Here is a 57,571-nt window from a genome sequence, read left to right as displayed (position 1 = left end):
ACTAAAAAGGCTGGCGATAGAATTTTCGCCAGCCTTTCTTTTGAGAGACTTTTGAGACAGCCTCTTTCTATCTTTTCTAAGACCAATTAATTGCTATCGGTATCGCCACTTTCCTTCTTTGGTAATACATTAGTAGTAATTGTCAATCGGTTATTTGGATTAGCTGCATTGCTTACAATGGTGATTACCTTGTTTTGCATTCCTAGCTTTCCTGTACTGTTAAATTTAATCGTCATGCTTGACTCCTGTCCAGGAGCTATAGGATCTCTTGGCCAATCAGAAGCAGTACAGCCACATGTTACCTGAACATTAGTAATGATCAATGGCTCATTACCTGTGTTTTCAAAGGTGAATACATGCTCCACCCTATCTCCCTGGTGAATATCACCAAAATCAAACTTTGTTTCTTCAAAAGTCATAACGGGGGCATTTGTATTTTCCGTAGGAGTGGCAGACTCCTGCGCCAAAGCATTGAAAATCACGAATATGCCGAAAATAGATACCAAAAGAGTTTTCATAAAATATTGATTTAATGTATTGCAAATATAAATTTATAGGCTGACAAACAATAACCCTGCCCGTTTTTCACATTTAAGATACGTACATTTTCTTATTAAAGTTCACTAAAAATAGTTGATCCGTCGCTCTCGTCGATGCAGTGTACAACCACCGAATGTACTCTTTATCTATATTATCGTCTTTAAGGTAACCCTGATCAACAAATACTGCATTCCATTGCCCACCTTGAGACTTATGGCAAGTCAGCGCATACGCAAACTTAACCTGCAATGCATTCAGGTAGGGATCTCTTTTCATAGCCTCTTTCCTTGCTTTAACAGTATTCAGATCCTGATAGTCCAGCATAACGGATTCGTACAGTTGCCTGTTTTGCTCTTCGGAAAGTGCCGGGGTCTCAGTGTATAAAGTATCAAGGATAACCTTGGCATCAAAAGCACTCTCTGATGGGTAATCAACCATTCTCAAACGTAAAGTGGCAAAACGAAATCCGTGCATCTCCTCAAAGGATACAATTTTCATCACTTCGACAAAGTCCCCGTTTGCCAAAAAGTTGCCAGCTACATCATCAGGAGCATGCAAGTAATTATTTCTCACAATCATCAATATTTCACCAGCTTCCAATTCAGACTCATAAAAATGAATACGGGCACGAATGTATTGATTATAGTTATTGGCAAGTTTGTTCGATCTGCAGATTATGATTGTGTTTTCAACTCCATAGTTATCATAGGCATACCTGAGTCCCTCTTCCATCTTTTCTCCTGTCATCCGAAAGATATCCTTATGTCCCTTAGTTTCAAAACCTATAACCGGAGCAGATTTTGAGCTTAGCTCATTCCTTAATTTTGTTGCATTGAAAAGGATTCCTGAGTCTGTCTCCTGCCTCATCACCTCCGTTAGTGTAATTTGGCGCACAGAAGCATGGAAATTTGCCTCCAAATAGCCTTTTTCCAGAGCAGGACTAAGCTCCTGCCCAACAGGCGGCAGCTGTGCGTCATCCCCTACAAGTATCAACTTATTGGATAGGTCAGAAAAAACATAGCTAAAAAGATCTGTTAACAGGCCTGTACCTCCAAAACTACGCTCCTCATTTATCATTGAGGCTTCATCAACGATAAAAATAGTATTCTTCGCATAGTTGCTTTGCATTTTAAATGCAGGACCTTCCCCTTGCTCCCCTACCTGTTTGTATATTTTCTTATGCACGGTAAAGGCCATTCTCTTCGAATATGAAGACATTACTTTGGCCGCACGACCTGTTGGCGCCAGCAAAACAAATTTCATATTAAAAAGTGGCAGTGTACTTACCAGAGTACTAATCACTGTGGTTTTACCTGTTCCTGCATAACCCTTTATTATAAAAACTGACTTTTCATTTTCTTCCTCAAGGAAGTCGTCCATAGAGCGAAAGAGCAACTCTTGCCCCGAAGTTGCAGTAAACGGAAATTTATTGAGCAGTATTTGCGATGGGCGAGGCATCTATCGTTGCATATCTTCAGGAAAAATAGTCACCATAGTAGTTGTCGCTTTGGCAATAAGTGTTCTTGTCTCTCCATTAATACACCAGACCTCAGCTTCGCAGAAATTCATTTTCCGTCCTTGCTTAAGTACCCATCCTTTTGCATGCAATTTTTGGCCTATTCCTGGGTTGAGGTAAGAGACTTTAATTTCACCTGTCACTACATGCTGATCTTCGGACACTAAAGTATAGGCCGCAAACCCCGCGGTAATATCAGCCAGTGTGGCAATAACCCCTCCATGTACAAGCCCTTTCTGTTGTTTGTGTATCTCTTCTATATTCAGCCAACCTTCAGTACGCCCCTCCTCAATTACATCAAGAGAAAAATCAATATGCCTCATAAAATGTTGCCTCTTAAGGTATTGTTCCACACGGCTCTTATATTCCTGATTAAGGGTTTTGATCATGACGAGTATAATTATGTGTTTGCCACAAATATAAGATATCACTTGTACCTTTATAGTTTTAAGCAATTAGTAGTAAATTAATTAAATGAATGAAATGATTAAAAGTGCCTATGGGAATAAAGTAAGGGTCAGGGTTTGTGGTATTTGCATAAAAGATAACGCCCTATTACTTGTTAACCATAAAGGTCTGAATAGTGATGACAACTTATGGGTACCACCTGGCGGAGGGATTGAGTTCGGGGAATCAACAGAGGCCGCCCTTAGAAGAGAATTTCTGGAAGAGACAGGCCTTAGAGTTGATGTAACAGACTTCCTGTTTGTTAATGAATTCATAAAGCCTCCTCTTCATGCAATAGAACTCTTTTTTAGTGTAGATATTTTGAATGGACAGCTAATTCAAGGCATTGATCCTGAGGTTGGTGCTAAAGATCAAATAATAAAGAAAGTTGAATTTGTGTCTTTTCAGAATTTAGTGGTTATGTCCAATGAAATCTTACATAATGCCCTGCATTCTGTTAAGAGTCAGGAATCACTGTTAAATATGAGAGGCTATTTTAAATTTTGCCAATAATTGCATAAAATAGCACTTTGATTAATTATGTATTACATCACAAAATCTTTATTATTGCAATCAAAAAATACGTAAGAAATGAATGTTACCAAAATTATCTCTATAGTCCTACTAATTGCGAGCCTTGCGTTAGGTTATTATTTGGTAGACAGTGTTAAGTCGGAAATTGACCAGAAACAACTGATCGCCGACAATGAAGCCGCTGTTATCGAAAAATTAAAGCTTATTCGTGAAGCTGAGACTGTATATCTGGAAGTGCATGGCAACTATACCAGCGATTGGGACAAACTGATTAACTTTGTTAAGAATGGCCGATACCCTATCATTCAGAGAAAAGAAAGAGTAGTAACATTAAGTTATGGTGCCGATAGTTCCATTGTAACATTCGATACACTAGGGATCATTTCTGCCAAAGAGAGAATTTTTAAAGCAACTCATAACGTTAACGCCGCTAACGACGGTATATTCAAAAACTACCTTGTAGGAGTTGGTAAAGAAGTAAAACAAGGTAACCAGGCATATGTTCTTAATCAAAACGGCAAAGACGTAACTCACAAATTCAGAAGAAATGGAACTGTTCTTAAGCAAGAAAGCTTATCAGAAGGACAGGAGGTTACTAAAGGTGAACTTTTGATGACCTTGGAAGAGATTAAGTTTGACCCTAACGTTAATATCGACCGTCTGGCATATGTTCCAGGGTATGGGGATGTAAAATTTGAAATCTATGCTGCAGAGGTAGACAAAAGCGGAGCTCTTGTGGATGTTATAGAGGTTGTTAACCCTAAACCTTTTGACCCTACAAGAAAAGAAGATGCCGATGCAAAGAATAAAAAGCCATTGAGATTTGGCTCTAAAACAGATGTAACAACTTCAGGAAACTGGGAATAAACATTGGATACTGCAACAATCAGCTACAAGCTAATCAAGAAGATAAAAGATGAAAAGTTTGATATAGACAAACTTCATCAGTACAATCTCATGATCCAAATCGGGATCAGAGATTTGCAAATAGCTGTTGTTGACTCAACTAATAACCGATGTGTTCTCCTTGAAGATTATATATTAGCAAGTGTAAAGTCATATAAAGCGCTGAAGGAGCTATTAGCGACCCTTTTCGAAGAACACCATCTATTGATGGCGGGCTTTTGGAAAACTGTCAGAATCAGCTTAAAAAGCAGCAAGTTCTCCTTGGTTCCTTCAGCGCTCTTTGTTAAAGAGGCCCTATACGATTACCTCAAACTTAACTCAACCATTGACCCTGAGCATGAGGAAATACTTTACTACAAACACATAAAATCAGATGCGATTTGCGTTTTCGCAGTTCGCAAAGAGCTTTATGAATGGCTTAACAGCCTCTACCCTAATGCCGAGGTAGGTTTTATTCACCAGTCGAGTGCCCTTATTGAAGGTGTGATCAACTTCGAAAAAACGAACAAGAAAAACACCATGTATCTTTACATCGACCGGTTTAAGTTACATATCATCACACTGAAAAATAACAAGCTGGAATTCTATAACCAGTTTAGCATCAAACAATTCAACGACTACATCAAATATATCATGCTGGTGATGAAAGGCTTGAACAAAAATCAAAAAACCAGTGATGTTGTTCTTTGGGGATACATAGGCAAGCAATCTCCGCACTACAATGAGTTCTATAAATTCATAAAGAATATATCTTTTGGAGATCGTCCTGACTATTTAAATTACGGATACATTTTCGATGAAGTTCAGGACCACCATTTCTTTGATCTCTACAGCATTCACCTCTGTGATTAGGTTAAACTACTCCATATGAAAAAAATAGCCATCTTTCCAGGCTCGTTCGACCCTTTTACTAAAGGTCATGAAGATATTGTTATTCGTGGACTAAAGCTGTTTGATGAGATCATCATTGCCATTGGTCACAATAGCAAAAAAAGTCATCGCTATTTTGATGTTAATGAGATGGCTGCTCTTATTGATGGTACATTTACCTCATATGACAGCATAAAAGTTATCGTATATAATGAGCTAACAGCAGAGTGGGCAAAAAAACATAGAGCTCAGTACCTTCTTAGAGGCTTAAGGAACACTACTGATTTCGAATATGAAAACAGCATTTCTCAAGTAAACAAACACCTGAATAAAGATCTCGAATCTGTGTTTCTGATTACATCACCAGAGTTGGCAGCTATTAACTCATCTATTATTAGAGAGGTACATCGCTATGGTGGAGATGTTAGCGACTTCCTTCCCTACAAAATCTAGTCTGTTGAGTTTTGTTCTTTTTCAATCTGCAGTTTCTCCTTTTTGAAGAACCTGTCGAAAACGAAAGCTATCGATTTATAAGAGTCCTGCAAAGCATGGAATACTTCTTTGCGAGTCATCCACCTTACTTCTTCGATATCCTCCTCTATCTGAGGCTTCATTTTAGAGTCTTTAACGATGTCCATCGCATACCATACCGTCTTTTTTAGAATTTTCTTCCTCTTCATAGTGTATGTATGCCAGGTTGTACATATTTTTTCACCCATGTTTACTTTTACATGACATTCCTCCTCTACCTCTCTTTCAGCAGCGGTGTACTCGTCTTCCCCTTTATCCAGTTTCCCTTTAGGCAAATCCCATTTTTTAAGCCTATATATCATTAGCAGTTTATCGCCTTTTCTGACGATACCTCCAGCTGCCTTGATAATTTTAAACTTCTTTTTGAGAAATTTCCTCATATCCTCATAGTCATCTACTGTGAGGGTAAGAGAAATTAGCCCTGGTATAATAGTGGTATCAAGAAGATCAAAAATATGGTCTATCTCCTCACGTTTGGCGTGTTTTATCCAAACTCTATGCAAAAGCTTTGCCTGGGTTATAGGCTCAGTCTCGGCATTTAGTATATAGTTGAATTCCCGCTTATCCGGTCGCTCAGTTGCGTTGACAATAGTAACCGGGATGTCATTGATGAAAAGGTTCATCCAAAAAAAGTCAAATTTATCTCACAAATGAATAAAATATTTGGCAGCACGCCAATAGAATTTAACTTTTTTAATCCATAAATTCGCAACGAAAAGATATTACCTATGAATACTAGCCTTGGCCATACCATAGCCGGAAAACTACTGGACATAGAAGCAATCAAGTTAAACCTGGATAATCCTTTTACCTGGAGTTCAGGCTGGAAATCACCTATTTACTGCGACAACCGACTTTCTTTGTCTTACCCAGATATTCGTACTTACATAAAAAATGGCTTAGTTGAGGCCATTAAAGAGAAGTACAGTGGCGTTGAGGCCATTGCAGGCGTAGCGACTGCTGGTATACCTCAAGGCGCACTTGTAGCTGAAGCTATGGGGTTGCCATTTATATATGTTCGTTCCAAGCCCAAGGGCCACGGTATGGAAAATATGATTGAGGGAAAAGCAACTCCAGGGCAGAAAGTAGTAGTTATAGAAGACCTGGTATCTACAGGAGGAAGTTCTCTAAAAGCGGCAGAAGCTCTTAAAGCTAACAGTGTAGAAGTACTGGGAATGGCAGCCATATTTACATATGGATTTGACCTGGCGGACAAAAACTTCAAAGATGCAGGGATACCCCTGATATGCCTTAGCAACTACAACTTATTGATTGAAGAAGCCTTGAAACGTGACTACATCAAAAAGGATCAGATAGCATCTTTGGAAGCCTGGAGGGAAGACCCTGCCAACTGGAAGAAAGATTAAAGAAATATGGATGTAGTATACAGAGCCTGAAAAAACATTTTGGGCCTGTACTAAAACTTTTCTTCAACGCCTAGTCCAAATAGGGCAAAATCATATCTTACAGGATCCTTTGGGTCAAACTCCTTCAATCGATTAGTTAATTCAACGGCTGCCTGCCAGTCAGTTTGCTTTCTTTTGATCAAACCAAGCTTCCTTGCTACACGATCCACATGCAAATCGCAAGGACAAACCAATTGTGCCGGATCAATTCTACTCCACAAACCAAAATCAACACCACAATCATCTTTCCTCACCATCCACCTCAAAAACATATTAATTCTCTTACATGCAGATTTCCTCTCCGGTGTAGCAATATGTTTCCGTGTCCGGTGAGGGTAATCAGGAAGACTGAAAAAAAAATGATGGAAATTGCTCAGTCCCATCTCCATGTTGTCTGAATCTGAGGTCACCCCCTTCAGGAAAGCATCTTCCAGACTATCATATTGTGAGTAATACCACTTGAAAAACGCAATAAAATAAAGGGTATCCGTAGCATTAAATGTCCTATGCTTGAAACTCAGAAATCGCTTGAGGTCAGACTCCTCATGACCAGTAATAAATGCATGAGGTGCATTATCCATTAACATGAATAACTCTTTGCATTTTTTGATAATAGTGACGCGCTGCCCCCAAGCTAAAACAGCCGCCCAGAAACCAGCGATTTCTATATCCTGCTTTTGGGTAAAAAGGTGAGGGATAGAAACGGGATCATGGGTTATAAACCCAGGGGTATTATATTCCCCTGCTTTTTCATCGAGAAAGGCTTTAAGCTCGTTAAAATTCAACCTTTATGGAATATATGAAATGGAAACTCTGAATTTGGCGTCAATTGCCCCTAGCCTATCGTAAGCTGATTTGGAAATTTTTATCAGAACATTTTGGTTAACCCCCGTATCAGGAAGACGCCCAAGTACTCTAACAAATACCTCCTGATCATTCATTTCATTTCTAACCTTCATGATAGTGCCAATTTTGGCCGTACGATGGAGGGCAAGATATTTCCTGGTATTTTCGGACCCTTCAATAAGCTCTGCCAAACCAGATTCTGATATCTCAGCAAAATTACTTGTTGATTTTTCGGAAGTAGTATTTACCGGAGTAGTTGTTACATCAGCTTTCACATCCCCTGAATCACTGGCTTTAGGATCAGAAGAGGAGGTCTCATTCCCTGGCTTATCATCAATATCAGCACCTACATCCTCCTTGGATACCGTTTCTTCTAGTACAATGGGTCTGTTATTTTGAGGCATAACAACGATAGGCTTTGACACGAACAACTCCTGTCCAATACTTATATCATTATCAATCAGCTCATTCCATGTCTTCAAGTCGTCCACGGTCACATTAAACGATCTTGAAATTGAATACAATGTTTCGCCTGAACTCACCACATGCGTCTTTCCACGTTTCTCAGGCCGGTCAACATGCTGAGTATCAATATTTCTACTTAAACCACTTCTAATGACCAACCTCTGGCCTATGTCCAGGATGTTACCATCTATATTATTCCATTTTCTAATATCCTCTATGCTAACACTATACATTCGAGATATGGAAAACATAGTTTCCTTAGGTTTCACAACATGAACCTTTTCCCTATTATTATCATTCTGAAGCTGCTCACTTTTGGGGCTATTATAGCTATCAATATCAACCACTTCGGCTCTATCCTTCTTTTTGGCTATCTTTTCTAAAAAGGGCACTCTGACAATCTGACCAATCTCAAGGCCAAATTCCGAGGGCGGGTTATTTTCAATAATTTGGTTAATGGGGACATTATACCTCCTTGACAAGGAATACAATGTCTCCTTTTCTTCTACCCTATGGAGAATAAATGTTTTACCTCCCTTTTTCTCTAAGCCTACAGAGTCAACCGGCATGGTTGATGCCAGCAACTGAAAAGAACTAAAAAATATTACTGCTGATAAAAAAAATTTCATGTCCATAGATTTAGTTTAAGGTCACACGCAATACGGTACATGTATAGGTTTCAGTTTAACTGATATATAAAAAAATTCACATTGTCCTTTACAAAGATAAGCTTGTTGTCATAAATGAAGAAAGTATCATCGCTTATTCCGTTAAGGTTGTCTCCCAGCTTCTCCATTAGCAAATGGTTACCATTATGATCTACCGCCAGCAAATCATTTGCCAGTTTATTATTCTTATTAGGATAGTAAAAAGACATTATCAGTACCTGATCGTCTTCATAGTAATCTACACTCTTTACAATATGTAGGCTGACACTGGCAGCTAAAAATTGACTCACCGTATTAAAATAATCACTTCCCTCACGGTAGTTAAACGGTTTTTTTAAAAATTTATTTTCCACCTCTCCTTTCCCATTTGCTGAAATAATACTACTCTCGTTCATTTTAAGAGAGTCACCTGTCAGCAAGTTATAACAAGTCGCAGTCTCGCCGTCCTCATCCATCAACCAAGCTTTACCACCCGCTACATCTATGATGTTTTGATGTTCCTTTTTCCACAAAACTTTTTTTAGCTGAAAGTCGTAGGCAAAAACATCCTTAACGTCAGGATTGTCCTGATCCGGGAAGGTATAAAATAGTATTATATTTCCTGTCAAAGAGGCTGCCCCGATCCACCAGCTTTCTTCAAAAGTGAGACCTTCTAATACAAATTGTCCGGTACGGGTATTCAACAAGTTATAGTGCACCTGAAATTTCTCATCTTCACGAACTTCGAGCAGTAACAGCTCCTTTTCATGATGTGAAATTATATTCCAGATTTTGCCGTTAAATGAATATGAAAAGTTTAAATTGAGCTTTCCCACCAACCTTTTTATTTGTTAATTTATGCAAAATTACATCATAAATAAGCGCAACAAAGTGATCATTCAAAAGTTTAATATTCTTTTATATTTCATTTTATGCCTCAGCATATCGGCCATAGCGCAATCCTCTGAGAAAAAGGTTATGGTTATGCACATTGATGCGGAGATCGACCCTCGAATGAACCGATATGTTGACCTGGCCCTTTCTCACGCTGAAGACATTGATGCCGATTATGTGATCATTGAAATGGACACTTATGGTGGTGCGGTCACCGATGCAAAAGATATCGTGGAAAGAATCCTCGACTTTGAAAAGCCCATCTGGGTTTTCATTAATAAGGATGCTGCTTCAGCCGGTGCTTTAATTTCCATTACCTGCGACAGTATCTATATGGCTCCTGGTGCCAATATTGGGGCTGCTACTGTAGTAACTGCCGACGGCGCTGCCGCTCCTGATAAGTATCAGTCTTACATGCGAAGTACGATGCGGTCAATCGCTGAAGAGAAGGGGCGTGACCCAAAAATTGCTGAAGCCATGGTGGATCAATCCATTGAAATAGATAGTGTAACTAAAGCCGGCCAAGTGATCACATTTTCGACCGCTGAGGCTATTCAATACGGTTTTTGTGAAGGTAAGGTAACCTCAATAGAGGACATTCTGAAAAGGAACCAAGTGGAGGGCTATGAGATTGTAGAGTATGAACTAAGCGGTACTGAAAAGATTATATCTATATTTCTTAACCCTTTTGTCAGTGGCATTTTAATTCTGGTTATTATTGGAGGCATTTGGTTTGAACTCCAGACACCAGGTGTGGGATTTCCCATTGCTGCAGCCGTTATTGCTCTTATCCTGTATTTTGTCCCATACTACCTCACTGGACTTGCTGAAAACTGGGAAATCATAGCTTTCTTTGTAGGCATCGTACTCATAGCTTTGGAGATATTTGTTATACCTGGCTTTGGTATTGCAGGAATCTTAGGTATTGCTATCACTATAGGCTCACTCGTATTGGTGATGCTTAATAATGATGCTTTTGATTTTTCTTTTGTAGGGTTTAATGAGCTACTAATTGCCGTTGGTGCGACATTGACAGGTTTACTAGGCAGCATGGTACTGCTATTTGTGGGAGGCGTTAGGTTAACCAATAGCAAAGTATTCGCCAGGGTAGCCCTAATGGATACTATGGGCAGAGACCAGGGGTATACCTCCAATTTTAAAACAGAGTCTATGGTAGGTTTGAAAGGCACCGCCTATACCGTACTCAGACCTAGCGGCAAAGTACTCATAAACGAAGAAATTTATGATGCTTACACACGGGGAGACTATATAGAAAAAGATGCAAAGATTGTAGTTTTGAGCGACGAAGGTACATCTTTAAAAGTTAAATTAGACAATTAGGAATGAACATTTTGGGAATAATCCCTGCCAGATACGGATCTACAAGATTTCCAGCAAAGGCTTTGGCAGACATAGGTGGTAAGAGCATGATTAGAAGGGTGTATGAGCAAGCCAAGAAATCAGCTTTACTAAACGATGTAGTTATTGCGACAGACCATGAGGCGATAATGGAAGAAGTTGCCACCTTTGACGGCAAAGCCTGTATGACTAGCGAAAATCATCAAAGTGGCACTGACCGTTGCTATGAAGCGTTGACCCTTCAAAACAAGGATTATGACTACGTAATCAATATCCAGGGGGATGAACCATTCATTAATCCTGCGCAAATTGACCTACTGGCAGACCTTCTCGATGGTCAAACCCAATTGGGGACACTTGTCAAGCAAATTGAGGATCGGGAGGAGCTATTCAACCCGAATGTGGTTAAAGCCGTTTTCAATATATACAATAACGCTATTTACTTTAGTCGTGCCACGCTGCCTTATAATCGAAATGCTAAAAAGGAAGACTGGCTACAGGAAAGAAAATATTTCAAACACATTGGGATTTACGCCTACAGAAGCGATATTCTGAAACAAATCACCAATTTATCAGTATCCGGCTTAGAGCAGGCAGAATCACTTGAACAGTTGCGCTGGATTGAAAACGGCTATGTGATCAAAGTGGCAGAAACAACATACCCGTCAGTGGGTGTAGACACCCCGGAAGACCTCGAAAAACTTAAAAATTTTTACTAGCGAATGAATTAGCCTAATTTCGCACTTCAATATGCATACCATTTAAAAGACGGTAATGCTTTCAGTTACCTTCAGTATGGATTGCTGATTAATGCTAATGCTACATTTTAGAGGAATCATACTTATTTTTTGCCTTGCCCTCCCCTCTCTGGGCCTAGGGCAGTTCCGCAACAATAACAATAAAGTTATTGGTATTGATTATTTTAAAGGATTTATTCTTAAACATAAGCGGCAGATCGGCCATCTGATCACGGAACACCCGATTGGTTTCCGGATTACCTATGATCAGAAAAGCTATGGTACCGAGGCTTGGCAGCAACGATATAATTTCCCGGATATTGGGTTCACTTTCATTTACCTGGACTACAGAGATGAGCGCCTGGGTAAATCATTTGGGCTTATACCTCACTTCAGTTTTTACGTCAACAAAAACAAACAGGCCAAGAGTCAATTCAAGTATAAGATTGGTCTGGGATTAGGGTATAACACCAACAAATATAACAAAGAGAGTAACAATAAAAATAACGCTTTAAGTACCGACATCAACTTTGGCATCTTGTTTCAAGCTGAATATCAGCTAGAGTTAACTGAAAGGCTATTCCTTAACACCCATCTGGCTTTTACTCATTTTTCTAATGGAGCCATAAAAAAACCTAACTCCGGTATAAATGTTGTCAGCGGTAATTTAGGGTTATCATACCTGATCAACTATAAGCCTACAGAGCATAGTTATATTGGCGAAGAGCCGGTAAATACCTCCGGATTGGGCTATACGCTTACACTATCGACAGGCATGCACGAATATTCAAAAATTGGTACTGGCTCCCGACCATTTTGGGTACTGAGTACTTTGGCTGACAAACGACTAAATCACAAAAGTGCACTGGGTATAACGTTGGAGTGGTTTGCCTCGCTATCAATGAAAAATGATATTAAGTATGACTACAGGCTAGAAGGTACGGATTTACCGGATTGGCACCGTATAGGCATGGCTCTGAGTCATGAACTGTTTATAAATAATACATCTCTTATCTCACAAGCTGGTTATTACATCTATGATGAATATGATTACTATGGTAAGGTATATTTTCGACTCGGAGTGAGAAAATACATTAATGATAAAATCTATAGCTCACTGATGGTGAAATCACACGGAGCAAAAGCAGAAGCGGCAGAATTTGCCATAGGTTGGAGGGTAAAATGAATTACAGATATTTTATAGTATTACTGATCATATTGATTTATGGCTGCGATTCGGCCAATGCACCGGATTGCCTTCAAAAAGCTGGCCGTACCACTGAGGTTGTTCTGAACGTGGACCCTTTCAACTTGTTAGAGGTAAACTCTGGCCTAAATGTAATATTAGAACAGGGTACGGAACAACTAGTGACCCTAAATGCTGGAGAAAACCTGATCAGCGACATCCATTATGAAGTTTCAGGTAACCAGCTACTTATACGAAACGACAATTCATGTAACTGGGTAAGACCTTACGACTTTCCTATAGTCAAGATTATCCATCCGAACATATCAGAAATAAGACTTGCGGGCAGCGGCTTGATAAGTTCGAGCGGAACCCTTAATTTTCCACGTTTAATCCTGATCAGTGAAGATGAAAGCGGAGATTTTAAACTAGACTTGAATTGTGCTTCACTGAGCATAGTGAGTAACGATATCACAAACTATTACATGTCAGGAACCGTAGAGAATCTAAAAGTGATGTTCGCTTCCGGTGATGGACGACTTGAGGGAAACAATCTTCAAGTTGCAAATGCAAACATCTTTCACAGAGGAACAAATGATATTATTGTATACGTAACCGATGAACTTAGCGGACGGATCATTTCAACAGGTGACCTAATCTATGTAAAAACAAAACCAACCGTCATTGATGTGAGCCTTGAAAATCTAGGCGATCTGATTGATGAAACAGAATAACTATGGAAAAAATTGTAATTGTATGCGGAACGAACCGCGTGGACTCTGTATCCTCCCAAATAGCAAAAATCTACCAGGCCATATTAAATGAGCTTGATGTAGAAAATGAAATTATAGACTTAACCGAACTTCCTCATGACTTCGCTTTTTCTGCTCTATATAATAATGCAGGGAAAAACGAAGCCTTCAATCATTTTCGAGAATTGATGGCTGAAAATAAAAAGTTTGTATTCATTGTTCCTGAATACAATGGCTCATTTCCCGGTGTACTAAAAGCCTTTATTGATGGCTTAAAATTCCCAGATAGCTTCAGAGATAAGAAGTGCGCCTTAGTAGGTCTTTCATCTGGCATTCAAGGTGCTGGACTTGCCTTAAGTCACCTAACCGATATTTTTCACTACTGTGGCATGCACGTGCTGGCTCTCAAACCCAAATTATCACATATTGAGCAGCACTTTAAAGAAGGCACAATCATCAATGAGCTTTACATGACCTTACTTCAGGATCAGGCCAAAAAGCTATTGAAATTCTAAAATCAAAAAAGAGCAGGGCATGCCCCTGCTTAACTACAACAGCTTGCTATGGAAAAGGCGAAAATGATTAGTCCCAAATACCATTGCAGGCTGTCAATATTTCCGGTTTGCCTCCAGTTATTACTATGGTCTGCTCATGCTGAGCAACGTATCCTCCACGATTGCCCATCAAAGTCCAGCCATCATGCTGCGTGTTGGCGATTGTTGAAGCTGTAGAAATAAATGTCTCCACCGCCACTACTGAGTTTTTTCTGAACCTCTTTTTATTGTAGGGATCATAGCAGTTGGCAATCTCCTCTGGCTCTTCATGAAGGCTCCTTCCTACTCCATGACCTGTCAGATTTTTGATGACCCTATACCCAGCCTTCCTGGCCTCTGTTTCGATAAGCCTTCCCACTGCTGCTATACGTACACCTCCTTTGATACTATGGATAGCTTTATGAAGGATATCTTTCGATGCATTCACCAATTCCTCGTGACCGTATACATCCTCACCCAAAACAAATGAACCTCCATTATCTGCCCAAAACCCATCAAGTTCAGCAGACACGTCAATATTGACAAGATCTCCTTCTTTAAGTACTCTTTTAACTGAGGGGATACCATGGGCTATTTCATTATTAACACTAATGCATGTCCAACCCGGGAAGCCATAGGTAAGTTTAGGAGCAGACGCAGCACCATAATCTTTCAGGATACTTCCTCCAAACTCATCCAGGTGTTTTGTTGTCATGCCCGGTTTGGCGTAGTCTCTCATTTCTTTTAGAGTTAAACCTACCACTTCGCTGATCTTTCTCATTCCCAGCAATTCATATTCACATGTTATTGACATAGTTTTTCAGTTTTTGTAATGGCTATTCCCATATAAACAAACGTAAAGCAAAAGAGGCCTAAATTAATGACTTTTTTACTTTACTATATTTCATTCCTGGTAAATACAAGAGACTTCATCCAACTGCTTTGAAAGCTCAATAGCTTCCAAAACTACCTGATCCGGATAACCATTAATTTGTAATATTCTTATGGCGTTTCTCATTTTAAGCTTTCCTTCCTTAAGCTTATAATCAAAATCAACGGTGTTATTCTCAACAACCTCACTAAAATGAAACAGTTGATATTCGTCCTTAAGAAAATCAGCGAGTTCAATATCATGAGTTGAGACAAATACAATATTGTTTCCACTCGATAATGCAGACAACACGGCCTTCCCTGCCGATATTCTTTCAACAGTATTGGTTCCTTTGTAAATCTCATCAAGTAAAAACAAGCACGGCTCCTGTTCCTGGCTTTCTTTGATCATAGCTTTGATCGCCAGTACTTCTTCAAAGTAATAGCTCTTATCATTTAACAGGTCATCGCTGATACGTATGGCTGAGAATATTCGCATTTGTGATAGAGAAAACTGACTAGCAAAACAGGTATTTATCGTTAATCCCGTGATCAGGTTGATACCAATAGTCCTGATAAAAGATGTTTTCCCAGACATGTTAGATCCTGTAAGCAATATGGATTTTCCATCAATCTCAATATCATTTCTAACACATGATGGCAGCAATGGGTGATAAACACCTTTTCCTTTTATATACTTTTCCTGTTCATGGACTTCAGGTGTGCAATACTGCAAAAGCCCACTTCTCAATGAAGCAATAGATATCATTGCATCTATTTCCCCGACAAACCTAAATACCTCTTCAATAGCATCTCTCCTGGTATCCAGTTTTTCCAATGCACCAAAAAGTAATAGAGGCTCGAGGATGAAAACAGTCTTTACAAACTCCATAACAGCCCAAAGAGCCGTTCCTAAATCACCATCAAGCCTGGCTTCAAGCTTAAAAAATGACATTCTTATTTTAATTTCATCAATCACCTTTAAAGCCTTCGGGAGCTCTGTGTTTATAATTTTAAAATTTTCATATTTAAACAAGTCACAAGCCACCTTATTCAAAACCAAAAGTTGCGGTATTGATCCAAGGTATTGATAAAGATTTTTCTTATTCCAGTAGTGAATTCCTGTATTAATCACAAATACTCCAATCAGCAATAAGAACATTTGTGGATTAAACGGGAGAAGTAATAACGAAATTAAACTTGATAATGATAACAGCGGTACTATAAAATACCACTTTGGAGGCCTAATGTGTTCATCCTGAAATAAGGAGGTAATATAATAGGTTTCATTTGAACCCAGCTCTTCCAACTTTCGCTGAACTGAGACTCTGGTTTCCTGATTATGAATAAACCAATTAATTAGTTTTTCCTGTTTAGCAAACTCAGGTACCTTCGGAATTATTCTAAGCTTATCGTAAATATACTGTTGCCCCACTTTTGAATTGGTTCTATCAAGAACCATAAATAGCTCTGAAAAATCTATATCGCTGCAAGTACGATCCGATAGTATCTGAAAGGCATCCTTATTATCTTTTTTTCTAAAGTACCTCTCAATTAAATCAAAGTTGAATGACTCATTTTTCAACTTCCCAAATGATTGTATTAACCGCTTCCTCTCTCTTTTCTTCTTATTTAAAAAGCCCATCTCGCAAATATAAAGTTATAGAATTGCTTACAGCCACAGATCAAAAGTGTCAGAAGGTAGATTCCTCACTAACAAAAAGAAACCAAATTAACAAAATTCGTAGATATATTATAAATTTATTTGCAAATTACACTCACTTAAACCTAATTATATGAAATTAGCTCTCCCTCTGCTGTTACTGTTATTAACAGCCTGCTTAGCTCAGGCTCAGGATAAGATCCATAAAAAGGACAAAACTATTATTGATTGTAAAATCACTGAAATTGGCACCAATGAGATCAAGTATAAGCTTCCTGAACCCGAATTGGAAGAATCCCCTATAATTGCCATTTCTGTTGATGAGGTTGATAAAGTTGTGCTCCGTAGCGGCCGTGAAATAGAATTTAAAGATCCCCTAACAGATCCCAATTCCTATACAGATAATAAAAAGCATGCTATAAAATTTCATTTTATATCTCCACTGGCAGAGCACCTGGCGTTTTCATATGAAAAAAGTATAAAGCCAGGCAGAAGCTTTGAAACCGAACTAGGTATTATTGGTGCAGGTTTTGACGTCGATGATTATTCATCCAGTGCTGGCATATATATTTCATCAGGATACAAGTTCTTAAAAACCCCTGATTTCTACTCCCAAAGAATGAAGTATGCCCACATTCTTAAGGGTAGCTATGTAAAACCTCAGGTATTGCTTTCTGTTTATCGGAATAAAGTTAACAGCCAGAGCGCCCCATACTATAACGACACAGATCAGAACATAGTGGCTGGGGCATTGATCATCAACCTGGGCAAGCAAATAGTTTACGACAATTTCTTCTTGATGGACTATTCAATCGGCATTGGATATGGCTTTAGCAACCAGAAATCATCTGATGATTATTACGACTACAACGATTTTCGCAGCTATCATTATGGTTTCATTTTAGGTGATAATGACTTTCCTATAGCAGTAACCGGAAGGTTAAAGATCGGTATTCTGCTCAAATAGCATTTAAGTTAAACAGCCCATACACCTCCTATGTAAGTTCTCTTCTTTAACCGGAAAGAAAGGCATATTTTAATAAGATACCTTCAAATAGTTTTCCTATGAATCAGATACAAAAGGCAATGACGGCACTAGCACTATAATGATCTCTTCACTAAAAGGCCAGAATAATATGACTGACGAAACTCAATACTACAGTGAAATACCAGCGCCCCCAGAGAGCTACACCGCAGTTAACGTCGCCGCCAGAATGGTAGATGGTTTAGGTTTCAGATTTTACTGGGCAACAGATGGTCTTAGAACTGAAGACCTTGATTTTAAACCTGGAAACGATGCACGAACTGTTTCCGAAACCATTAGCCATATTTTTGAGATGTCTGTTTTAATAGCGAATTCCATACTTAAGGAATCACAATCACCACCAACGGATCTGCCTCCTGATCAAAAAAGACATCTAACCCTGGTTAACTTAAGAAAAATCAGCAACACACTAAGGAATAGTTCTGATAAAGACCTAGAAGGGTATGTAATTAAATTTGGTAATGGTAAAGAGCTCCCATTTTGGAACCTGATCAATGGCCCAATAGCAGACGCATTATGGCATTGTGGGCAAATTGTATCATTTCGAAGGTCATCGGGCAATCCATTCAACTCTAATGTTAGTGTTTTAAACGGGCGATTGCGAGAATAAGCCAAAAGCTTACTTATAAGTAATTAATTGAGCTATCTGACTAACAGTAATAATTTACCCTATTACAGTTTTACAGGTCGCTTATTTAAGTCCAGCCAATACTGGCTAAGGCTTTTCATTGCGTTCGAAAAATTTTCAAAGTTTACAGGTTTAACTATATAACTATTTGCCCCCTGCTTGTAGCATTCCATGATATCAGACTCTTCACTTGACGAAGTTAGTACTACCACAGGAATGATATTGGTACGTTCATGTTCCTTTAATTTTTTAAGAATTTCCAAGCCACTAACTTTTGGAAGTTTCAAATCAAGCAAAATTACTTTAGGATTGAACCTAAACTGGTCAGGTCCATCTACCCCTATTTCCGAAAAAATATAGTCCAATGCCTCGGCACCATCATCGATGTGGTATAACTTATTACCAAGGTTATGTTTCTTCAAACTTCGAATGGCAAGCTCTGCTTCATAAGGGTTATCTTCGATTAGCAATAACTCAACTTCATTTATCTCCATATTATTTATTCATTTATTTCATCAGAGGTAAACTAAAATAAAAAGTTGCTCCTTTATCAATCTCGGCTTCTGCCCAGATTTTACCATCGTGCTTTGAAATAATTCTGTGAACAATAGCCAGCCCTACACCGGTACCTTCAAAGTCACTCTCCTTATGAAGGCGTTGAAATACACCAAAGAGTTTATCAGCATATTGAATATCAAACCCTGCTCCGTTATCCTTAACCCAATAGATAACAGACTTATCTGTCCTACTCGAGCCAATTTCTATAACAGCCAATTCTTTTTTTCCTGTATATTTTAGAGCATTTGAAATAAGGTTTGTAAATACATGCCGCATAAGTATATCATCACAATATAAATCCTCCAACGTCCCCAGGTTTATCTCAATATTACTCCTGTTCACTCCCCCTAGCTGCTCATCCAGTACAGATCTAATCAATTTGGCTGTATTAATCACAGACTTAGTTACAGGAAGTCTACCCAATTTAGAGAAATTAAGCAGGTCGTCAATCAATTGCCCCATTTTTTTGGCATTGCTTGATATAATATATAATAACCGTTGTCCCTCGTTACTCAAATCATCAAAGCAGTCCTCTATCAAGATGTTAGAGTACCCGTCTATTATCCTTAAGGGTGCCCGTAGATCATGAGCTACAGAATAGGAGAAAGATTCCAACTCTTTATTAAGTGTTTGAATTTCATCATCATTTTTTTTTCGCTCAGTAATATTAGAAGCCAATACCGTAACACCCACTATGTCATTCTTATCATTCAAAATTGGGTAGTATCGTGTTTCAAAATAGTTGCGCTCAAACTCTCCATAAACTTCAATTGAAGTAAGCCCTTCACCCTTCATTGCTTTTTTACAATTTCGTGAAGCTCTTTCCTTTTCCTCCTGAATAGTAATAGAGTCTATCATGCGCTCTCCCTTTCTAATGGTTGTGCCATATGCCTTATAAGTGGCATCCTTAAAAGCACTATTAAATGTTAAATACCTAAGGTTTTTATCAACAGAAAATATAAGTACATCTTTGTGGCTTTCAATAGTGGATTCTAACAGCATGTTTGCTAATCTTACTTCATCTTCTGCCTGTCTTCTTTTGCTATCTTTCTCATTTAAAGATAAAGCCTCAAACCAAATAAGCAGAACCAGGATAACGATAAGGGCTACAACCAATATTGCCGTACCAAGCTCAACTGAAAATGAGTATTTCCAATTGAGGTAAAGTCGTATAAAGCCTAAAAAACCTGGAATAATTATCGCCAACGGGATCAATATCCTGCTAACCATTCCCCCGGCATAAGGGCTGGTAAGCTCCTTCATAACTCCTCGGTCGCTATGGAAAAACAATATTTCTACGCCAAACATAAAAAAGCATATGGCGGTATGGATCGACATCGGAATATAGACAAGAACACCATAAAATTCACCTACCCTGTATATGTACCCAAAAATGGAGAATAAGGCAATGAGCACAATAAGCAATGATAAAGTTTGACAAATATAAACCGCCCTTTTCCTCCTTTTCATGAGAAGTATAACTACCCCACCCAAAACAAAATTCATGGCCGTATTAGGTGCCATTCTGCTGGATAAGCTGTGTGAGGCATCAGCTTTGATCTTACCTGAAAATAAGATCAAGTCTGCCTGAAAAGAAAAGTCTAGCATCAATCCCACAAGGAAGAAGAACGAAATAACAACTACAGCAAGTGCAAGCCAATAGCCTTGCTTTACAAACTTTGAAACTATACACAAAAAAGAAGCTTCAAGTAGTATAAAATTAATCGCCGTAAGTGGGTTCATAGCTGCCAACCCTGGAATAGGGCGCTTAATAAGCGCAATATCAAACTGCCAGCCCAACAACACCAGTATACCTAGCACCAAAACGACTACAGAAATGTAAAAAGCTGTCTTCTTCAACACCTCATGAAGGAACGATTCGCCAGATGAATAGGAAAACCTATTTTTATAAGAGGTTATTGATTTCATTTTTAGATGACATTAGCCTATCCAGAAATTCACTATACCGTTAGGTAGGTAACTTTTACCAACACAATTTTTAAAACAAAGGCTTATTAATTTAACAAAGAAAAATCCCAGGAGTTATCCCATCAGAGGTCAAAACTTTCGTAGGTCGCACCGACCTCCCCTATAATAAAAATATCAATTTTTACATAAGAATCTAAATTTATCTAGCACAAAAATCAATGATATTATTAACTTATCGATAATCAAAAAAGACACAACAACACAAAAAAACTAATAACCAGAGACTTCCTCCAAATACATCCTAGATTAAACTTTATTGCATATACGCTACCTGATCTTGTTATTTAGTGAACGGAAAACCTGGACTGGTCGTGTAATTTTAAAGCAAGGTATTGGTATACGGAATGGCATGGCTATTATTTATAGCAAAGAAACTTCTTATTTAGATAAAACTCTCGACCAACCTTGACGGTATTTACCTAGACATCATGGATGCTTTTGAACATTTTGAGTAATTCAGCGCTACATAATGCATTATACCCAAAAAAAAGGCCTCAGAAGAATAAATCAGAAAAAACACAGGTTACTTCACCGTGACCAAACTGCATAAAGAGGTACTTAAGGCGAGCATCTATTCCTAACTTTAAACAAGTGCTATTAATGACGGGTATGGTTTTTGTTCAGCTCAATTAAAACTAACTTAACACAGTGTCATTTAAATTTGTTATCCATATGAAACATCTTTTCAAAATCTTTATTTTTTCATCCTTCTTCTTTTTCTTTTCATGTGAAGACCTCGAAAATGGGCTTACCAACGGTGAAATTGTAGCAGGCTTAAAAGAGGCTCTGAATGTAGGGCTTGACAACTCCGTAACGAATGCATCTTCAGTTGATGGTTATTTAAAAAACGAAATCATCAAAATTTTACTTCCTCCAGAAGTTAAATCGCTTCAAAATACTATAAAAACCGGATCGATAAACTTGGGTATTACCAGTGTCTCTTACCAATCAATACTGAATACTTATGTAGCTGTAAATCCAAATATAAACAGCGATCCATTTGAAGAACTTATTGTTGCCATGAACCGTGGGGCAGAAAAAGCTGCAGACAAAGCGTTACCTATTTTTGGCGATGCTATTGTAAGTATGAGTTTCAATGATGCCCTAGGTATACTTCAGGGTGCTGACACCTCAGCTACACATTATTTTTATACTAAAACTAACCAAGCGTTATTCACAGCCTTTCAGCCGGATGTAAAAAGTGCTCTGGACCAAACAGAAGCTAATGCGATATATACAAGCATCGTAGGATTTCTAAATTATGAGTACAATGCCGGTCTGACCACTGTTAAAGTTAGTGATTTCATCAATGCATCCCTCCCTGAAAGCATCGATGGCTATGCAACTGAAAAAGCTATTGACGGCCTGTTTTACCTGATAGGTAACGAAGAGACAAAAATAAGGCAAGATCCTTATGCCTGGGGAAGTAACATTATTGAAAAAGTTTTCGGAAGCCCTGAAGCCCAGGGATAGTAAAAGCCACACGTCAGTTATTTACAAGCGCTCCTTTTTTAAAGGGCGCTTTTTTCATTCTCTAACTATTACTTTAGACAACAAATTTCAGATTCTCAGGTATGCTCGAGTGCTGGTTTGACAGCTACTTTTCTCGCTTAAAACCTTTCAGGCCAGCAGTCCAGCAAATAATCGCTAACAAAATTCAATCACTAAACTTTTCAATTATTAAACTTGTTTCTAAGCTACTAATATCCTAAGTTTCAGTTTAAAAACTTTTAAACTTATAGGAGTATTTTTTTAATAAGATGCTCCTTTCCTCTAAAAAAAACACCCCATAACAATGAAGAAAATCTACTTATTCACTCTTGCCATGATGGTTTCCTGGTGTGTAGCCGCGCAAGAACCTGATAGTGCATATTTCTCTATGACTCTTGAGGAATTGATGAATATTGAAGTTACTACGGCCTCTTTGCAATCAGAATCCATGCTCAAAACACCTGTCCCAATGACGGTTGTGACGCGTGAAATGATTGATGCCATAGGTGCACGGAATATCAAAGAAGTTCTGACTACTTATGTACCTGGGTTTACGGCTGTTGAGGACCACAATGAAATGAATGTAAGCATGCGAGGAATATACGCATCAGCCCAACAAAAAATACTTTTTATGGTTAATGGCCATAGACTAAACTCCCGGGCATACTCCATGTCCAACCCTGATTATAGTATTAGCCTTGATAAGATTAAGCAAATAGAGGTTGTAAGAGGGCCAGGTTCCTCTATTTATGGCAATGTTTCCCTTACCGCTGTAGTGAATATCATTACCCTCAAAGGGTCTGAACTGGATGGTACTCAGGTAAAAGTTGGCGGAGGAAGCTACGGCCAACAATATATTTCCGGTGTTGCGGGAACCGGACTTGGAATCAACAAAGATATTCTTGCCTGGGGATATCATTATAGTGCCGATGGTGAAAAAAGAGATATTGACGCTGCTGACGATTACAGTTCAAATACTACTGAAGATGGAGTGGCTTACCTAGGTGCTGTACAAGGAAATTATGATATTGGTATCCAGGCTACCATGGGTAAATTTGACTTTTTCTTTAATACCAATAAGGGCAAAATACAGCAGCCGTTCAGCGATGGGGGTGGTACTGGTGAGCTATACAATAAAAATGATTTTGACGACATCTTTGGTGAAGAGCCAGGTTTAGGACAGGAAATGAGACGTGTAAAAGTTGGCTACACAAGTTCCTTATCAAAGTCAATTGATCTTGATGTAGATCTATATGGAGATAATACTAAGGTAATGGGCCACCTGATAGCTGCACCGATAGCACGTGTTAATTCTGTAGTGGCATGGTGGGACCGCGATTTAGGTGGTATAGCTCAGTTTACATTTCACTATCCCAAAGGAAATGTGCTTGTTGGTACTCAGGTTGATTGGATGAACGTTTATGACAGCTTCCTTGCTACATCTGCCAATGGTACTGGTATTTTAGATACATTTCTAGACACTGCTGTTCCTTTAATGGAAGAAGGCGAAGAAATTATATACTCAGGCTTCACACAATGGAAACACAACCTCGCGAACAATCTATTGGTTAATGCAGGTTTCCGATACGACAACAAAAATCGCCATGAAGGTAAAAATGTAGATGCTCTTAGCCCCAGAGTGGCATTAATTTATGAGGCCAGTTCTTCTCATAATGTCAGGTTATCGTATTCAAAATCTTTTGTTGATGCCCCATACTGGTATCGCTATAACAGTCTGGCATCGTACTCAGGTTCACGTGACTTACTACCAGAAAACCTACAAACCTTGCAACTAACGCTGGATTCAAGGCTCTTCTCTTCTACTGTTTATAATAGTACCAACATATTTTACCAATCGTTAACTGATTTCATTTATCGCGATCCGGAGGCTGGTGCCGCCGACCCTAAATACAGAAATGCAGGATCAATGACCAGCTGGGGTATTGAGGAGCAAGTAAGAACCAAGATAGGTAACCTCGACATACTGGCTAATGCTACTTACCAACATGCTATTGATGCTACTGATTATGAGGTTGATGATGCAGAGATAGCCAATGTACCTTCTTTAACAGCCAATGTGATTGGAACCTATCATTTTTCAAACAAGGTGTTCTTCAACCTTGGGTTACGATATGTATCTTCACAATATTCACCGATAACTGCATTGGGGACAGATTCCAGTGTGCCGGACAATTATGTAGATGCTGCATTTATTGTAAATGCCGGATTGAATGCGAAGTTTAATGATCTGATGGTAGACCTTAGGGTAAAAAATATCGCTGACACTGAATATTACCAAGGAGGAAGTACCCGTTTTGCTTACCCTCAGGAAGGTCGATGGATTACGGCGTCATTACAGTACACTTTCAAAAATAACTAAACTGGCGCTCTGAAAAGACCTGTCAAGAAATAAGTTTTTGGATAACATTTCTCTTTAAATAATACTACCAATACTACATAAAGGTCTGCATATAAAGCAGACCTTTATTTTTATATTCTATGTTTTTAAGGGTTCAAAAGCAAAAACCTCCCGGGCGCACCCGGGAGGTCTCACGTTAAAAAAATGGCATCACAGCACCGGCCGAAAAATTTACAACCAACAACCACTACAATTGGAGTAAGCCGGTTCTATGCTGCTAATGCCAATCAGTAGTCTTAATCTACATTATCATGCAGAAATCTATTGTTACCTAAAATTTGGTTATCGTCATTTAAGTTATACTTAGACACATGAGCTTCTGACGAATGAGGTACGTTTTGTAAACGTACATCTCTTCTCAGGTAAGCGGGCACGTCAAGCTTCTCCTTAAACTCGTTGGCGTTCATTTCAGACTTATTCAAACCTTTCAGCTTATGAACCCTTTCCTCTGCCTTTTCTCTCAACCTGTCTTTAGTACTTCTGATATCCATCATACCATCATCATTGATGTGCTGATCTGTATCATTTTCATCGACTATCTCAAACTCTTCTTCCAATTCTGAAAAAAGTCCGTCGTCACCATCATCAGTAGCATTTACCGGACTAGTGAATGAATATCCTCTTTCCTGAGAGCTGTTGGCTACATTTCCGCTATTACCGTTACTAGAAGAAGGTTGATCAATTTCCCTTTTTGTAATCTCACCCGGGGTATTATTAACAGAATTATCATTAGCAAACATGTTGATCTGCTTGTTAGCCTCAAGATCATAAACCTTTCTCTCTTCTTGCTCCTGTCCATGCTCATGCTCTCTTTCCTGTCTCTTCTCTCTTCTTCTTTCTTCTGGTAGATAAGCTTCATCATGATCAAACCCTGTAGCAATTACAGTTACTCTGATGCTATCTCCCAGGTCAGGATCAACACCGTGACCAAAGATCACCTCAGCATCATCACCGGCCTGCTCTTGGATGTACTCAGTAATTTCGGTAAGTTCATCCATTTGCAATTCAGCCTGATCTCCTGAAATAATGGATAGCAATATTTTTTGAGCTCCAAGTATATCTCTGTTATCCAATAAAGGTGAAGCCAATGCCTCTTCAGCAGCTTTTCTAGCTCTGTTTTCTCCTTTAGTTTCTGCCGACCCCATTACAGCTGCTCCGGCATTATGCATTACCGTTCTAACATCCTGAAAATCAACATTAACATACCCAGCTACGGTTATAATTTCCGCTATACCCTTAGCAGCAGTTGTCAATACGTTGTCAGCCTGGGCAAAGGCATTACCTATTGAAAGGTTACCATGGATCTCTCGTAGCTTATCGTTAAGTATAACCAGTACGGTATCACAATTTTCTTTAAGAGAGTTTATACCTATCTCGGCCTGAGTGGCTTTTTTCCTTCCTTCAAAGCCAAAAGGAGCCGTAACAATACCAACGGTTAGTATGTCCATTTCCTTTGCTATACGAGCGATTACAGGAGCTGCACCTGTACCTGTTCCGCCGCCCATACCTGCTGTAATGAACACCATCTTGGTATCATTACCCAACAGGTCTCTAATTTCTTCTTTGCTTTCCAAAGCTGCATTTTTACCAACCTCGGGATTAGCTCCGGCACCCAGTCCCTCGGTAAGGTTAACCCCTATCTGTATCTTACCTGGCACAGCACTGGTTTTTAAAGCCTGCGAGTCAGTGTTACAAACAACAAACTCCACATCTTTGATGCCTTGATTAAACATGTGATTAACAGCGTTGCTTCCTCCACCACCTACACCGATCACCTTAATAATCGACTTGTGGTGCTTTGGAATATCGAATTTGTATGCATTTTCAGACATAGCTATTTAAAATTTAGTGGTTGCAATAATTAATTCAGGGTTGTTAATACTCGTTTTTTCCGTCCAGATCATCAATTAACAATCCCCTTGTTTTGTTAAGAATCTTACTGAAGAAGTCGCCACCTCCAGTTTCTTTTTTCTTTACTCCCGGCCTGTTATTAGCCGCTCTAACTTCCTTGTACCTGTTCTCTCTTTCGTCAATCGCTCTGAAACCTGAAAGTACAAGACCCACAGAGGTAGCATACATAGGGCTCTTAACCGCATCCATTTTGCTTCTTCCCAGATGCTCATTAGGGTAACCAATCCGGGCATCCATTCCCGTCATGTATTCCACCAGTTGTTTAAGTCCACTCAACTGACCGCCACCCCCAGTGATGACAATACCACCGGCAAGTCTGTTTTCAAAACCCGAAGTAATAATTTCAGTATGAGCTAACTCAACGATCTCTTCCATCCTTGCCTCAATAATATGGGCCAGGTTCTTGATTGATATTTCCTTTGGAGCTCTGTTCCTGATACCAGGTATCGAAACAATTTCATTGGGACTGGCTTCTTCAGCAATTGCTTTACCGAATTTTGTTTTCAGCAACTCAGCCTGATGCTGCATAACCATACACCCCTGTTTGATATCGGAAGTAATGATGTTACCTCCAAAAGGGATAACTGCCGTATGCCTAATTATATTGTCATGGAAAATAGCAATATCAGTGGTACCGCCACCAATATCGATCAGGCATATACCTGCTTCTTTTTCCTCATCGCTCAATACTGCCAGGCTCGAAGCCAATGGCTCAAGGATCAAGTTTTCGATTTCCAAACCTGCTCTCCTAACACATTTATTAATATTATTAATAGCATTAGTTTGGGCTGTAATTACATGAAAATCTGCCTCAAGTTTTACTCCTGACATCCCCACTGGATCTTTAATACCATCCTCATAGTCTACCGTATAATCTTGAGGCATAACATGAATGATCTCACTACCCGGTGGGATCACTATTCTGTACATGTCGTTGCTCAGCCTGTTTATATCTTCAATGGTGATTTCGTCATCATTTGAAGTTCTTGTTATACTTCCATGATGGATAGAACTTCTTATGTGCTGCCCCGCAATACCTACATTGACTACTCTGATATCGATGCCCGATTGATCTTCCGCTTCTTTAACCGCCTTTTCAATCGCGTTTACCGTTTTATCAATATTGGTTACTATACCGCGGATAACACCATCTGACTCCGCTTTGCCCATTCCAAGAACTTCAAGCTTCCCAAACTCGTTCTTGCGTCCCACGATGGCGCAGATCTTCGTGGTACCAATGTCAAGTCCGACTACTATTTTGTCATTTTCCATGGTTGTAACTATTTATTTTGTTAGTGGTTGTTTCCTTTTCAATCATCAGTCTGGTCTCCTCTATCATTCAAACTGACTATTCTGCAATAATCTGCCCTTCGTACATTAAATTCACTCTTTCATAAGTGTTCCACCCTTTCTTGGGTAGTATTTGCTTATAGAAGATGGTAAGTTTTTTAAACTTCTCTTCCAAGTCATAAGGCTGTCCAAACTCAACATACTGTTTCGTCACCTGAGGATACAGTGTCATATTTAACTTTTTGTCAATATCAATCTGAGCAATCTGGGCTTTCCAGAACTTATCATTATTGATAAACCTCAGCATGCCATATATCTTCTTCCCTTCATCTGTAGCCATCAGATCATTTTTCACCAACTGTCCTGCATATTTCCCTGTAATGAGTACCACCCTGGCAGAAAACTTATCTGATACCGGCAATATGGCCCCATCCGTAGCGATATAGGCATCCGGTCCATTACTTTGTACAATTCGTGCAAATGGTCTCCTGAGATCAATATTGACCAGCATGTTACCCTTTAGATCCTTATAGATCTCCGCCTTTTTTATGAACCTGTCACTTTTCACTCTTTCTTCTATTTCCTTCAGATTCAAATCTCTAAAGCTGGCACCTTTCACTACATGTGCTCCTGCCGCAGTCATTAATGAGAGTACGTCCGATTCACTTATAAAGTAGTTGTCATACTGGTTATCGATCCTGATTACGATATCCTTACAGGTGTCTCCACTTTGCTTGTTTTCTGTAAATCCAATTACAGATACCAATACAAGGGCCGCCATCACCACCTTAACTCCTTTCTTCAGTCTCAGTCTCTTAAACATGATATCTGTCTTTTAATAAATCCCTAACCGGCAACACCAATTGATCTATATCTCCTGCTCCAATAGTTGCCACTACATCAAGTTCGATACCTTTCAGGTATTTCAACAATTCCTGCTTAGTACACTGTACCTTATTATCTACCGAAATATTCTTGAATATTATTTCGGACGTTACACCTTCTATAGGCTCCTCACGTGCCGGATATATATCCAGCAAAATCACTTCATCTGCCAGGCTTAGGCTTTCCGCAAACCCATCAGCAAAATCCCTGGTTCTGGTATAAAGATGAGGCTGAAATATTGCCGTTATCTTTCTGTCAGGGTAAAGTGCTCGCAAGGACTTCAAAAAAGCTTCAATCTCCACCGGGTGATGAGCATAATCATCCACCAAAACAGCACTTTGGCCTCTTAGCAAATATTCAAACCGCCTTTTAACACCCATATAGCTCTCTATTCCATTCTTCACTTCTTCAGGACTCAAAAGCAAGTCCAACGCAATAGCAATAGCCACGGTTGCATTTTCTACATTATGAAAACCGGGGACGCCTAATCTTAGTCGCTCAATCTTGTGCCTCTCGTCTGAATAATCGAATTCAAAAAATCCATTTTTCATGGTAATGTTACTGGCAAAAAAATGCCCCCGGTTTATTCCATACGTACAGACTGTTCCACCAAAGTCTGTCGTTAGTTCTTTCGATATTTTCTCGTTTATAAATAGTTTACCTTTATCCTTGATCTTCCCAATAAACTCCTTAAATGAAGTTTCCAAATTTAATTTATCTCCATAGATATCAAGATGATCAGCATCTGAAGCTGTAACCACTGCTACGTCAGGATTCAATGCCAGGAATGACCTGTCAAACTCATCAGCCTCTACCACCGCTACCGTCTCCGGAGTTATCTCCTCGTTAGATATAAAGTTGGATCCATAATTAGTCGCGATACCTCCTAAGAATGCAGCAATATCTCTTCCTGCAGACTTCAGCAAGTGAGCGACCATTGACGAAGTAGTAGTTTTACCATGAGTACCTGCCACTGCCACAGTGTAGAACCCTTCTGTGATCATACCCAATACCTGCGATCTCTTTTTAAGCTCATATCCACTATCTTTCAAATAATTGAATTCTTCATGAGCCTTAGGTATCGCCGGAGTATAAACAATCAGCACTCCTTCCTTATCTCCCCTTATCTTCTTGGGAATAAAATGAACGCCATCCTGATAATGAACGGAAACATTCTCTGCTTCCAGCTGACGGGTAAGCTCCGTACTGGTACGATCATAACCCGCAACATAGTAGTCGTTTTCGTTAAACCACCTTGCCAGGGCACTCATACCGATCCCCCCGATACCCAGGAAATACACACTATGGTAATTTTTCAGCGTCACTTTATAATGGTCATCAATTCATTTACAATATCTTCCGTTGCATTGGGCTTAGCCAATTGCTTAATATTTTGGATCAACTCTGCTTGCCTCTTTTCATCCTTTAACAAAACCAATACTTCGTCTACCAACTTTCCCTCTGCTACTACGTCCTTCACCAATACAGCTGCATTCTTTTCTATCAGCGCTTTAGCATTTTTAGTTTGGTGATCCTCCGCCACATTAGGAGACGGAACAAATATCACTGGCTTCCCTACCAGACAAAGCTCTGAAATCGATAAGGCTCCTGCCCGTGAGATCACAACATCAGCCGCAGCATAGGCTAGGTCCATTTCTTTGATAAATTCAAGAATCCGAATATTGTCGAGGTATAGTTCTTTAGCTTTGGAAGTCATCTCCTCAAAATAGAACTTACCTGTTTGCCAGATCAACTGTACATCCACATCTATAATCTGCTGCAAATGTTTAATGATACTATTGTTGATCGTCCTTGCCCCAAGGCTTCCTCCCAAAACAAGAATGGTCTTTTTACCTGACTTGAGGTTATAATGCTTTAGAGCCTGCTCTCTCTTCTTTTCTACATGCTGTATGTCCTTCCTAACGGGATTCCCGGTAATCACTATTTTATTCTGAGGAAAGTATCGGTCCATATGCTCATATGCTACACATATCTTTTCGACCTTTTTTCCCAAACGTTTATTGGTGAGTCCAGCATAAGAGTTTTGCTCCTGAATCATTGATGGAATCTTTTTGCCTCTCGCCGCCAGCATAATCGGACCGCTGGCATATCCTCCCACACCTATCACAGCATGCGGCTTAAACCTTTTAATAATTCTGTTAGCCGCTACATAACTGAACAAAACCTTGAATGGAAAGTACAGATTATCTATTGAAATCCTTCTTTGAAAACCACTTATCCAAAGACCTATGATCTTATAGCCAGCCTCAGGAACCTTCTTCATCTCCATTTTCCCCTTTGCTCCTACAAAAAGGATCTGGGCATCGCTAAACCGACTTTTAATCTCATTAGCAATGGCTATCGCCGGGTAAATGTGCCCTCCGGTACCTCCACCGCTAATGATAAATCGATATGGTCTTTCTGTCTTCAATGCTCAGTTTTCAGTCTTTTATTAGTTCTTTGTTTTTTTAATTTTTTAATTCACTCACTGTATAGGCCTTATACCCTAACCATGTTTTTCACTTCTTTACTACTACCACCTCCCCAGTTTTTATCCACTTCCCCACGACTCACACTGAGTATAATACCAATCGACAAACCTGTAAAAAGTAGTGAGGTTCCTCCCATACTCACCATGGGTAAGGGTAGACCGGTAATTGGTCCGAGCCCGACTACTACTCCCATATTTACCATGGCCTGCAGTACGAGTGCAAAGCTTAACCCTGCCGACAGTAATCCTCCAAAGGCTCTTTCACTATTGTATACCCCTTTCATGCCTCGTGACAATAAAACCAGATACAACGCAAGCACCACAATTCCCCCTATCATACCATACTCCTCTATAATGATCGCATACACGAAATCAGAATATGGGTGAGGTAGAATATTTCTCTGTTGACTTTGCCCGGGACCTTTACCCGTAACCCCTCCGGTTGCAACCGCTATCCTTGCTTGCTTAGCCTGAAAAGGAAGCTCTCTTCCTTCAATAAATGTCTCTATACGACTCTTTGCTGTTTCTGCCCTTTCTCCAAATTTAAGCGCTGCCACTCCTGAAAGTGCTCCTACAAATACCAACATAGCCAAATACTTGATGGGCACACGTCCTATAAACATGATCAGCATACAGGTTAGAAATAACAGGATCGCTGATGACAAGTTTGTAAGAGCGATCAGCCCACATATTACACCACACCAGATTAGTATAGGAATCAATGATTCCTTAAAATCAGCTATATTTTGTTGACGCTTGGACAACATACTTGCGAGACTGGTTATTAAAGCTAAACTTGCCAGATCTGAAGGCTGGAATGACGCATTAATCACAGGCACCATAATCCATCTTGATGCATCGTTTAAGCTCATACCATTAGTAAAGGTATAAATGAGCAAAGGTACGCTTACCCACAATGCCAGTCTTGATATTCTGGAGTAATATCTGTAATCTACTTTATGTGCAAACCACATGGCCAATAACCCTACCCCTAAGAGCATGGTATGCTTGAACAGGTAGGTTTCAGGGTTACTCATATGCTTAAAAGCAAGCGTACCTGTAGCACTATACACCACCAGTGTACTAATCAATGACAGCGCAAACACCACGGCCCAGATCACCGGATCTCCGTGCAAATGCTCATCCATCCATGTCTTAATCTTTTTCATTGCTTCAAAGCGTTACTTTCAAATTCCTGCTTTAGTTCAAGCACGGCCTGCTTAAACTGATCGCCTCTGTCTTCATAATTTTTGAACAAGTCAAAACTTGCACATGCCGGAGATAGTAATACCACGTCATGTGCTTTTGCATATCCTAATGCTGACCTTACAGCATCTTTAATATTATCTGTCTCCAACAAATTGATGATCTGCTCATGAAAAGCATCTCTCAACTTACTGTTATCTTTCCCCAAACAAACCAGCGCCTTTACTTTAGCATTTACTGACTCCATTACCAGACTATAGTCATTGCCTTTATCAACTCCTCCAGCAATCCATACCAATGGCGTACTGAAGCTATCCAGCGCATATTTTACCGCATCCACATTAGTTGCCTTCGAATCGTTAACGAAATCAACATCATTGATAGTCGCCACATATTCCATGCGATGTGGTGCATTTTTAAAGGTTTTCAGACTTTGCCTTATACTCACCTCATTCACCCCCAGAATCCTGGCTACTGAAATGGCGGCCATCATATTGATAGCATTGTGCTCACCTCTCAAAACTGTATCTCCCTGGGCTACTTTAAACCCTCCTTCAAAAACCATCTCACCATTAGCAGTGTAAGCTGACATGCTTTCGGTAAGCGATAAAGGGTGCAACAGTGACCTAATCGATCTTTTATCTACCCCTTCTTGTATAAGCTCATTATCAGCATAGTAGATGAAGTGATCGTCAGGTGTCATGTTATTGACCATCTGAAACTTCGAGTCAACGTAGTTAGTCAGCTTATAATCGTAGCGATCCATATGATCAGGAGTAATATTCAGCAATACTCCAATGTATGGCTTGAAATACGCCGTACCATCTAACTGGAAGCTGCTCATCTCCACCACATAGTAGTCATACTTATCTTCTATGACCTGCTTTGCCAGGCTATGCCCCACATTGCCAGCCAGGCCAACATTCAATCCTGCCTCTTTTAGCAAGTGATATGTAAGCAGTGTAGTTGTTGTTTTTCCATTAGTGCCTGTTATGGCTATAATCTTTGCAGTAGTATACTGCGCTGCAAATTCGATTTCATCAATAAACTGGATATTTCTGGCCTGAGCCTTTTTTATGATATCCACTTTTTCTGAGATGCCCGGACTTTTAATGATCAGACTGGACTCCAAAATGATATCGGCTGAGTGCTTCCGTTCTTCATAGGCAATACCTGCATCGATCAACTCCTTTTTGTAGCTGTCCTTAATGGTTCCAAAGTCAGAAACAAAAACGTCATAGCCCTTGCTTTTTGCAAGAAGCGCCGCTCCGGTTCCACTTTCCCCTGCCCCTAATATGGTTACTTTTCTGCTCACCATTCTATCTGTATCTGCCTGTTTAAATTATCCAAACTGAATTTACTGTTAGCATATGTAACGCCCTTTCCTACTACCATCTTACCCTGCTTCATAGTTGCATTGAAAATAGCCATATAGATGTCACATATATTAATCATGTCTTTTCAGTTTATGCGTACAAAATCATCTCAGTTTTAATGTTGCCAAAGTCAAAATTGCTAGTAATATTCCTACAATCCAGAACCGTGTTACGATCTTGGATTCGTGTAAATTCTTTTTTTGGTAATGGTGATGAAGTGGGGACATTAAAAAAACCCTTCTACCCTCACCGTATTTTTTTCGGGTGTACTTAAAGTATGATACCTGTATAATTACTGACATATTTTCTATCAGGAATATCCCACAAAGTACCGGTATCATCAGTTCCTTTCTTACGACGAGTGCCAACACTGCTATAATCCCTCCAAGGGATAAGCTTCCAGTATCTCCCATAAAAACCTGTGCGGGATAAGAGTTATACCACAAGAAACCACAGCATGCCCCAACAAAAGCAGTACAAAATATCACAACCTCTCCCAGATTAGGGATATGTAAAATGTTCAGGTATTCACTAAAGTCAACACGGCCGGATAAGTAAGCAAAAATCGCCAGAGTAAGACCAATAATGGCCGAGGTACCAGCAGCCAGCCCATCTATACCATCAGTAATATTAGCTCCGTTAGACACAGCCGTAATAATGAAAATCACAATCAGTACATATATCATCCAGGTGTAATCATGCCCTAAGAAAGGTATGATACTATCGTAGTCCAGTTCATTGTCCTTGAAAAATGGCACTGTTGTTTTGGTCGATTTCACATCCTCATACTCTCTTACCACTTCATTATTTTCTATTACTGCTGTATCAGCATACTCCCTTACCACTACATCATCATGAAAGTAAAGCGTCAAGCCTACGATAAGCCCGATACTAACCTGGCCTACAACCTTGAACCTGCCTGCAAGCCCCTCCTTATTCTTCTTAAATACCTTAATGTAATCATCTAAAAACCCTATTAGTCCGAGCCAGATAGTAGCTACTATCAGCAGAATAACATATACATTGTCCAACTTCGCAAACAACAGTACAGGAATGAGAATCGCACTCAGGATAATCAATCCACCCATAGTGGGGGTACCCTTCTTTTCCATTTGCCCTTCAAGGCCCAAATCCCTTACGCTTTCTCCCACCTGCCTCTTTCTCAGGAAATTGATAAGCTTTTTACCAAACATGATAGTGATCAACAGCGAGATAAGCGCAGCCATACCAGCTCGAAACGAGATATACTGAAATACCCCGGCTCCTATCAGGTCAAACTCTCTCTGTAGATAATCAAAAAAGTAATACAGCATCTATCTTAATCTTTGGCAAATAGGTTTAACATTCGTCCAAGCACCTCCTTATCATCAAAAGGGTGTTTAACTCCATTTATTTCCTGGTAAGTTTCATGTCCTTTACCAGCTACAAGTATTATATCATTATTATCAGCGAGAAGGCATGCTGTTTTTATGGCTTCCTCCCTGTCCGCTAATACCACAGTTTTTTTATATTCTGCCGGGCTTACGCCAGCTTGCATATCCTTTATTATCTCCATCGGATCCTCATCACGAGGATTGTCTGAGGTCAAAATCACTTTATCACTCCACTTACAGGCTATGGAAGCCATCAATGGGCGCTTTCCTTTATCTCTGTTTCCTCCACAGCCCACTACAGTAATGACCTGCTTTGCCTCTGCTCTGAACTCAGCTATAGTTTCAAGCACATTCTTCAAAGCATCAGGCGTATGTGCATAATCCACAATGGCTGTTACGTTAGAGCTATTCGCCACCTGTTCGAATCTGCCAGGAGCACCGTCCAACAAAGACAATTGAGTCAGTACTTCATCCGAGTCTTTGCCAAGCAAGACCGCTACACCATATGCCGCCAAAAGATTATAGGCGTTAAAATCTCCTATTAACCTGAACCAAACATTTTTATTGTCAATCTCCATTTCAATTCCCTGAAGTGTATTGGAAATCAACTTACCCTTAAAATCTGCCACGCTTCGAAGAGCATAGGTATTCTTTGTAGCACTAGTATTCTGAAGCATTATTCTGCCTCTTTTATCATCCACATTGACAAGGGCAAACCCTTCTGAGCCCAACTCATCAAACAGTTTCTTCTTTGCATTGATATATGCATCAAAAGTCTTGTGATAATCCAGGTGATCATGGGTAATATTCGTGAACACCGCGCCAGCAAACTTCTGACCTGCCACACGCTCTTGTTGTATTGCATGCGAGCTGACTTCCATAAAGGCATATTCACATCCCTTTTTCACCATATCATCCAGCATCTCATTGAGCCTGATAGCATCAGGAGTAGTATGAGATGCAGGTATCTCCTCATCATTTATTTTATTGATAACCGTAGAAAGAAGCCCAGTCTTACACCCCATTTTCCTGAACAGGTTATATAATAATGTCGCCACAGTAGTTTTCCCATTGGTACCAGTGATACCTACGAGTTGCAATTTAGATGATGGATTACCATAAAAGTTAGAAGCAATCCAACCTAGAGCCCGGCTGCTATCCTTAACTGCTACATAAGTAACCTCATCAGAAATTTCATCTGGCAACTGCTCGCATACAACAGCACTTGCCCCTGATTTTACAGCCTGCCCTATAAAATCATGACCATCAACCTGAGTACCTGTAACGGCAATAAACAGTGTCCCCTTCGTCACCTTTCTTGAATCAAAGGCTATATGCGAAATTTCCCTGTCCATACTACCTGAAGTAGAGACCAGGGAAGATTTATATAATATGTCTTTCAATATCGCCATCAGCCCAACTCAATTTTTATTTCACTTCCTTTCAACGCTCTTGTGCCAGGCTGCTGTGATTGCCGGGAAACCCGGCCTGTACCTCGGATACTTACCCTGAGACCACAGCTTTCTAGTACATATATGGCATCTCGCAATGTCATCCCTGTCACATCCGGAACAAACTGCGGGTCCACTTTATTATCTTTCCATTTTATTGCATTTCCAAAAAGCTCTGTTGTAACCCAATCCTGATCTCCCTCGCTATGATTGGAAATACTCAGTTCGTTACATATGAACTGCAAATCCTCATGATTCCCTGAACGTATTACCGGGAAAACACCTGCTTCCGCAACGTATTCTTTAGCCATTGGTCTATGCATATCTATATCACGAGAGTAGATATTATCCGCTATTTCCTTAAAAACCGGTGCAGCTACATTGCTACCATACTGCCTCCATCCCTTCGGGTTTTTGATTAGCACTATAGCACTATACCTTGGGTTGTCCGCAGGAAAATAACCGGCAAAAGAAGTGATGTACCTCTTTGTATACCGACCATTCTCCAAAATCTGGGCAGTTCCTGTCTTTCCAGCAATTTTATAATGACTATTTTTTATATTGTTAGCCGTTCCGCGATCAACCACACCTTCCAGCATCACTCTTACTTTGGCTAGTGTTTCATTCGAACAGATTTTGCCATTAAGTACTACCGTATTATATTCTTCCAAAACTTTGTCTGCCCTTCTCACTTTCTTCACAATGATCGGCTTAATCATTTTACCATTATTTGCCACAGCATTGTAAAGAGCCAATGACTGCAACGGCGTAAGTTCCAGTCCATAACCATAAGCCATCCAAGGCAACGTAATACCACTCCAGTCTTTATCTGTTGGCCTTTTAATCTTAGGAATACCTTCTCCTTTGATTTGCAAACCCAGTGGTTTTGACAGTTCAAGATTGTCTATGTACTGAAGAAACCTTTCTGGTTTTAGCCCAAAATATTTATCTACCAGTTTTGCCATCGCCACATTTGAAGACTTTTCAAAAGCCTCACGAACGGTGATGGTTCCATATCCCCCCTCTTCGTGGTCAGTAACTGTATTATCGTAGAACTTGTACTTTCCATTTCCTGTGTCAACACTATCCCCGAGATTCATATTGGTATCTTCCAAAAGGGCGATCATGGTAGCCAGTTTGAATGTAGAACCCGGTTCTCTTAAACCTCCAACTGCATAATTATACCTTTCATAATAGTAGCCATTGCTATTTCTACTCAGGTTGGAGATTGCTTTTATCTCCCCTGTACTCACCTCCATCACTGCTACTACACCATAATCAGCTTCATGATATTCAAGGGCCTTTAACAAGGCTGTTTCGCTCACATCCTGAAGATTAATATCAATGGTAGTTTCAATATCAAAACCATTTTCCGTCTTCACTTCCGAGCCATCAAAAACAGGTTTCCAGCTCCCTCCCGCCATTTTTTGATACAGCGCTTCTCCATCTTTACCTGCAAGTTTATCATTAAAGCTGTACTCCAAGCCTGCACCTCGGTTGTTCTCATTGACGAAACCAATTGTACGTCTGCTTAAATTAGAAAAAGGTCTGAACCTCTTGTCGACCTTATGAAATATTACACCTCCTCCTAATCTGCCATGTCGAAATATGGGCCAAGTTGACATTTGCTTTTTGCCCTGATACCCGACCTGCTCCCGGTTGATGACTATATATTGCCTTCCTGTAGCTCTGGCATTTTTTAACTTTCTTTTATATCCCTCCTGCGACTGATCTTTAAAGTACCTGGACAAGAGTAAGGCTAATGAATCTATACCTTGATTAAATACTTCATCAGAAGCTATTGTAGCATCAAACGCTACCTTATAAAAAGGTAGTGAAGTAGCCAGAAGACTACCGTTATCAGAGTATATATTTCCCCGGGTTGCCTTTACTGTCATATATTTGACATTGGTCTGATCAGCAATCTGCTGCCACCTATCTCCTTCGGCAAATTGAATTTTACCCACCTTTACCACTATGGCAACGGCAAAAAGCGTAACCAGCAAAAATGCTATCCTGACTCTGAGTAATATGGACTTCTTAATATTCACTTACTTCTCTATCACAATTTTTTCAGGTGGTTGCAGACTTTCTGTAATGCCGAACTTTTTGACATTTTTAGCCACTTCAGACTGCTTACTGGCATACATATAGTCAGCCTTCAGTGTAGTATAATCAGCTCTCAGATCTTCAACCTGATCTTTGAGGCGATCAATCTTTCGTATATTCTTCTCAGCGTAATGGTTATTCCCGATATAAAATATTCCTATAGCCGTTACAAAAAGTATGTGCGGCAAGAATTTTACCGGCAGTCCATGAGCAAAAGCAGCATCAATACGTACCATATTTTCCAGTCTGGAAAATATGCTACCTCTTGTGCTTTGCTTTTCGTTTACCCTGTAACTGTTAGTAGCCATACCTATATTTTCTTAGCTATTCTCAATTTTGCACTACGTGCCCTGTTATTTGTATTAAGTTCTTCTTCAGAAGCTGTAACCGGTTTTCTTGTTACCGCCTCCAAAGGCTTTATTACATTTCCATAAAAATCCTTCTCCACCTCTCCTGTTATCTTTCCCTTCATAATGTAATTCTTCACCAACCTATCCTCCAATGAGTGGTACGACATGATTACAAGTCGTCCATCCTTTGCAAGCATTTCACTGCTTTGCTCCAACATTTCCTCTAAAGCCTTCAGCTCATCATTCACCTCTATTCGGATAGCCTGGAAAACCTGGGCATAATACCTATTCTCCTTACCTCGCTTTGCGTACTTGCTCAAAATCCGCTTCAGATCTTCGATAGTCTTAATCTCTTGATTGATTCGTGTAGCGACTATAGCCTTAGCCAAAGTTCTGGCATTACGTACTTCGCCATACATACCCAATATCCTATGCAAGTCTTCCTCACTATATTCATTTATAACCTGACGAGCTGTTTTAGAAGCGGACTGATCCATACGCATATCAAGTTCCGCATCAAACCGCGTTGAAAAACCCCGGCTTGCAGCATCAATCTGATGTGAGGAAATACCCAAATCACCAAGGATTCCGTCAACCACTTTTACCCCATACATTTTCAGGTATCTTTTGAGGTGCCTGAAGTTGCCTTCTATGAATGTAAAAGAACTACTTTCTATTTTTTCTGCGTTGGCCTTAGCATCCTGATCCTGATCGAATGCATACAAATGACCTCCATTTAACTTTTCAAGAATAACCTTAGAGTGCCCTCCACCCCCAAAGGTCAGATCCACATATATCCCGCCTGGTTTGATATTCAACCCATCGATGCACTCTTTTAGCATCACTGGATGATGATAACTGCTATTAGACTCAGACATTAGCTTGACTTACCATTTGGAACATATTACACCTTTCTCCCTTTAGCACTATAAATTTTACAAGCCAGTCATAAGCGCTGACCTATGACAATTGTTATTCATCCAAATACTTCTGAGCCAGCTTCGAAAATTCATCCGGATCACTAATCAGATGTTCCTCATATTTCACTGGATCCCAAATCTCCACTTTATTACCCATACCTACCACCACAGCATCCTTACCCAAGCCTGCATAGCTCAACATCAGTTTAGGTATCAGAAACCTACCAGTATTATCAAGTTCAACTACAGAACTACCCCGGAAGAAATTACGCTGAAGCTTTCTGTATTCTTCATTGAATTCATTAAGCCCTGCAATTTTTGAGTAGATTTTTTTGAATTCTACCATGGGGTAAAGAATCAGACACGGCTCAAAACCACGCCTCACAACAAGCTCGTTACCAGACGACTCCGGTAAGTTTGCTTTGATCTTTGCTGGGAGCACAAGCCTGCCCTTTGCATCGATCTTGCATTCATATTCACTGGTGAAAAATGCCATTGTGGTGCTAATGCTCTGATTCTAATAAACAAACATAGAAAAATATTTGACATTTTCCACCACTTTCCACCACTTTCCACCACTTTTTTACATTTTTTCTTACTCGAAGGTAGCATTTATCCTCAAAAACCATAACTTCCCACCCGCGAAAAATTATTGCACAAGTATTCTTCGACGGCTCGCAACACGCTAAAAACAACTCAAAACACTGATTTTCAAAAAGAAGGGTTACAAAAACGCAAAAAGAAAACTACAATAACGAGCTTAAAACCCTATTACAAGCACTAAAAAAAGTGGTGGGGGAAAGTGGGGGATTTTTTCCGAAATTTCCAAAAAGTGGAAAAAACCACCACTTTCTCCCCGCATTTCAGCTTACCGACTATCTAAACATTATGAGATAACTGATGAATCATACAATTTCTGGATATCTTCATTCGTCATACCCAGCTGAGAAGTAAGAACTTCTCTGGTATGTGCCCCAAAATGAGGAGGTGGGGAAAGGTGGGAACTTTCATCTTTCACTCCCCCAAAGTGTGCTGCAAAAGTTGCAATACCTTTGAACGTCCCCTGCTTAAGAAGGAGAGATTTGACAGCCCCCATTTGCACTGCCTCTTTCACATTCTGCACCACACCTACCGGGACTTTTGATTTGTTCAGATCATCTAATAACTCTCCAGACTCTCGTTGAGCAATGGCCGATTGCAAAACTGCGTAAAGCCCCCTTCTATTCAACACTCTTGCCGCATTATTCCCATACGATTCACTAACAGGCAAATCATTTATATTCAAGCAATTACATAGATTTAAAAATTGCTTATCGGTACCTACTGCCAATATAATTTCTCGCTGATCCTTCGAAGTAAAAATATCTCCATATGGAGCAATATTAGGGTGTGACGACCCCTGCCTGGACGGAACCTTCCGCGCCATCAACCAGTTAGTTCCCTGATTGGCTAATGAGGCTACAGCCGCCTCAATAAGAGACACCGAAACCTCTCCCCCTTCACCTGTTTTTAGCTTATGGATATAAGCCAAAAGCAAAGCTTCTTTAAGATGATGGCCAGCCAGAATATCCATCAGAGCTACAGGGATTTTGACAGGTTTACTATCAGGCTCGCCATTCATAGACATAAAACCTGCTTCTGCCTGAATAATGGCATCGTAGCCAACCTTGGGATTATCATCCCCATAACCGGTGATTTTACCATATAGCAGGTCTCCTTTTATTTTCTTTAACGACTGATAATCAACACCTAGTTTTTCAGCATCCCCCGGCTTATAGCTGACTATCACAATATCAGCCCCTGAAACCAACTTATATAAGATCTCAAGGCCTTGCTTTTTTGATATATCAATACCAATTGACTTTTTACCCCAATTAATGCTAGTAAAATAAGCAGATATATCTCCGGCAACTTCACCTTTAAGCTTCCATGTACGCGTCACATCCCCTTGATTAATAACACTTTCCACCTTCAAAACTTCCGCCCCAAGTTCGGCAAAAAACTGACCAACTCCTGGTCCTGCCAATACAGAAGCCAACTCTATAACCCGAACTCCGGAAAACAATTCTCTACTTTGCATATAGCGCTTCATTTCAAAAAAGAGTGTAACAAACCTACCTGACAGCCAACACCACATTACCAAATGATAACAAAAGTGGTAAGGTTCAGGAAAAGCCAAAAGTATTATACCTGACTTCAGAAATCAAAATATGCTACATGAATAAATATCATATTTCGAGACTAAACAATATAACCAGCGTTCAATATCTACTCTAATAATTAACAATACAGTTACGCAAACAATAACACCAATCACACCTGCATGCAATTCTTCCAAGGAAAAACTTTAGCAATTTAACTTCTTCAAAAAAACTTACATGATAAAAAATATGTCCAAACAAATTAAAAGTGAATTTTTTCAAAAAATCGTCCTATCAAAAGATTTAAGTAATTGACATCAAGCAAAACTTACTGATAAAATCATGTGAGTAACTTTCCCTAAAAATCTCATGACTCATAACCTATCTTATCACCTAATTTAGCAAAACACAAAACTCAACTATTATGCGAGAAAAGAAAAAGCTTAAAATTAACGACCTGAAAGTGAATAGCTTTGTAACTTCTATGAAAGAGGTTCGAGGTGGAGCAGTAGCTACTCTTAACGTAGACTGTCCTTATTTTAAAACCCAGCCTAAAACCTGTGTAGAGTCAGTAAACTGGTGCTGGACTCCATAATTTTTTGATCAAAAAGAGGCGGTATCCCGAAAAGCCTTACATGTAAACAGAGTAGGGGAAATTAAATGCTAAAACCAATGAAAAAGCAAAAAAAACAAAAAGCAACATTGAATTCTTTGCAAGTTAAAAGTTTCGTGACTTCAATTAAAAACCAAAATATACTAAGAGGCGGAACATGCCTTGACCCTACTTTGGTAGGGCCTGAGTGCGAAGCTTAAGTATAATCTACTTCTATTGCCCTGCAGACATGCTGTTTGCAGGGCATCCTATTTTTCCTTACCAATACGGCATATAATCTTCAATCTGTTTCAATAATCTTGACAATGTATTATCTTTCTTGTTTCAAGAATAAAAATTAGCTTCATGAAAAAAGACATAAAGAAGATAAAGAATATTCTGTCTGTACTATTAGCTTTTCTACTTGTTTATCTTCTGTCTGTATTATCATCTTTACTAATTCCTTTGGCCCTTGCTCTTTTCATAGCTATACTTCTACAACCGGCTCTATCCTGGTTTGAAAGTAAAAGATGGCCTTTTGCATTAAGCCTTACAGTGGTATCTGTTAGCAGCTTGGGTGCTCTATGGCTATTAGGAATGTTATTTTATCGAACTGGAGTCAACATTGTAAAACAAAAAGCCTACCTCCTACAGCAAATACACATAAAACTTGACGAGGTTCTGATATGGATCAATGACCTGCCAGGAATAGAAATTCAATCCAAAGATCTGATTGATATAATTTCGGGGGTTATGAGCTATGATTGGCTAATAAAATCATCAGGGCAATTTGCCGGAATTCTTGGCGATTTTACCGGCACTTTTTTCATGACTGCCCTCTACCTAATCGGTTTTCTAGGGGGGATTCTTAAGTATGAGCAGTATATTCACTACCTTGAAGAGGGCACCGGTGACAATGACCAAAGTATGCTTGAGGGGTTTGAACAGGTTAAATCCTCTATAGTAACGTATATGAAGGTTAAGTTTTTTGTCAGTTTTCTAACCGGCTTAGGTTATTTCATTATTTGTTGGTCTTTTGGGGTTAAGTTTTCTTTCTTTTGGGGCTTTCTGGCCTTTCTTCTTAATTTCATTCCTACTGTAGGCTCGATTATTGCCACAATCCCACCTCTACTATTTGGTCTTATCCAGTTTTCATCTATTGGAACCGTCGGTATTCTTGTTGTGCTTTTAATGACGGTTCAAACAGTAATGGGCAATGTAGTAGAACCAAAAATGACTGGCTCCAGCCTATCTCTGAATACAATTGTAGTTATTCTTGGTCTCGTATTTTGGGGGTATTTATGGGGAATTACTGGTATGATACTTTCTGTTCCACTCCTTGTATTAACTAAGGTAATTTTGTCTCAGTTACCAGATGCTCAACTTCTCGTCAGGCTTATGGGCAGTCAAAGTGAAAAACCATCACCCAACACCAACGCCTCACCGATGGCTACAACAAACAGTAGCGAATAACCAGAGGCAGCTATGGCAATGTGACCTTTACCTTTGTACCCTTTTTGAAAGTACTGGAAAATTCTATTTGTCCATTAAGTTTTTCAATCGCAGTCTTTACAATATGTAAGCCTAGCCCATTTCTATTAGAAACTGCTTCAGCTTTATAAAACATTTCAAAAAGTCGCTCTTGTGCCTCATCCTTAATTCCTCTCCCATTATCCTCAATAAAAAGCTGTATCATACCCTCTACATCTTCTATAATTATAGTCACCGTATGCTGTTCACTACTCCTCTCATAACGATAGCGACACGCATTATCGATTAAGTTTCGCAAAATTCTGCTAAGTAGATACTTGCTATAACGGTGCTTTCTACTCACCTTAACATCAACAACGACATTTATATTATTGATAGGAACAAACCTCGACAAGTCTTCCAGTATACCCTTAACCAATTCCTCAAAGTTTATCTCCTGTGCAGGGAATCGATTTGAGTGTATCCGTGAAAGCTTGCGAAGATCTATCAGAAGAGAGTCCAGTCTTGAAGTACTTTGCACAATCATATCCAGATAACTCAGGAGTTTATCATCCTTAACATCAGCCCTTGCAAGGTTCAACACCCCCTGAATCGTTGTAATTGGAGCCCTAAGATCATGAGAAGACCTATAAAGAATAGTTCCCAGGGTCTGATTAGCTTTTTCTAACTCCACCTCCAGTAACTCTATCCTCTGAGTTTGGTCAAGTACATCAGTAATATCTGTACCTATTAAAATGTAATTTCTATCCCCAGTCGAGGTTGACAAATAGAGTATGACCTTTGTATCCAAATAAAAATAGTTTCCACTTTTCTTTTTATCGACAAACACCTTTCTAAATAAATTTCGGTCTTCATTGAGCTTCCTTACATTGTTCCAATAGGCGTCAATGAATACTCTACCCGAGCGAAGTGTATCAATAGACTTACCCTCGATTTCTTCCTTGTCATACCCCGAAACACGCTCAAATGAAGGGTTGACATACAGTATTTTACCTCTATCATTAACAATAGCAATTGTATCAGAGGTATGTTCAAAATAGATTTTATTTAATCTCCAACTACTCACAAGTTTTAGGTAAAATCAATCACAGATCGTGAATTATTTAGCAAAAGGTTTTATGGAGTTTAGGTGACATATAATCACCTCTTTATTAAACACTTCCAAAGCACCCCCCCTCAAGGATTCTAAGTATAAGAAAATAAAAAATTAAATACTTTTATTTCAGATGTACTTTCTAACACTAAATTTTAAAAAAGGCAAATACATAAAATTAGAAGGGTTTCATTTTTTAAAGATTAGGTAATTTTACCTATGAAATTGGTGAATTTTACCTAACCAAAAACCGCCTAAATAGATTATTCCCATTTTCTCAGCTCACTTTTTTTTTGCTTCTTCGAACCATCAATAAAGATGAATCGGCGTAATGATGATGACTAAATCGAAAATGGGAGTAGGAGAACGGGAGAGGCTGATGCTCTCTGATAATTTTCTGATGGAGAAAGTTCGATACATTCTTAATAGTCCTTCTCAATGTGAAGAGTACAAGAGGCTGACTTCTAATGATGATAAGGTTAATTTTTTCCTTAATCACTTTATTATGAATGATTATGCTATCCGTCAAATGAAAAACCTTTATTTAAGTAGCGAACACCGCATACTGGTTTTTCTAGATATGGTAGAAAACATAATCCATGAAATAAATCAAGATAATTAAAGATTATCTCGTCCGATATTAATTGAATTTGGTTTATAGTTTGTTTGTAAGTTCCTGATCCTATCTCACTCGCTCAGCAATGAGTTGAGTGGGATCAGGGTTGGGTATCCATCGAAAGGTCTGACGCCCCAGCAGCACCTTATCAACCTAATTAAGCAAAGCTTTGGTATTACTTTCCTTCCACCCCACCGTAGTACCCCTGAACTTTTTGAATTTCGAATAGCTTACGGTAAAAGAGACAACGGTTTTTAAGCCTAATCGTATAACTTTGCATGATGAAACGAGTAGTAGTAGGTATGTCGGGCGGTGTAGATAGCAGTGTCGCCGCTTATTTGTTAAAAGAACAAGGTTATGACGTTATCGGTATGTTCATGAAAAACTGGCATGATGATAGCGTAACCATTAGCAATGAATGTCCTTGGCTGGAAGATAGTAACGATGCTATGATTGTAGCTCAAAAATTAGGTATTCCATTTCATGCCATAGACCTTAGTGAAGAATACAAGAAACGCATTGTTGACTACATGTTCGACGAATACCAAAAAGGCCGAACTCCAAACCCTGACGTACTTTGTAATAGAGAGATTAAATTTGACATCTTCTTAAAGGCAGCTATGCGCTTAAAAGCTGATTATATAGCAACCGGACACTACTGCAGAAAAGGCGTTATAGAAGGAGAAGACAAAACAACCTATCAATTACTGGCAGGAAAAGATCAGAATAAAGATCAAAGCTATTTCCTTTGCCAGCTTACACAAGATCAGCTGTCAAAGGCTTTATTTCCCATTGGCGAGCTTCAAAAATCGGAAGTCAGAAAAATAGCTAAGGAACAAGAACTTATCACCGCAGACAAAAAAGATAGCCAGGGACTATGCTTCATTGGCAAGGTACGTCTACCAGAATTTCTCCAACAGAAACTGCAACCCAAAAAGGGTGTGGTCGTTGAAGTTCCTGCAGAAGCAAGTACATATGAGAGCAATCCATCTGATATGGATCTCAATAGCGCATCATCCGAATCTTTAAGAGAACTCTCTGCTTCATATGAGTATCACCTCAATGATGGTAAGGTAGTTGGAGAGCATAACGGCGCTCATTACTATACCATTGGCCAGCGTAAGGGTTTAAATATTGGCGGCACACCAAAGCCTCTCTTTATTATTGAAACTGACACCAACCAGAACATCATCTATACCGGTCAGGGAGAAGACCATCCCGGACTTTACAGAAAAGGGCTGCTTATAAATAAAGCTGACATCCATTGGGTAAGAGAAGACCTTAAAATGAGTATTGGCGAGGACCGCCCCTATGAAGTAAGAATAAGGTATCGCCAGAGCCTTGAAAGCGCTAAGCTCTTTATGCGTGAAGAAGGTTTATACATTATCTTCAACCAGCCCCAAAAAGCTATAGCTGCAGGACAGTTTGCTGCGTGGTATAGCGAAGATGAGTTGATAGGTTCAGGTGTAATTAGCTAAGTTTTTCCTCTGACTAAAAAGAAGGGACGCTATGAATTAGCATCCCTTTTCTTTTCTTCTTCCAGGCCTGATACACCCCCGGATACAACAAACTTCATAGCATTAGTCCCGTTCATATGTAGGGGCTTTACATTACTTTTCTTTACCAAAAAATGGTTGCCTGAGAAATTATATGAATGGGGCAGGTAAACCGACATATATCCTGGCAAATCTATTTCAGCTAAATCATTTCTGGTAACAAAACCCACTTTAAGCACAGACTTATCCTCTGTCATTGCAACCGTAACAGGCACATTAAACCTCTTTTGCTCTCCTACAAACGCTCCAATTAAGTCCTTAACAGATGTATAAATTATATTTACCAAAGGTATTTTAACAAGATACTTTTCAAGTTGATCAAAAAAAGGTCTGGTAATGAAAAACGATGCCAAATAACCTAAAAAAGTTATGTTCACAATAATTATAATAAGCCCCAAGCCTGGTATATTAACGGGTATTAGTCCATCGAGCCACTCCAGAGTTTGATATATAATATAAATGGTCAGCGCCAAAGGAACCACGAACAGCAATCCTCTAAAGAAATAGCTGATAAATCGATTAAAAGTAAACTTACTCATGGTTTGTATCCGTTTGCATAAAAAAAGGGTTTCCAACATGTAGAAACCCTTTTAACTATAATTATTGTCTTAATTATTCTTAAAGAGCAATACCGATAAAAGATTTAAAAGCAATACCCATTAATCCAGTGATCAACATAGTGATTCCTAAACCCTTTAATCCGGCAGGTACATTTGAGTACTTCAATTTCTCTCTGATAGCAGCCAGTGCAACGATAGCCAGCATCCAGCCAATACCCGACCCAAAACCAAACACTGTAGCCTCTGAGAGCTTATAGTCTCTTTGAATCATGAATAACGAAGACCCCAGAATGGCACAGTTCACAGCAATCAAAGGCAAGAATATCCCTAAAGAACCGTAAAGTGATGGAGAGAATTTTTCAATGATCATCTCTACCAACTGAACCATCGCGGCGATAATCGCGATAAACATGATAAATTGAAGAAACTCAAGGTTTACTTCTCCAAAACCGGCACCCAGCCACGTTAATGCTCCTTCCTTCAGTACATATTCCTGAAGTAACCAGTTTACAGGTACAGTAATAGTTAACACAAATATAACTGCAGCTCCAAGGCCCACCGCTGTAGACACTTTTTTAGAAACTGCAAGGAAAGAACACATGCCCAAGAAATAGGCAAAGATCATGTTCTCAATAAAGATTGATTTTATTCCTAAGCTTACTAATTCCATTTCTAAATATTTTTTAGTGTTCTACGTAACCTGTCTTAGATCTCTGTACCCAGATTAATATTCCTAATACCATAAATGCACCGATTGAGTCAACCATCAATCCGTTGGTAGGAAAATTACTAATACCTACAGCTTCGAATATCTTAAAGTCAAATATAGACCCGGAACCAAACAGTTCCCTAAAGAAAGCGACAGTTAAAATAATCCAGGCATATCCAAAGCCACTACCTAATCCATCAAGTACTGAATCGTAAGGCTTATTACCCATAGCAAATGCCTCAAGCCTACCCATTACTATACAGTTGGTAATGATCAAACCTACAAATGCACCCAATATCTTGTACATCTCATAGTTATACGCTTTAAGCACTTCACTAACCAAGGTCACCAGGGTCGCAATAACTGCTAGCTGTACAATGATCCTTACCCTATTAGGAATAAGGTTTCTAAGTAGTGAGATTATAAGATTGGAGAAAACAATTACAAAAACCACTGCGATTGACATAATCAGCGTAGGTTCCATTTTCACCGTTACCGCTAGTGCAGAACAAATACCAAGTACCTGCACAGTAATTGGGTTATCCTCATTCAGCGGATCTGATATTAATCTTTTACGTCTTTTAGACAGAAGGCCTTCAGCTGGTTTCTGAACGACTTCTTCATTCTTTTGCTCTAAAGTTTCAGTACTCATAATATTATAGTATCTGTTCTAAATGCCGATCGCCACTACTTAAAGCGCAGCTACTGAGCCAGATTTAACTTTCTTAAAATAAGATTGATAATAATTCAGGTAATTCTTCAGCATCACATTAACACCTTTACCTGTCAATGTAGCTCCTGACATTCCATCTACATGGTGTGAATCCAGCCCTGTATTTCCTTCTCCTTTCACCATAGTAACTGAAACAAGATTTCCCTGCTCATCATAAATCTCTTTCCCAACGTATCTACCTTGGATTTCAGGTGTTCCAATCCTGGCTCCCAAGCCTGGTGTTTCCTGTTTGTGGTCATACGCCACACCAACAATCGTGGTCAGCTCCTTGTTCAATGCCACATATCCCCAGATTTTATCCCATAGACCTGCTCCGTAAAGAGGCAATATATATGATTCAACTTTATCAGGATTCTCCGCACTCATATATTTAAATACGGGATAAAGTCTTTCTTCCGGATTTTTCTTATAGTTTTTCAGAATACTCACCTCCTCTGCTACAATTGGCTCTCCCTTCTCATTCTTTTCAACTATATCACCGTTGATATCAACTACTAAAGAAGATATTCTCTTATCGTACATTTCAAGTACTTCTTTAGGTTTCATTTTTTTCAGCTCTTTTCTGTCCATTACTGAAGACAGAATAGAGCTTTTGGTATCCAGCTCAATTGATCTCTTCTGGGCTGGCGCCAGACCTTGTGAAGCCAAGGACAGCAATCCTCCCACTATAACGGTCATAATTGCTGTAAATAATATAATATATCCGTTAGACTGTCGCACGTTGTAACCTCCTTTTCTTATTAGCTATTACTACATAGTGATCAATGAGTGGTGCAAATACGTTCATAAACAGTATTGCAAGCATAATTCCTTCTGGATATGCCGGGTTAAAGACCCTGATAACAACAGTCAGCATACCGATCATCAAACCATATATCCATTTTCCCGTTTCCGTTTGAGAAGCCGTAACAGGGTCTGTCGCCATGTAAACTGTACCAAAAGCCAAACCTCCAATTACAAGGTGATAATGAGCAGGCATAGCCATAAATTCATTCACGGCAAGACCATTGAGTAATAATCCCATACCAAAAGCACCGGCTACTACACTGATCATAACCTTCCAACTTCCTACACCTGTAAATATAAGTATGAATGCACCTATAAGACACATCAGGGCTGAAGTCTCTCCTATTGATCCTGGCATAAAGCCAAAGAACATATTAGAGAATTCATATATTCCATCGCTCCACCCGCTGCCATAAGCACTTAGAGATGCCACAACATTTTTACCGCTTTCAACGGTCTCTGCACCCAATGCTAAAGGAGTAGCTCCTGTAAAGCCTTGCACGGCTTTATTAGCTTCACCGATATAAGTCCAAACATCACCTGAAATCTGGCTTGGGTAAGCAAAGTACAAGAACGCCCTTGCAGTCAATGCCACGTTAAGAATATTCATACCTGTTCCTCCAAATGCTTCTTTGGCAATAATTACCGCAAAGATTGTAGCCAGTGCGACCTGCCAAAGTGGGATATCCGGAGGCATAACTAAAGGAATAAGCATACCAGTTACAAGGAACCCTTCATTGATAGGGTGTTGTCTAATCACTGAAAAGGCAAATTCGGTACCCAGTCCAACAGCATAAGAAACTACCAGAATAGGAACGACCTGAATTAAACCGACTAAAACCATATCTCCAAAGCCTGCCTCAGGTTGCCCTATAGCCATGAAATGCTGATATCCGACATTATATATACCAAATAACAAACAAGGGATCATTGCTATGATAACCGTCATCATCAAACGCTTCATATCCATTGCATCCCTAATCTGCACACCTTTCGAATTTGTAGTGTGGTTAGGAGCAAACAACAACGTATCATGAGCCTCATATATATAGTAAAACTTCTCCCACTTTCCGCCTTTTTCGAAGTGAGGTTTTACTTTATCAAGTGCTTCTCTTAAAAACTTCATTTTATCGCTCTTATATCTTTATGAATTAACTATATCGCATTAAGTTCAGGCCTTCACGAACTATATCCTGTACATCGTGCTTGGATACATCCACGAACTCACATAGTGCAAGGTCTTCCTCAATAATCTCATATATTCCCAATGCTTCCATATCATCAAAATCTTCTGCAAGAATAGCCTTGAGCAGATATGTTGGCAATACATCCATAGGTGTTACTTTCTCAAATACCCCTGTTTGTACAAATGCACGGGGCTCCCCTTTTACATTGGTATCCAATGCATACTCTTTTTTAGGGAACAAGAATGATAAAAGACCAAATGCCCTTTGGAAACTCAGCTTTTGAGTAGTAGGCTTGATCCATCCGAAAAGCTCATATTGATCTCCTTCAGGCAGTACAGTTAGCAAACTATCATGGAAACCTAAATGTCCATCTGCTGCTATTTTACTACCTGTTAAGGCATTACCTGAAACAAATCTCACATGATCGTTGGAAAGGTTACCTTCAACAAATCTCTTGATTGATGCTCCGGTAAAAGTTTTATAATACTGTGGGTTCTTAACCTCAGATCCGGCAACAGCGATAACCCTGGACGCGTCATATTTCCCCTCTAGGAAAAGCTTACCGATCTGAATAACGCCGTAAGGGTTTACAGTCCACACGACATCACCTTTATTAATAGGGTCAAGGTGATGAATCTGAACACCAACGTTACCCACAGGATGAGGACCTGAAAACTTATTCAGTTCTATATTCTTTGCGTGAGCAAACATTGGAGACACTTCAGCATCACCGTTCACGTTTACATGAACAGCCCCGGGGGTTAGCTTTTTCAATATATCAATACCAGCCTGAAAATACTGATCCTGACCTTTAAAGATCAGGCTGTAATCAGGAGCCAAAGGATGAGTATCGAAAGCAGAAATGAAAATAGCCTTAGGTGTTTCGGAAGGGTCCGCAATAACACCATACGGTCTCTGAACTAGATTAGGCCAAACACCGCTACCAAGCATTTGGTCAACAATGTTTTCCCTGGATAAACCATTGATATCTGATACGGTATACTTATCGAATGTTTCATATTCGATGCTTTTGTCAGCCAAAATGACTACTTCGAGGATCTTTCTTTTTTCACCTCTTCTGATTTCTACAATCTCACCGCTAACCGGTGCAACATGAAGAACCTTGTCATTTTTTTTGTCAAAAAGTATAGGGGTACCTGCTTTTACAGTGTCTCCCTCTTTCACTTTTAACTTCGGCCTTAAAATACCGTGAAAACTTGAAGGCTTATACGCGAAAGTTTCTGGTTGCTCAACTTCTACGATCTTCTTCTCAGCCTTGCCCGCCAGGTTGATATCAAACCCTTTTTTTAGCTTGATGAATTTAGACATGCGTTACTTTAAGATTCAAATCTTATCATTAAAATCGAGGCAAAATTAACAATTTTTCCTACAATTAAAATCTAAGACAATAATTTAAAACAAATAATTATTAAGGTGGTTATTCAGCATCTACTGATTCCCTTTTTTCGTTCAATATTTTACTTAAAGCCTGATTTATAACCTCATCTACTTGCTCTTCCAACGTAAGAAAAGTCGTGTCCAGTACGAGGGCATCATCCGCCTTTCGTAATGGGCTTTCCTCTCTTGTGCTATCAATATGATCACGCTTCTTTAAATTCTCAATAATTTCACTCAAATCCACCAACTGTCCACACTCAAGGAGTTCCTCCTGACGCCTTCCTGCACGCACATAAATATCCGCCTCCATAAAAACCTTTAGCTCGGCATCGGGAAAAACAACGGTACCTATATCGCGCCCATCCATAACTACACCCTTCTTCTTCCCCAACTTTCGCTGTTGAGCCACCATGGCATTTCTTACTTCCACTAAACAACTTACCTGACTAACATTCTCGGAAACATACATTTTCCGAATTTCTTGCTCCACATTAAGCCCGTTCAGGAATGTTTCGGACATGCCTGTTTTAGCACTTTTCTGAAAGGTAATATCTATATTTTCAAGAGCCTTTGTGATATCCTTTTTATTCGTCAGGCTCACATGGTTTCGGTGAAAATAAAGGGTTATTGCGCGATACATAGCGCCAGTATCTATATAAGTGTAGCCCAGAATATTGGCCACGGATTTGGCTGTTGTACTTTTCCCACAAGCAGAGTAACCGTCTATGGCTATAACAATTTTATTCATGTTCAATTAACAATCCTTCATCGGACATGGAATAGGTTTGCCCGGTTTTATTTTGCCGTTTCGTTTCTTTGATGAAGCACACCCTACAATCAACATCACACTAACCAACAATATCAATAGCTTTCGTAACTGCATTTATTAATTATTTTATCACAAAGATAAACCTTTAACGCTGAGATTGAAGGAAGAACAACATAAAGTGAGACAGACTATCAAATAATTTATGTTTGACTACAAATTGACTTTCTCATGAGCTTATTTATATTAAACAAACCTTATTAAAGCACTACATTACTCTATATCCTGCTGGTAAGACATTTGAAAACCTATTTTATATCCCCCCCCCAAAGCCTGGGACTTTTCATGCTTTTGATTTAATGTGATTGTTCTGATAGCGGGAAAGGGTGAAGTGATCAGGTCCGAATCAATGGCTTGAGAAATAACCATTTGGATAAAAACACTAATATCTATAGGTGTAATAGGTTGGGATGAAATATCCTCAAACATATAATTTAGCTGTCCATCACCCTCGATCAGGAAATGATTTTCACAATTCACAAAAAGCCTTGAGATAAGATATCCTGGGTCGTTTACTCTGTTATATTTTAGTGAATCTGCCATAAAATTATATACATTGATCTGGCCCAGGTATTTCCTCATTGGATCATCGGCTACATACTTACTTTTATTCAGACTGTGTTTCTTATCAAACATAATAATATTAGTGTGCATGAAGAAAATAAGCAAGTCTCCGGCAACTTTGACATGAAACTCATTATCGCTGATGTTCGTAACAGCCAATGTTACATCCTTATCCTTTTTCTTAATTTTTTTATTAATCTTATTGATCACATTATCGGCTTCAGTCATCAGGGCCTTAAACACCTCTTGTAAATTTCGATAGGTCTCTTGCTTAATACAAGCCTTGGTTTCTAACAGCTCTGCTATATGCTCCATGGGATTCTGATGATGTTTCATATAATATGGTGTTTATAAACTAACTTTCAATTTCTACGTAATTAACAATAAATAAACGAAATGGTATAATGGAAGATCAATCTCAAGGCAAAGCGGAACACTTGCTCAAAGACATAGGAAAGAAAATAGATGAGCTTATTGCAGACCTCAAGGTGGCAAAAGATCAAGCTAAAATTGATTATGCTGATAGAATCGAGGAGCTAAAAAGAAATGCAGAAACGTTAAAAGGTGAATTTAAAAGCTTCAAAGAAACTCATAAAGATAGTTGGGACGAAGCGGAAAAGAGCTTGGAAAAAGCTGGGCAAGAATTAAAAAATGCATTTGAGGCTATTTTTAAAAAGACAGGGAAGAAAGCTTAAGCACTCTCTTCCCGTGTCAGGCACACCTCAACACAAGTAGTATAAATTAGGCAACCGCTTCTTCAACGGATACTTCTGCCGATTTTACAGTTTTTATAATTCGGGCAGCAATTTTATAAGGATCTCCATTAGAAGCTGGACGCCTGTCTTCCAACCAGCCTTTCCATCCGTTTTCAACGGTACCGATCGGAATTCTAATAGAAGCTCCTCGGTCAGAGACCCCGTAGCTAAATTTATCAATGGACTGAGTTTCATGAGCTCCGGTTAAGCGTTGATCATTATCTGCACCGTACACTTCGATATGCTCTTTCACTCTTGGCCCAAATGATTCACAAACCATATCATAAACATCTTTAGAACCTGCATCACGCAATATGCTGTTAGAGAAGTTAGCATGCATACCAGAACCGTTCCAGTCTCCTTTCAATGGCTTCGGGTGCCAATTGATGGCCAAACCATATTTTTCTGCAGTTCTTTCCAGCAGGTACCTGGCTATCCATATTTGATCACCAGCAGAAGCAGCTCCTTTAGAAAAGATCTGAAACTCCCACTGACCAGTTGCTACCTCAGCATTAATACCTTCGACATTGATCCCAGCTTCTAAACATAAATCCAAGTGCTCTTCCACGATCTCCCTTCCATAAGCATTTTCGGCACCTACGGAACAATAGTAAGGACCTTGCGGACGAGGAAATCCACCAGTAGGAAATCCCAGGGGCAGACCTGTGTCAGGGTTCCATAGGAAATATTCCTGCTCGAACCCAAACCAGAAGTCATTATCATCGTCATCAATCAAAGCTCGTCCATTACTAATATGCGGGGTTTTATCAGGATTAAGTACTTCTGTCATAACCAGGTAAGCATTCTTTCTTCCTGGATCAGAAAAAATGGCAACGGGCTTGAGCAAACAGTCTGATGAATTTCCTTCAGCCTGCTGTGTAGAGCTACCATCAAATGACCACATAGGACATGCTTCAAGGGTACCATCAAAATCAGAAACTATTTTTGTTTTACTTCTTAAGCACTGAGTGGGCTTATAACCATCCAGCCATACATACTCGAGTTTAGTTTTTGCCATAGTTTTAAAACGTTATTAATTATTACCAATTAGTTATATTCAATTCATCATTAATCACTCTTTCCCTTATACTCTGCCCCGCTCCATCTATATAGGCCTGCAGCTGTTTTTCAATCTTTTTAAAGAGCGACATCCTATGTTTAAAATTCTCTTCTTCAACTTGCTCCGCTTTATCATCCGACATCACAAGCTTGCTGTACCGATCTCTTTCCAATGGAGTGAACCACGGATCATGTATAGTAAGCCTGAATTTTTCATCCTTCACATCTACCCGTACATCAAAGGTCACCTCACCTACTGGCTTTTTGAGATTTCCCAATATCTGACTGTAAATCCGTAGCTTATCATGTGATATAAAAAGGGTTGCGGAATCCTTGTCGGATAAAGCTGCCTGATCTTTAAAGTAGGCTGCAATCCCTGCGTAAATAGCCGTCTGATTATGTCCTTTACAGGCTACAATCTTTTCATAAAAAGCTGGGGATTCCGAAAGAGCCGGAGCCCCCAACAACTCAACAGGTAGTAATAAAATATTAAGGATTAATATGTGAATCAGCACCCTCACTAGTCATATTAAAAGGTATAAACAGCAGCCATAAGAAATGATGCCAAGCTCCCGCTTGGATCCAAGTCCCTATTCAAAAATGAATCTTCAGAAGAGGCGTCAAACCTTAGTTCAGGGATAATAGTTAAATTACCGACGCGTGCATTTGCAGAAAGTGTGACATCAAGAACACTACCATCACCATCGGGATCAAGGGCAATCACCTCCAGACCGTTGTTATATACTTTGAAGTACTCTACTCTGGTTCCAATAGCGAATGTCTCTGAAGTAGTAAGCTGCAAGTAAGCTGCTGCGCCATAAAAGCCTGCACCATCACCGTCTACGTCAACCACATCAGTTCCGCTATAAAGTTCACCCACACTTGTAGTATTATAGGTTGCATTGAATCCCATGAAGAAGGCATCAGACACATCAACCCCGGTTGTAATGTCTGCCTGAAAAGTACTACCCGCAGAATAATCATCAGGAGAAGCACTATCTTCATCAAGTTTCCCATCCTGATCGCCGTATAGAAAATTTAAGAAGGTGCTTCCAAACAAAGCTACCTGAAGTCCAGCGGTATAGGTTCCTACTGGATTAAATTCTGTCAGATCTGTTGGGTTCATTACCGACGCCATCAAGGTTAGATCATCTGACAGTTTAAGATCAGCCTTTAAGCCGGTATGCGAAAAAGGCCCGTAGGAAAACATGTATGAAGTAGAGTAGTTAAAGTTGGCAGAGGGAGAAATTACTTCATACCCTAAAAATGTATTGAAGTTACCCAGCGTAAATGTTAAAGCGTCATTTACAT

At 39.4% G+C, this 57,571-nt stretch carries 58 protein-coding genes (1 of these 58 running past the window's edge); 20 read left to right on the top strand and 38 right to left on the bottom strand.

Annotated features, from left to right (window positions below; all coding sequences use genetic code 11):
* Positions 1 to 86 precede the first annotated feature (86 nt).
* The 3 genes from JMN32_RS04400 to JMN32_RS04390 form a co-directional block, all read right to left on the bottom strand.
* On the bottom strand, positions 87 to 518 hold the full coding sequence (locus tag JMN32_RS04400; protein WP_202855075.1) for a DUF1573 domain-containing protein: 432 nt from the start codon (positions 516 to 518) through the stop codon (positions 87 to 89).
* A 73-nt stretch (positions 519 to 591) separates the two neighbouring features.
* Positions 592 to 1,998, bottom strand: coding sequence for an ATP-dependent DNA helicase (locus tag JMN32_RS04395; protein WP_202855074.1), 1,407 nt, complete (start codon positions 1,996 to 1,998; stop codon positions 592 to 594).
* Positions 1,999 to 2,445: a PaaI family thioesterase gene (locus tag JMN32_RS04390; RefSeq protein WP_202855073.1), complete on the bottom strand. Its 447-nt coding sequence runs from the start codon at positions 2,443 to 2,445 to the stop codon at positions 1,999 to 2,001.
* A gap of 85 nt (positions 2,446 to 2,530) precedes the next feature.
* Between JMN32_RS04390 and JMN32_RS04385 the strand changes: the two genes are divergently transcribed.
* The 4 genes from JMN32_RS04385 to coaD all read left to right on the top strand — a co-directional run bounded on the left by JMN32_RS04385 (position 2,531) and on the right by coaD (position 5,266).
* Positions 2,531 to 3,016 (top strand): NUDIX domain-containing protein, encoded by a 486-nt coding sequence (locus JMN32_RS04385; RefSeq protein WP_202855072.1) that lies wholly within the window; start codon positions 2,531 to 2,533, stop codon positions 3,014 to 3,016.
* 78 nt (positions 3,017 to 3,094) lie between these two features.
* Positions 3,095 to 3,904, top strand: coding sequence for a hypothetical protein (locus JMN32_RS04380; RefSeq protein ID WP_202855071.1), 810 nt, complete (start codon positions 3,095 to 3,097; stop codon positions 3,902 to 3,904).
* Positions 3,905 to 3,907: 3 nt separating this feature from the next.
* Positions 3,908 to 4,795, top strand: a complete 888-nt coding sequence (locus tag JMN32_RS04375) for a DUF3822 family protein (protein WP_202855070.1) — start codon at positions 3,908 to 3,910, stop codon at positions 4,793 to 4,795.
* 15 nt (positions 4,796 to 4,810) lie between these two features.
* On the top strand, positions 4,811 to 5,266 hold the full coding sequence (coaD, locus tag JMN32_RS04370; protein WP_202855069.1) for a pantetheine-phosphate adenylyltransferase: 456 nt from the start codon (positions 4,811 to 4,813) through the stop codon (positions 5,264 to 5,266).
* Here the strand turns inward: coaD and JMN32_RS04365 are convergent.
* On the bottom strand, positions 5,263 to 5,967 hold the full coding sequence (locus JMN32_RS04365; RefSeq protein WP_202855068.1) for an NUDIX hydrolase: 705 nt from the start codon (positions 5,965 to 5,967) through the stop codon (positions 5,263 to 5,265). The genes coaD and JMN32_RS04365 overlap by 4 nt on opposite strands.
* Positions 5,968 to 6,072: 105 nt before the next feature.
* On the opposite strand from JMN32_RS04365, the gene pyrE reads away from it, so the two are divergent.
* Positions 6,073 to 6,711: an orotate phosphoribosyltransferase gene (gene pyrE, locus JMN32_RS04360; RefSeq protein WP_202855067.1), complete on the top strand. Its 639-nt coding sequence runs from the start codon at positions 6,073 to 6,075 to the stop codon at positions 6,709 to 6,711.
* Between the two features lie 50 nt (positions 6,712 to 6,761).
* Here the strand turns inward: pyrE and JMN32_RS04355 are convergent, their stop codons facing one another.
* From JMN32_RS04355 to JMN32_RS04345, 3 genes are read right to left on the bottom strand one after another with little or no spacing between them, the layout of a single operon-like run.
* A complete protein-coding gene (locus JMN32_RS04355; RefSeq protein WP_202855066.1) occupies positions 6,762 to 7,535 on the bottom strand; it encodes a TIGR02757 family protein in 774 nt (257 codons plus the stop codon).
* A 3-nt stretch (positions 7,536 to 7,538) separates the two neighbouring features.
* Complete coding sequence (locus JMN32_RS04350) at positions 7,539 to 8,690, bottom strand: LysM peptidoglycan-binding domain-containing protein (RefSeq protein ID WP_202855065.1); 1,152 nt, start codon at positions 8,688 to 8,690, stop codon at positions 7,539 to 7,541.
* 50 nt (positions 8,691 to 8,740) lie between these two features.
* A complete protein-coding gene (locus JMN32_RS04345; protein WP_202855064.1) occupies positions 8,741 to 9,544 on the bottom strand; it encodes a DUF4905 domain-containing protein in 804 nt (267 codons plus the stop codon).
* Between the two features lie 22 nt (positions 9,545 to 9,566).
* Between JMN32_RS04345 and JMN32_RS04340 the strand changes: the two genes are divergently transcribed.
* From JMN32_RS04340 to JMN32_RS04320, 5 genes are all read left to right on the top strand, one after another.
* A complete protein-coding gene (locus JMN32_RS04340) occupies positions 9,567 to 10,943 on the top strand; it encodes an NfeD family protein (RefSeq protein ID WP_202855063.1) in 1,377 nt (458 codons plus the stop codon).
* A gap of 2 nt (positions 10,944 to 10,945) precedes the next feature.
* Complete coding sequence (gene kdsB / locus JMN32_RS04335) at positions 10,946 to 11,680, top strand: 3-deoxy-manno-octulosonate cytidylyltransferase (protein ID WP_202855062.1); 735 nt, start codon at positions 10,946 to 10,948, stop codon at positions 11,678 to 11,680.
* 97 nt (positions 11,681 to 11,777) lie between these two features.
* Positions 11,778 to 12,884, top strand: a complete 1,107-nt coding sequence (locus JMN32_RS04330) for an acyloxyacyl hydrolase (protein ID WP_202855061.1) — start codon at positions 11,778 to 11,780, stop codon at positions 12,882 to 12,884.
* Positions 12,881 to 13,618 carry a head GIN domain-containing protein gene (locus JMN32_RS04325; RefSeq protein WP_202855060.1) on the top strand — a complete coding sequence of 246 codons (738 nt, stop codon included), beginning with the start codon at positions 12,881 to 12,883 and terminating at the stop codon, positions 13,616 to 13,618. The genes JMN32_RS04330 and JMN32_RS04325 overlap by 4 nt, the downstream gene beginning before the upstream one ends.
* Before the next feature lie 2 nt (positions 13,619 to 13,620).
* Positions 13,621 to 14,151 carry an NADPH-dependent FMN reductase gene (locus JMN32_RS04320; protein ID WP_202855059.1) on the top strand — a complete coding sequence of 177 codons (531 nt, stop codon included), beginning with the start codon at positions 13,621 to 13,623 and terminating at the stop codon, positions 14,149 to 14,151.
* Positions 14,152 to 14,218: 67 nt separating this feature from the next.
* On the opposite strand, the gene map is transcribed toward JMN32_RS04320, so the two are convergent.
* Positions 14,219 to 14,983, bottom strand: a complete 765-nt coding sequence (gene map / locus JMN32_RS04315; protein WP_202855058.1) for a type I methionyl aminopeptidase — start codon at positions 14,981 to 14,983, stop codon at positions 14,219 to 14,221.
* Between the two features lie 90 nt (positions 14,984 to 15,073).
* Positions 15,074 to 16,684, bottom strand: a complete 1,611-nt coding sequence (locus JMN32_RS04310; RefSeq protein WP_202855057.1) for a MutS-related protein — start codon at positions 16,682 to 16,684, stop codon at positions 15,074 to 15,076.
* Between the two features lie 151 nt (positions 16,685 to 16,835).
* Between JMN32_RS04310 and JMN32_RS04305 the strand changes: the two genes are divergently transcribed.
* Complete coding sequence (locus JMN32_RS04305) at positions 16,836 to 17,669, top strand: hypothetical protein (protein WP_202855056.1); 834 nt, start codon at positions 16,836 to 16,838, stop codon at positions 17,667 to 17,669.
* Between the two features lie 169 nt (positions 17,670 to 17,838).
* Complete coding sequence (locus JMN32_RS04300) at positions 17,839 to 18,357, top strand: DinB family protein (RefSeq protein WP_238354346.1); 519 nt, start codon at positions 17,839 to 17,841, stop codon at positions 18,355 to 18,357.
* Positions 18,358 to 18,419: 62 nt separating this feature from the next.
* On the opposite strand, the gene JMN32_RS04295 is transcribed toward JMN32_RS04300, so the two are convergent.
* Together JMN32_RS04295 and JMN32_RS04290 are read right to left on the bottom strand one after the other, a co-directional pair.
* A complete protein-coding gene (locus JMN32_RS04295; RefSeq protein ID WP_202855054.1) occupies positions 18,420 to 18,869 on the bottom strand; it encodes a response regulator in 450 nt (149 codons plus the stop codon).
* Between the two features lie 13 nt (positions 18,870 to 18,882).
* Positions 18,883 to 20,862: a sensor histidine kinase gene (locus JMN32_RS04290; RefSeq protein ID WP_202855053.1), complete on the bottom strand. Its 1,980-nt coding sequence runs from the start codon at positions 20,860 to 20,862 to the stop codon at positions 18,883 to 18,885.
* A 732-nt stretch (positions 20,863 to 21,594) separates the two neighbouring features.
* On the opposite strand from JMN32_RS04290, the gene JMN32_RS04285 reads away from it, so the two are divergent.
* Positions 21,595 to 22,395, top strand: a complete 801-nt coding sequence (locus JMN32_RS04285) for a DUF4197 domain-containing protein (protein WP_202855052.1) — start codon at positions 21,595 to 21,597, stop codon at positions 22,393 to 22,395.
* Positions 22,396 to 22,717: 322 nt separating this feature from the next.
* A complete protein-coding gene (locus tag JMN32_RS04280) occupies positions 22,718 to 24,793 on the top strand; it encodes a TonB-dependent receptor plug domain-containing protein (protein ID WP_202855051.1) in 2,076 nt (691 codons plus the stop codon).
* A gap of 275 nt (positions 24,794 to 25,068) precedes the next feature.
* Here the strand turns inward: JMN32_RS04280 and ftsZ are convergent, their stop codons facing one another.
* From ftsZ to JMN32_RS04205, 15 genes are all read right to left on the bottom strand, one after another.
* Positions 25,069 to 26,664 (bottom strand): cell division protein FtsZ, encoded by a 1,596-nt coding sequence (gene ftsZ, locus JMN32_RS04275; protein ID WP_202855050.1) that lies wholly within the window; start codon positions 26,662 to 26,664, stop codon positions 25,069 to 25,071.
* A 43-nt stretch (positions 26,665 to 26,707) separates the two neighbouring features.
* Positions 26,708 to 28,015: a cell division protein FtsA gene (gene ftsA / locus JMN32_RS04270; RefSeq protein ID WP_202855049.1), complete on the bottom strand. Its 1,308-nt coding sequence runs from the start codon at positions 28,013 to 28,015 to the stop codon at positions 26,708 to 26,710.
* Positions 28,016 to 28,091: 76 nt separating this feature from the next.
* A complete protein-coding gene (locus JMN32_RS04265) occupies positions 28,092 to 28,856 on the bottom strand; it encodes a cell division protein FtsQ/DivIB (RefSeq protein WP_202855048.1) in 765 nt (254 codons plus the stop codon).
* The gene (gene murC / locus JMN32_RS04260) at positions 28,849 to 30,243 is read right to left on the bottom strand and encodes a UDP-N-acetylmuramate--L-alanine ligase (protein ID WP_202855047.1); all 1,395 of its coding nucleotides are present in this window, start codon (positions 30,241 to 30,243) and stop codon (positions 28,849 to 28,851) included. Before murC ends, JMN32_RS04265 begins: the two co-directional genes overlap by 8 nt.
* Entirely contained in the window at positions 30,240 to 31,349 is a 1,110-nt protein-coding gene (murG, locus tag JMN32_RS04255; RefSeq protein ID WP_202855046.1) for an undecaprenyldiphospho-muramoylpentapeptide beta-N-acetylglucosaminyltransferase, read from the bottom strand. Before murG ends, murC begins: the two co-directional genes overlap by 4 nt.
* A 68-nt stretch (positions 31,350 to 31,417) precedes the next feature.
* Positions 31,418 to 32,578: an FtsW/RodA/SpoVE family cell cycle protein gene (locus JMN32_RS04250; protein ID WP_202855045.1), complete on the bottom strand. Its 1,161-nt coding sequence runs from the start codon at positions 32,576 to 32,578 to the stop codon at positions 31,418 to 31,420.
* Complete coding sequence (murD, locus tag JMN32_RS04245; RefSeq protein WP_202855044.1) at positions 32,575 to 33,933, bottom strand: UDP-N-acetylmuramoyl-L-alanine--D-glutamate ligase; 1,359 nt, start codon at positions 33,931 to 33,933, stop codon at positions 32,575 to 32,577. Before murD ends, JMN32_RS04250 begins: the two co-directional genes overlap by 4 nt.
* Positions 33,927 to 34,070, bottom strand: a complete 144-nt coding sequence (locus JMN32_RS04240) for a hypothetical protein (protein WP_202855043.1) — start codon at positions 34,068 to 34,070, stop codon at positions 33,927 to 33,929. The genes murD and JMN32_RS04240 overlap by 7 nt, the downstream gene beginning before the upstream one ends.
* Before the next feature lie 25 nt (positions 34,071 to 34,095).
* Positions 34,096 to 35,304, bottom strand: coding sequence for a phospho-N-acetylmuramoyl-pentapeptide-transferase (mraY, locus tag JMN32_RS04235; RefSeq protein ID WP_202855042.1), 1,209 nt, complete (start codon positions 35,302 to 35,304; stop codon positions 34,096 to 34,098).
* Positions 35,305 to 35,309: 5 nt separating this feature from the next.
* Positions 35,310 to 36,776, bottom strand: coding sequence for a UDP-N-acetylmuramoyl-L-alanyl-D-glutamate--2,6-diaminopimelate ligase (locus tag JMN32_RS04230; protein ID WP_202855041.1), 1,467 nt, complete (start codon positions 36,774 to 36,776; stop codon positions 35,310 to 35,312).
* Positions 36,776 to 38,866 carry a penicillin-binding protein gene (locus JMN32_RS04225; RefSeq protein ID WP_202855040.1) on the bottom strand — a complete coding sequence of 697 codons (2,091 nt, stop codon included), beginning with the start codon at positions 38,864 to 38,866 and terminating at the stop codon, positions 36,776 to 36,778. The genes JMN32_RS04230 and JMN32_RS04225 overlap by 1 nt, the downstream gene beginning before the upstream one ends.
* On the bottom strand, positions 38,867 to 39,232 hold the full coding sequence (locus JMN32_RS04220; RefSeq protein WP_202855039.1) for an FtsL-like putative cell division protein: 366 nt from the start codon (positions 39,230 to 39,232) through the stop codon (positions 38,867 to 38,869).
* A 2-nt stretch (positions 39,233 to 39,234) separates the two neighbouring features.
* The gene (gene rsmH, locus JMN32_RS04215) at positions 39,235 to 40,152 is read right to left on the bottom strand and encodes a 16S rRNA (cytosine(1402)-N(4))-methyltransferase RsmH (protein WP_202855038.1); all 918 of its coding nucleotides are present in this window, start codon (positions 40,150 to 40,152) and stop codon (positions 39,235 to 39,237) included.
* Positions 40,153 to 40,246: 94 nt separating this feature from the next.
* Complete coding sequence (gene mraZ, locus JMN32_RS04210; RefSeq protein WP_155174759.1) at positions 40,247 to 40,690, bottom strand: division/cell wall cluster transcriptional repressor MraZ; 444 nt, start codon at positions 40,688 to 40,690, stop codon at positions 40,247 to 40,249.
* A gap of 390 nt (positions 40,691 to 41,080) precedes the next feature.
* A complete protein-coding gene (locus JMN32_RS04205; RefSeq protein WP_202855037.1) occupies positions 41,081 to 42,274 on the bottom strand; it encodes a CaiB/BaiF CoA transferase family protein in 1,194 nt (397 codons plus the stop codon).
* A 485-nt stretch (positions 42,275 to 42,759) separates the two neighbouring features.
* Here JMN32_RS04205 and JMN32_RS04200 point away from each other — a divergent pair, with 485 nt between their 5' ends.
* The 3 genes from JMN32_RS04200 (at position 42,760) to JMN32_RS04190 (ending at position 44,400) form a co-directional block, all read left to right on the top strand.
* Positions 42,760 to 42,930, top strand: coding sequence for a pinensin family lanthipeptide (locus JMN32_RS04200; RefSeq protein ID WP_202855036.1), 171 nt, complete (start codon positions 42,760 to 42,762; stop codon positions 42,928 to 42,930).
* A 65-nt stretch (positions 42,931 to 42,995) separates the two neighbouring features.
* A complete protein-coding gene (locus JMN32_RS27700) occupies positions 42,996 to 43,148 on the top strand; it encodes a pinensin family lanthipeptide (RefSeq protein WP_394369147.1) in 153 nt (50 codons plus the stop codon).
* A gap of 145 nt (positions 43,149 to 43,293) precedes the next feature.
* A complete protein-coding gene (locus JMN32_RS04190) occupies positions 43,294 to 44,400 on the top strand; it encodes an AI-2E family transporter (protein WP_202855034.1) in 1,107 nt (368 codons plus the stop codon).
* 10 nt (positions 44,401 to 44,410) lie between these two features.
* Here the strand turns inward: JMN32_RS04190 and JMN32_RS27610 are convergent, their stop codons facing one another.
* Positions 44,411 to 45,484, bottom strand: coding sequence for a PAS domain-containing sensor histidine kinase (locus JMN32_RS27610; protein WP_202855033.1), 1,074 nt, complete (start codon positions 45,482 to 45,484; stop codon positions 44,411 to 44,413).
* A gap of 358 nt (positions 45,485 to 45,842) precedes the next feature.
* Here JMN32_RS27610 and JMN32_RS04180 point away from each other — a divergent pair, with 358 nt between their 5' ends.
* Entirely contained in the window at positions 45,843 to 46,133 is a 291-nt protein-coding gene (locus JMN32_RS04180; RefSeq protein ID WP_202855032.1) for a hypothetical protein, read from the top strand.
* A gap of 275 nt (positions 46,134 to 46,408) precedes the next feature.
* Positions 46,409 to 47,605: a tRNA 2-thiouridine(34) synthase MnmA gene (gene mnmA, locus JMN32_RS04175; protein WP_202855079.1), complete on the top strand. Its 1,197-nt coding sequence runs from the start codon at positions 46,409 to 46,411 to the stop codon at positions 47,603 to 47,605.
* 29 nt (positions 47,606 to 47,634) lie between these two features.
* Here the strand turns inward: mnmA and JMN32_RS04170 are convergent, their stop codons facing one another.
* The 8 genes from JMN32_RS04170 to JMN32_RS04135 all read right to left on the bottom strand — a co-directional run bounded on the left by JMN32_RS04170 (position 47,635) and on the right by JMN32_RS04135 (position 54,782).
* Complete coding sequence (locus tag JMN32_RS04170; protein ID WP_202855031.1) at positions 47,635 to 48,222, bottom strand: DUF502 domain-containing protein; 588 nt, start codon at positions 48,220 to 48,222, stop codon at positions 47,635 to 47,637.
* A gap of 79 nt (positions 48,223 to 48,301) precedes the next feature.
* Complete coding sequence (gene nqrE / locus JMN32_RS04165) at positions 48,302 to 48,913, bottom strand: NADH:ubiquinone reductase (Na(+)-transporting) subunit E (protein ID WP_202855030.1); 612 nt, start codon at positions 48,911 to 48,913, stop codon at positions 48,302 to 48,304.
* Positions 48,914 to 48,926: 13 nt separating this feature from the next.
* Positions 48,927 to 49,604, bottom strand: coding sequence for an NADH:ubiquinone reductase (Na(+)-transporting) subunit D (locus JMN32_RS04160; protein WP_202855029.1), 678 nt, complete (start codon positions 49,602 to 49,604; stop codon positions 48,927 to 48,929).
* Between the two features lie 39 nt (positions 49,605 to 49,643).
* Entirely contained in the window at positions 49,644 to 50,363 is a 720-nt protein-coding gene (gene nqrC, locus JMN32_RS04155) for an NADH:ubiquinone reductase (Na(+)-transporting) subunit C (RefSeq protein WP_238354345.1), read from the bottom strand.
* 28 nt (positions 50,364 to 50,391) lie between these two features.
* Positions 50,392 to 51,597, bottom strand: a complete 1,206-nt coding sequence (locus tag JMN32_RS04150; protein WP_202855027.1) for an NADH:ubiquinone reductase (Na(+)-transporting) subunit B — start codon at positions 51,595 to 51,597, stop codon at positions 50,392 to 50,394.
* A gap of 25 nt (positions 51,598 to 51,622) precedes the next feature.
* Positions 51,623 to 52,987 (bottom strand): Na(+)-translocating NADH-quinone reductase subunit A, encoded by a 1,365-nt coding sequence (locus tag JMN32_RS04145; RefSeq protein ID WP_202855026.1) that lies wholly within the window; start codon positions 52,985 to 52,987, stop codon positions 51,623 to 51,625.
* 109 nt (positions 52,988 to 53,096) lie between these two features.
* Entirely contained in the window at positions 53,097 to 53,804 is a 708-nt protein-coding gene (cmk, locus tag JMN32_RS04140) for a (d)CMP kinase (RefSeq protein WP_202855025.1), read from the bottom strand.
* Positions 53,805 to 54,095: 291 nt separating this feature from the next.
* On the bottom strand, positions 54,096 to 54,782 hold the full coding sequence (locus tag JMN32_RS04135; RefSeq protein ID WP_202855024.1) for a hypothetical protein: 687 nt from the start codon (positions 54,780 to 54,782) through the stop codon (positions 54,096 to 54,098).
* A 68-nt stretch (positions 54,783 to 54,850) separates the two neighbouring features.
* On the opposite strand from JMN32_RS04135, the gene JMN32_RS04130 reads away from it, so the two are divergent.
* Complete coding sequence (locus JMN32_RS04130; RefSeq protein ID WP_202855023.1) at positions 54,851 to 55,141, top strand: sll1863 family stress response protein; 291 nt, start codon at positions 54,851 to 54,853, stop codon at positions 55,139 to 55,141.
* Between the two features lie 46 nt (positions 55,142 to 55,187).
* Here JMN32_RS04130 and JMN32_RS04125 read toward each other — a convergent pair whose 3' ends face one another.
* The 3 genes in view from JMN32_RS04125 to JMN32_RS04115 are tightly spaced (at most 22 nt apart) and all read right to left on the bottom strand, a layout consistent with a single transcriptional unit that may run on beyond the window.
* Complete coding sequence (locus JMN32_RS04125; RefSeq protein WP_202855022.1) at positions 55,188 to 56,219, bottom strand: glutamine synthetase beta-grasp domain-containing protein; 1,032 nt, start codon at positions 56,217 to 56,219, stop codon at positions 55,188 to 55,190.
* Positions 56,220 to 56,241: 22 nt separating this feature from the next.
* Positions 56,242 to 56,775, bottom strand: a complete 534-nt coding sequence (locus tag JMN32_RS04120; RefSeq protein ID WP_202855021.1) for a DUF4468 domain-containing protein — start codon at positions 56,773 to 56,775, stop codon at positions 56,242 to 56,244.
* A gap of 14 nt (positions 56,776 to 56,789) precedes the next feature.
* Positions 56,790 to 57,571, bottom strand: the 3' portion of a protein-coding gene (locus JMN32_RS04115; protein ID WP_202855020.1) for an outer membrane beta-barrel protein. 370 nt of this gene lie beyond the right edge of the window; the window shows 782 of its 1,152 coding nt (coding positions 371-1,152); its start codon lies off the right edge, out of view; it ends in the stop codon at positions 56,790 to 56,792.

It is taken from the genome of Fulvivirga marina, from assembly GCF_016775155.1.
GTDB classification, from domain to species: Bacteria; Bacteroidota; Bacteroidia; order Cytophagales; family Cyclobacteriaceae; genus Fulvivirga; species Fulvivirga marina.
Note: the sequence above shows the minus strand (reverse complement) of the source record. Positions and strands in the feature narration are given on the sequence as shown.

Excerpts from the sequence above, each read along its gene's own strand:
- JMN32_RS04240 (WP_202855043.1), bottom strand. The coding sequence starts at position 34,070 with ATGATTAATATATGTGACATCTATATGGCTATTTTCAATGCAACTATG.
- JMN32_RS04180 (WP_202855032.1), top strand. The coding sequence starts at position 45,843 with ATGATGATGACTAAATCGAAAATGGGAGTAGGAGAACGGGAGAGGCTG.
- JMN32_RS04280 (WP_202855051.1), top strand. The coding sequence starts at position 22,718 with ATGAAGAAAATCTACTTATTCACTCTTGCCATGATGGTTTCCTGGTGT.
- JMN32_RS04295 (WP_202855054.1), bottom strand. The coding sequence starts at position 18,869 with ATGGAGATAAATGAAGTTGAGTTATTGCTAATCGAAGATAACCCTTAT.
- ftsZ (WP_202855050.1), bottom strand. The coding sequence starts at position 26,664 with ATGTCTGAAAATGCATACAAATTCGATATTCCAAAGCACCACAAGTCG.
- JMN32_RS04305 (WP_202855056.1), top strand. The coding sequence starts at position 16,836 with ATGAAATTAGCTCTCCCTCTGCTGTTACTGTTATTAACAGCCTGCTTA.
- JMN32_RS04300 (WP_238354346.1), top strand. The coding sequence starts at position 17,839 with ATGACTGACGAAACTCAATACTACAGTGAAATACCAGCGCCCCCAGAG.
- JMN32_RS04135 (WP_202855024.1), bottom strand. The coding sequence starts at position 54,782 with ATGAAACATCATCAGAATCCCATGGAGCATATAGCAGAGCTGTTAGAA.
- rsmH (WP_202855038.1), bottom strand. The coding sequence starts at position 40,152 with ATGTCTGAGTCTAATAGCAGTTATCATCATCCAGTGATGCTAAAAGAG.
- JMN32_RS04125 (WP_202855022.1), bottom strand. The coding sequence starts at position 56,219 with ATGGCAAAAACTAAACTCGAGTATGTATGGCTGGATGGTTATAAGCCC.
- JMN32_RS04205 (WP_202855037.1), bottom strand. The coding sequence starts at position 42,274 with ATGCAAAGTAGAGAATTGTTTTCCGGAGTTCGGGTTATAGAGTTGGCT.
- JMN32_RS04385 (WP_202855072.1), top strand. The coding sequence starts at position 2,531 with ATGAATGAAATGATTAAAAGTGCCTATGGGAATAAAGTAAGGGTCAGG.
- mraZ (WP_155174759.1), bottom strand. The coding sequence starts at position 40,690 with ATGGCATTTTTCACCAGTGAATATGAATGCAAGATCGATGCAAAGGGC.
- JMN32_RS04160 (WP_202855029.1), bottom strand. The coding sequence starts at position 49,604 with ATGAGTACTGAAACTTTAGAGCAAAAGAATGAAGAAGTCGTTCAGAAA.
- JMN32_RS04285 (WP_202855052.1), top strand. The coding sequence starts at position 21,595 with ATGAAACATCTTTTCAAAATCTTTATTTTTTCATCCTTCTTCTTTTTC.
- kdsB (WP_202855062.1), top strand. The coding sequence starts at position 10,946 with ATGAACATTTTGGGAATAATCCCTGCCAGATACGGATCTACAAGATTT.
- JMN32_RS04365 (WP_202855068.1), bottom strand. The coding sequence starts at position 5,967 with ATGAACCTTTTCATCAATGACATCCCGGTTACTATTGTCAACGCAACT.
- JMN32_RS04265 (WP_202855048.1), bottom strand. The coding sequence starts at position 28,856 with ATGTTTAAGAGACTGAGACTGAAGAAAGGAGTTAAGGTGGTGATGGCG.
- JMN32_RS04390 (WP_202855073.1), bottom strand. The coding sequence starts at position 2,445 with ATGATCAAAACCCTTAATCAGGAATATAAGAGCCGTGTGGAACAATAC.
- map (WP_202855058.1), bottom strand. The coding sequence starts at position 14,983 with ATGTCAATAACATGTGAATATGAATTGCTGGGAATGAGAAAGATCAGC.
- JMN32_RS04130 (WP_202855023.1), top strand. The coding sequence starts at position 54,851 with ATGGAAGATCAATCTCAAGGCAAAGCGGAACACTTGCTCAAAGACATA.
- JMN32_RS04395 (WP_202855074.1), bottom strand. The coding sequence starts at position 1,998 with ATGCCTCGCCCATCGCAAATACTGCTCAATAAATTTCCGTTTACTGCA.
- pyrE (WP_202855067.1), top strand. The coding sequence starts at position 6,073 with ATGAATACTAGCCTTGGCCATACCATAGCCGGAAAACTACTGGACATA.
- JMN32_RS04150 (WP_202855027.1), bottom strand. The coding sequence starts at position 51,597 with ATGAAGTTTTTAAGAGAAGCACTTGATAAAGTAAAACCTCACTTCGAA.
- JMN32_RS04380 (WP_202855071.1), top strand. The coding sequence starts at position 3,095 with ATGAATGTTACCAAAATTATCTCTATAGTCCTACTAATTGCGAGCCTT.
- mnmA (WP_202855079.1), top strand. The coding sequence starts at position 46,409 with ATGAAACGAGTAGTAGTAGGTATGTCGGGCGGTGTAGATAGCAGTGTC.
- JMN32_RS04350 (WP_202855065.1), bottom strand. The coding sequence starts at position 8,690 with ATGAAATTTTTTTTATCAGCAGTAATATTTTTTAGTTCTTTTCAGTTG.
- nqrC (WP_238354345.1), bottom strand. The coding sequence starts at position 50,363 with ATGACCGTTATAGTGGGAGGATTGCTGTCCTTGGCTTCACAAGGTCTG.
- JMN32_RS04145 (WP_202855026.1), bottom strand. The coding sequence starts at position 52,987 with ATGTCTAAATTCATCAAGCTAAAAAAAGGGTTTGATATCAACCTGGCG.
- JMN32_RS04250 (WP_202855045.1), bottom strand. The coding sequence starts at position 32,578 with ATGAAAAAGATTAAGACATGGATGGATGAGCATTTGCACGGAGATCCG.
- JMN32_RS04230 (WP_202855041.1), bottom strand. The coding sequence starts at position 36,776 with ATGGCGATATTGAAAGACATATTATATAAATCTTCCCTGGTCTCTACT.
- mraY (WP_202855042.1), bottom strand. The coding sequence starts at position 35,304 with ATGCTGTATTACTTTTTTGATTATCTACAGAGAGAGTTTGACCTGATA.
- JMN32_RS04170 (WP_202855031.1), bottom strand. The coding sequence starts at position 48,222 with ATGAGTAAGTTTACTTTTAATCGATTTATCAGCTATTTCTTTAGAGGA.
- JMN32_RS27700 (WP_394369147.1), top strand. The coding sequence starts at position 42,996 with ATGCTAAAACCAATGAAAAAGCAAAAAAAACAAAAAGCAACATTGAAT.
- murD (WP_202855044.1), bottom strand. The coding sequence starts at position 33,933 with ATGGTGAGCAGAAAAGTAACCATATTAGGGGCAGGGGAAAGTGGAACC.
- JMN32_RS04290 (WP_202855053.1), bottom strand. The coding sequence starts at position 20,862 with ATGAAATCAATAACCTCTTATAAAAATAGGTTTTCCTATTCATCTGGC.
- JMN32_RS04190 (WP_202855034.1), top strand. The coding sequence starts at position 43,294 with ATGAAAAAAGACATAAAGAAGATAAAGAATATTCTGTCTGTACTATTA.
- nqrE (WP_202855030.1), bottom strand. The coding sequence starts at position 48,913 with ATGGAATTAGTAAGCTTAGGAATAAAATCAATCTTTATTGAGAACATG.
- JMN32_RS04400 (WP_202855075.1), bottom strand. The coding sequence starts at position 518 with ATGAAAACTCTTTTGGTATCTATTTTCGGCATATTCGTGATTTTCAAT.
- JMN32_RS04320 (WP_202855059.1), top strand. The coding sequence starts at position 13,621 with ATGGAAAAAATTGTAATTGTATGCGGAACGAACCGCGTGGACTCTGTA.
- JMN32_RS04325 (WP_202855060.1), top strand. The coding sequence starts at position 12,881 with ATGAATTACAGATATTTTATAGTATTACTGATCATATTGATTTATGGC.
- coaD (WP_202855069.1), top strand. The coding sequence starts at position 4,811 with ATGAAAAAAATAGCCATCTTTCCAGGCTCGTTCGACCCTTTTACTAAA.
- cmk (WP_202855025.1), bottom strand. The coding sequence starts at position 53,804 with ATGAATAAAATTGTTATAGCCATAGACGGTTACTCTGCTTGTGGGAAA.
- JMN32_RS04340 (WP_202855063.1), top strand. The coding sequence starts at position 9,567 with ATGCAAAATTACATCATAAATAAGCGCAACAAAGTGATCATTCAAAAG.
- JMN32_RS04220 (WP_202855039.1), bottom strand. The coding sequence starts at position 39,232 with ATGGCTACTAACAGTTACAGGGTAAACGAAAAGCAAAGCACAAGAGGT.
- JMN32_RS04330 (WP_202855061.1), top strand. The coding sequence starts at position 11,778 with ATGCTACATTTTAGAGGAATCATACTTATTTTTTGCCTTGCCCTCCCC.
- ftsA (WP_202855049.1), bottom strand. The coding sequence starts at position 28,015 with ATGGAAAATGACAAAATAGTAGTCGGACTTGACATTGGTACCACGAAG.
- JMN32_RS04200 (WP_202855036.1), top strand. The coding sequence starts at position 42,760 with ATGCGAGAAAAGAAAAAGCTTAAAATTAACGACCTGAAAGTGAATAGC.
- JMN32_RS04310 (WP_202855057.1), bottom strand. The coding sequence starts at position 16,684 with ATGGGCTTTTTAAATAAGAAGAAAAGAGAGAGGAAGCGGTTAATACAA.